The organism is Thalassobaculum sp. (assembly GCF_040219215.1).
GTDB lineage: Bacteria > Pseudomonadota > Alphaproteobacteria > Thalassobaculales > Thalassobaculaceae > Thalassobaculum_A.
In genome coordinates, this window is record NZ_JAVJSX010000032.1 from 168,923 (window position 1) to 225,357 (window position 56,435).

The window sequence follows — 56,435 nt, forward strand, 5'->3', positions numbered from 1 at the left end:
CGAGCCTCCAGGAACGCCAGCGGCAGGGCGTGCTGACGCAGGCGATCCGCGAGCCAGCCATCGGCATCATCGATGTAGCCGTGCTCTTTCAGCGTGTTCGCGCTGAGCTGAACGATGTCGTGGAACCGCAGACCACGGACCAGCCGGCCCTCAAGCTGCGGAAACATCCGCGATGCAGCTGCGTTGAACGCCACCAGACGGTCGCTGGCATCGAAGACCAGGAAGGAATCGGAGATCGCATCGATGGCCGATTGTAAGGCGGCGTCAACGGTCGCCGACTCGGCCAGCGGAACCGCGGAACTCATCACGCGCTCCAGCGCGTCTTGCGAACCGCGTCGTACCAGCATTGGACGATTGGGCTGCTAGATGCATTCAAGCTTGGCACGTCCCCGACAAACACTCGTCAATAAAACACGTATCGAATTGCAACGTTATCAGAGGGAGGCCGGAGCCGCTACCGTTGCGCCTGCGCCGAATTGTCCACGATCGGCGGGCTGTCGGCGCCAAGCACGGCGATGCCGCGTCGGCGGCGATACAGCCGCCAGAGCAACAGGGCGGCGGCCGATCGCTCCGGCTTCCACGCCTCGGTCAGTCGCTCGGCAACGTCGAGATCGGGGCGCTCCGGCAGGTCGAGCGCCATCCGCACGCCCTCGCGCAACGCCAGATCGCCGATCGGAAACACATCGGGATCGCCGAGTGCGAACATCCGGTAGATCTCCGCGGTCCACCGACCGATGCCCGGCAGCGCCATCAGCCGGGACGACACCTCCTCGCCCGGCAGCGCCTCCAACCCCTCCGGATCGAGCGTTCCGTCCAGCACGGAGTCGGCCAGGGCGCGTCCGTAGCGCATCTTGGCGCGTGAGAAACCGACACGGCCGAGCGCCTCGTCGTCGAGCGAGTTGAAGCCGCTCACGGTGTCGCCGGAGGCTTCGACCAGTCGGGCCCAGATCGCGGCCGCCGAGGCGGTCGATACCTGCTGGCCGACCATGATCCGCAGCAGCGATGCGAATCCCGGCTCCAGGATCCGTGGTTCGGGTGGGCCGACCTCGCGCAAGACGGCCGCAATGGCCGGATGCGCTCCGCTCAATCGCTCCAGGCTTTCGGTCAGGGCGCTCTGACGACGTGCGGTGCGATCGCTGGTCATGCCGGTTGCGAACGTGGCGGCCCGACGATCTGCGCCGCCTCGCGCGCGGCTTCGGCCATGGTCAGGAATACCGCGCCGGCTTCCATCAGGTGGTCGACCAATGCCGCCATCGCTTTCATGCGGTGACCGCGACCCGAGACGAACGGGTGGAAGGTGTAGGTGATGACGCCCCAGTCCTGGGTTTCACGCATGTAGTCGAAGTCGGCGACCCAGTTGTCGACAACACTGCGCCAATGCGCGAGGCCGGGGTTGAGAGCGCCGTTCGACATCGTCGACCATTCGAAATGCGGGTAGTCGTCGAGGGACCAGCTCACCGGCATCTCGATCAGCGGAGTCTCCGCGCCGAACGTTGCCGGCTCCAGCAGTGACGCGGTGTCGCCAAGACGCGGCCGATAGGGGCGGTAGTCGTGGCCCATCAGGCTCGAATCGTATTCGAAGCCATGTTCCATCAGCAGCGGCAGGGTGTGCGGCGACAGGTCCCAGGATGGCGACCGGTAGCCGACCGGCGCCGTGCCGGTGATGCCGCGGATCGACGCGATGCCGCGGATCAGCTCCTCTGTCTCCTCGTCGAGCGACAGGTCGTTCGGCCGGCGGTGGGTCCAGCCGTGATGGGCGATCTCGTGACCGGCCTCGACCAGCGGCGTCACGGCGCCCGGAAAGCTCTCGATGGTATGCCCGGGCACGAAGAAGGTTGCCGGTATGTGCCGATCGGCCAGCAACAGATGGATCCGTTCGACCCCGACCAGCCCGAACTCGCCCCGCGACAGCGCGGTCGGGCTGACCATTCCCTTGGCGATCGGCAGGGACAGGGCGTCGAAATCATAGGTCAGGCAGGCGATGTGGCGGGGCATGGCAGGGGTCCTCCGGGTCGGGAGGCTAGCGTGGTGCATGGGCGCGGAACAAGCCGGGCGGCTTGAATGCTCTATGCCGCCAGCCAGCTCTTCCGCTCGCCGGCGAACTGCGCGCCCGGATTGCCGTGGACGGTGGTGCGCCACATCCGGCGACGGTGGGTGTCGGCGTCGAACCACGTGGCGGAATGGATGGTTGAGCGGTTGTCGTAGATCACCAGGTCGCCGCGGTCCCAGTCATGGGCGTAGGCGAACCGCGGACTGGTGTAGTGCGACATCAACTCGTACAGCAGCCGGGCGCCGTCACCGTCCGGACCTGGCTGCATGCCGACGAACGGCCCGTCGACCCAATCCATCTGCCCGGATTCGCACAGATACAGGGCGGGTTCGCCGGTCACCGGATGGATCCGAACCACCGGCTGGCGCTGGGGCGCCTCACGCGGGGTCAGGGGATCCGGGGCCTTGCCGGCGCGGGCTGCCTGTTCCGAGCGGCCCCGGCCGGGTTGTGCGTGGATGCCTTCCAGGTTCGCGATGCGCTCCTTCATGGCCGGGGGCAGCGCGGCGTAGGCGCCGATGCCGTCGGCGTACAGGGTCTGGCCCTGGCCTTTCGGCGTCGGCAGGTCGGCGTAGAACAGCGAGATGTCCGGCGGCGGCCGGCGATAGCTCTGGTCGGTGTGCCAGCCGCGCCGGTGCGGGAACTGGACCGGAAGCTGGCCGTCGGCGGTCAGCGGCGGATCGGGCCGTTCTGGTACCCGCGGCGTGGCCGGCGGGACGTTGGACACAACCAGGATCTCCGGGAGGTCGGGATGGATGTTGTTCCGGGAGGTGACGGTTTGCCGATAGTCCTCGACCTCAGGGCCGAACAACCGGCTGAGGCGGACCAGCAGTCCCGGGTGATCGGAGATCGCCTCCATGTTCTTCAGGACCAGCAAACCGTGGGCATCGTAGAATGCCTTGAGCAAGGCTGTCGGAGTCGCCTCGGCGGCCGCGATCGCGGCCTCGGTGTCGGCGTTCCCGGGAAACTCGACGATCCCGCCGAAACTGATGCCGGGCAGCGGGTGTATGCGGAACTGCGAGGTGGCGTGAAGCACGTTCTCTGCTCCGGGCTGGTGGGGAGTTTGCGGCTCTATTCGGGCTTTGCGTCGGATTCCACAGCGTCATCCGAACCGTCGTCCTCTGCTTCGTCCTGCTCCTTGTCGGGATCGGCGCCGAGGTCGACATCCTGTGCCGCCATGACCAGGACGGCAATCGGCAGGCTGGGCAGCAGGTCGGTGACTTCCTCGCCGGTCGGACCATAGAAGCGCGGTCCCCGGATGGCGAAGGGGAGAAAGACCAGGGAGGAGTCGCCGGAATGTCGGGTGATGTCGTCGGCTGTGACATCGCTGACGATGACCTCGGCGTCGATCCGATAGTCCTCCAGGGTCGCCGTCAGGCGTTCGGTCAGATCCTCGTCGTCCTCTTCATGTGCCGGGCGAGCCAGAACCCGGATCCTGGCGTCCTTCCAGCCTTCACTGCGCGTCACGAGATGAGCGAGCAGCAGCATCAACTCTCCGGTCTTGCTGGGACGCCACCAGACGTCGATCGTCCTGTCCTTGGCATCGGCGGTGTCGAGCGTCTGCCATTCGTTTGCATCGGCGTCGAGGATGATCAGGTTGCAGCCGATGCCGAACGCCGTGCGGAGGTTCCGGCTGAATCGCTCCGCGCCCAGTGGCGTCATCAGGGACGACGTGCCCGTCGACCAGTTGGCAATGACCGTGTTGGCCCGTACCGGTCCGATCCCGGCGGACTGCACCACCGCGGAGATCGTCTGGTCGACGTCCCCGCCGGCAACGACCAGTGGAAACGCGGTGAATGGCCCTTCCTTGATGTCGGCGGTGAGGTCTTCCAGTGCGGTTGCGCGATGCTTGCGCGCTTCGATGCCTTCACCTTCCAGCACGCGGACAACCGTGGTCAGGCCGCTGCGGCCTTCGATCCAGCTGGAGAACTGCAGCAGGCGATGGCGGCGCTGAGAGGAGTCCGAGAACACCAAGAGTTGCGGCCGCCAATCGCGCGGATGCTCCTCGGCCGCTGCCGCGGCAAGCAGGTGGCGCCGTGCTTCCTGGAGGTGGTGCGAACGCCGGCTATCGGCCCAGCGGGCCGGTGCGGCCCGCAGTTCAAGATACTGATAGATCCCGAACAGGATGGCTGCCGCCGCCACACCCGCGGCAATGTCGATCGCCAGCATGGCGCCGAGGCAGACTACCGCCCCGGCCAACCCGACAAACGGGTGATACAGACGGAATGTCGGGCGGAAGTACGGGCTCTGCGCGCGCGCCTCGTAGTACGTCGCGTAGTTCAGCAGGCCGTAGGAGATCAGGAAGAACATCGAGACGACGGAGGCGATCAGGTTGAGGTCGCCCAGCAGCACCACTCCCGTGGCGATCGCGGCGGTCAGCAGCACCGCCCGGCGCGGGTTGTCGGACGGCCCGCTGCCGTGCGCGAACGGCTTCACGATCGGCAGAACGCCGTCCTTTGCCAGCGACTGCAGGATCCGCGGTGCGCCCATGAACGACGCCAGGGCCGACGACAGGGTGGCGGCGATCACGCCGGCGTCGATGATCGGCCCGAACACGGCGATGCGCTTCATGGCCAGGTAGTCGGTTTGCAGAATCGATCCCGGCACGGTCCCGGCAAGCAGGAAAGCGCAGCCGAAATACACCGCGATCGACAGGGCGACGGCGGAAAACACACCGGTCGGAATGCTGCGCGACGGATTGGCGAGATCCCCGGACATGCTGACGCCCTGAGTGAAGCCCGTAACCGCCGGAAAGAAGATCGCGAAGGCAACGCCGAACGACAGGCCGTCGACCGGATAGCTCCAGTTGGAAACCAGCAGATCGGTGTTCCAGGCGCCGAGCCCTCCGACCGTGAACAGCACCAGGGCTGCAATGATGGTTGCCATGACCGCATACTGGAACCGGGTCGCCCAGTCGGCGCCGAGCCACGCCAGGATGCCGAGGCCGAGCACGGCGGTGCCAGCCAGCATCCGCACCAGCATCGGGTCGGATCCAGGGATCAGGCCGGCCGTTACCTCGGCAAAACCGATGCAGTAGAAGCCGACCGAGATGGCCTGGGCCAGGAACAGCACCAGGCCGATTGCACCGCCGAACCCCAAACCGAGCGTGCGTGAGATCAGGTAGTAGTCGCCGCCGGCCTTGACCCGGAGGTTGGTGGAGATGGCCGCGACCGAGAACGAGGTCAGGATCGAAATCGCGTTGGCTATGGCGATGATGATCAGTGCACGCTCCAGCCCGGAGCCGCCGATCACGTAGCCGAGCCGCAGGAACAGGACGATGCCCAGGATCGTCAGGATGCTGGGTGTGAACACCCCGGCAAAAGTACCGAGGCCCTGGCCGGTTTTCGGATCGTCCGCCGTGGAGGCCGCGTCACCGTTGGTCGACATCGTGATCTTTCCGCCGGGAACTGGCCGTTGGAGGCGGGCACGCCGCCGGGTGCGAACGGCTCCCAGATTGCCACAGATTCACGCGGGCTTCGCGTACTGGATTCGACCGTCGGCGCTCCCTTGCCGGAGCGTCCGTGGCGGCTATGCTCGCTCCATGACGAACGCCCCAGAGACTTCGATCGAAGGCATCCGCCACGCCCAGACCGCACTGACGGTGCGCACGCCCGGGCGCGGTTTCACGGAGCTGACGGCAGAGATCGAGACGTTCGTGCGTGGCTCCGGCATGGCCACCGGCCTGCTGACGGTGTTCGTGCGGCACACCTCGGCGTCGCTGCTGATCCAGGAGAACGCCGATCCGGATGTCCGGGTCGACCTGGAGCGGTTCCTGTCCCGTCTGGCGCCGGACGATCCGCGGCAATACATACACACGGCGGAGGGACCGGACGACATGCCGGCGCATATCCGCTCGGCGGTCACGCAGACCTCGCTGTCGATACCTGTCGCTGCCGGCCGTACGGTGCTCGGTACGTGGCAGGGTGTGTATCTTCTCGAACACCGGACGGCGCCGCACCGGCGCGAGGTCGTCCTACACCTGATCGGAGCCTGAGACATGACCGACGCGCCGAACATGCTGAGCGCCGTCGAGGCGGCCCGCCGGATCGAGGCGGGCACGCTGACCGTGGAAGAACTGGCCGAAGCGTGCCTTGCCTGCATTGCCGAGCGCGATCCGCAGGTGGGGGCGTTCATTCACATCGATCCGGAGGCGGTTCGACAGGCGGCGCGCGGCGCGCGGGCCGACGGTCCGCTGCGCGGGCTGCCGGTGGCGGTGAAGGACATCATCGATACCGCCGACCTGCCGACCGAATACGGCTCGCCGATCTACGCCGGCAACCGACCGGCCGAGGACGCCGCCGTGGTGGTGCGCACCAAGGCGGCCGGCGGCCTGGTGATGGGCAAGACGGTGTCCACCGAATTCGCGTGGCGCACGCCCGGCAAGACGCGCAACCCGAACAACCTCGCCCATACGCCCGGCGGCTCGTCCAGCGGCTCCGCGGCGGCCGTCGCGGACGGCATGGTGCCGCTGGCGTTCGGGACCCAGACGGCGGGCTCGGTGATCCGACCGGCCGCATACTGCGGGGTGGTCGGCTTCAAGCCGACCTTCGGCACCCATGACCGGCGCGGCGTGAAACTGCTGGCGGAGTATCTGGACACGGTCGGCACCTTCGCCCGCTCGGTCGAGGATGTGGCGTTCTTCGACTACGCCCTGCGCGGCAGCCCACCGCCGCGGCTTGACGTGTTCGACGGCTCGGCGCCGCGGCTGGCGATCCATGTGCCGTTTGCCGACAAGATCGACGATGACGCCGCCGGTGCGCTGGAGCGGGCCCGGATCGCCGCCCAGACCGCCGGTGCGTCGGTGGTCGGGCTGGTCGACTGGACGGCCTACGACACGATGGACCCGGTTCACGCCGCGGTCATGACGGCGGGTGCTGCCCGGGCGCTGGCTTGGGAGTACGACAACGCCCGCGACCAGCTCAGCGATTTCTACCGCGACACACTGGAGGCCGGTCGGAAGATCGACGACACCGAGTATTACGGGCTGCAAGCCCAGGCCGACGCGTTCCGCAACGATGCGGCCGCTCGCCTGGACGGCATCGATGCGATCCTGACGGTCCCGGCCTCGGGCGAGGCGCCGGCCGGCATCGAATGGACCGGCGATCCGCTGTTCAACAAGGTCTGGACCCTGCTGCGTTGGCCTTGTGTCACCATCCCGGCGGGGCGCGGCTCTCACGGACTGCCGGTCGGTGTGCAGATCGTCACCGGCTACGGCGAGGACGCCCGCGCCCTGGCGGTGGCGTCATGGCTGGAGCGGGCGCTGGCTGCGGTGGAGTGAAGACGCTCGCGCCCATCGGGATGCATTTGGGACACCTTGAGTAATGGAGAATCGCATGCGCCTGCAGCACATGACCTGGATGGAGGTCGAAGCCTACCTGAAGGACAACAAGGGGATCATCGTGCCGATCGGGTCGACCGAGCAGCACGGGCCGATCGGGTTGATCGGCACGGACGCGATCTGCCCGGAGGTCATCGCCGGGCGGGCGGCCGAAACCCTGAACTGCATCATCGGCCCGACGATCTCGGTCGGCATGGCCCAGCATCACCTGGCGTTCGCCGGCTCGATCGCGCTGCGGCCGAGCACGCTGATCCTGGTGATCCGCGACTATGTGCTGTCGTTGGCCCGCAACGGCTTCGAGCGGTTCTATTTCCTGAACGGCCACGGCGGCAACATCGCCACTACCCAGGCGGCGTTCAGCGAGATCTACGCCGAGACCAGCCTGAACCCGGGATGGCAGCGTCCGCACATCCGCTGCAAGCTGGCCAATTGGTTCGGGTTCCCGCCGGTGACGGCGCTGTGCAAGGAACTGTACGGCGACCGGGACGGCAGCCACGCCACGGCTTCTGAAGTGGCGGTCACGCAGTTCGCCTGTCCCGAGCACATCAAGTCGGTGCCGATGGACCCGGCACCGCCGCGCCCGCGGGCGTTCCTGGACGCCGAGGACTACCGCTCGATTCATCCCGACGGGCGCATCGGCGCCGATAGCTTCCTGGCCACGCCGGAGGCCGGCGGCCGGCTGGTGGCCGTTTCGGCCGCAGCTGTCGTTGACGACTACGCCGCCTTCATGAAGGAGGCGTGAGGCGATGGCCCGCGGCGGCGAGATGACCCGGGTCAAGGTGTGGGACCTGCCGACCCGGGTGTTCCACTGGACACTGGCAGCGGCCGTCGCGGGCTCCTGGTACACCGCCGAGAACGGGATGACCGAGTGGCATGAGCGGCTTGGCCTGTCGATCCTGGCGTTGCTGGGATTCCGGTTGATCTGGGGCTTCGTCGGCGGCCGCCATGCGCGTTTCACCGACTTCGTGCGCGGTCCGGCCAGCGCCTTCCGCTATCTGCGCGAGACCCTGGCCGGCCGGCACCCGCTGTACCTCGGGCACAACCCGCTGGGCGGCTGGTCGGTGATCGCATTGCTGATCGTCCTGGCGGTCCAGGCCAGCATGGGCCTCTTCGGCAATGACGACATCCTGTACGAAGGGCCGCTGTATTCGCTGGTCTCCCACGAACTGTCGGCCCGCTTCACCGGCTGGCACATCCTGTTCTTCAACGTCGTGCTGACGCTGGTGGTCATCCACATCACCGCCGTCGTGTCCTACGCGGTGCTGCTGAAGACGGACCTGGTCCGGCCGATGATCACCGGCTGGAAGCAAATACCCGTCGAGGACGCCCCGCAGCGGATTGCCCGCACCCCGGCCTGGATCGCAGCCGTGCTGTTCGCCGGCTGCGCGGTGGCGGCCTGGGCGCTGACCCTGGTCGGGTAGGGCCGGTCAGGCGGTGTAGGGCGGCTTGGTGTAACCCTTCGGCGACAGGGTGAAGATCTCCACTCCCGTCTCCGTGACGCCGATTGTGTGCTCGAACTGGGCCGACAGCGAGCGGTCGCGGGTGACCGCCGTCCAGCCATCGTCCAGGATCTTCACCGCGAACTTGCCGGCGTTGATCATCGGCTCGACCGTGAAGAACATGCCCGGCTCCAGCATCGGCCCTTCGTTTGGACGGCCGTAATGCAGCACGCTCGGCGGGGCGTGGAAGGTGCGGCCGATGCCGTGGCCGCAGAAATCGCGCACCACCGAGAACCGCTGGGCCTCGGCATACTCCTGGATGGCGTGGCCGATCGCGCCGAGATGGGCGCCGGGCTTGATCGCCTCGATGCCGAGCATCAGGCAGTCATAGGTCACCTCGACCAGCTTGCGGGCCTTCACCGGCACCTTATCGCCGACCAGATACATCCGGCTGGAATCACCGTGCCAGCCGTCCAGGATCACGGTTACGTCGATGTTGACGATCTCACCGTCCACCAGTTTCCGCTCGCCCGGAATGCCGTGGCAGACCACGTGGTTGATCGACGTGCAGATCGACTTCGGGAAGCCCTTGTAGCCAAGTGGCGCCGGTACCGCGTCGTTGGCGACCGTCATCTCGTGGCACAGCCGGTCGAGTTCCTCGGTGGTCACGCCGGGGACGACGTGGTCGGTGATCATGTCGAGCACTTCGGCGGCGAGCCGGCCGGCCCGGCGCATGCCCTCGAAATCCTCGGGGCGATGCCGGATGATCTGGCGCGCCTCGGCCAGCGCTTCGCGCATGCGGGTAACTCCGTCGGGAAGAACAGCCTCCCAATCTGCGCACGCGGCCCCTTCAGGTCAAGACCTGGGCGGTCGCGCGCGGCTCAGCCCAGCACCGAGAACGAGCTTTCGGGGTTGATGGCGCGCCGCCGCGAGAAGGTGGCGGAATCGACCGTATGCTCCACGTGCTTCAGGCGGAACGGCATGGCCTGCGCGTCGTGGTCGCCGCCGTTCTCGACATGATCGATCAGCCGGGCCATCAGCCGGCCGGCGCCTGGCGCGTTCTTGAACTGGTTCCCGCTGGTGCCGATCGCCATGAAGAAGCCATCGATGCAGGACCGGTCGTAGATCGGGATCCAGTCGTCCGACACGTCGTACAGGTCGACCACGCCCTTGGGTCGGTGCGCGACCTTCAGCGACGGCACCCGCTGGGCGAACCGATACGCCTGGGTGACGGCTTGCTCGCTGAGGCTCCGGTCGAAGCCGTCGGGGTCGACCACCTCGCGCGGGTCGCAGTCCGGGTCCTCGCTGCCGACCAGGATGTGGTTCCCGGTCTCCGGCCGGACGTAGCAGGCGATGTCGCTGTCCGACACCACCAGGCCGGACCGGGCGACGTCGAAGCCGTCAGGCGCGTCGACGTGCACCACTTCCTGGCGGATCGGCCGGGAGGCGATCGTCATGTCGCGTTCGGCGCCGACCAGGGCGTTGACCTTGCCGGAATGCGGGCCGGCGACGTTGACCACCACCGGGGCCGCGATCCGGGTGCCGTCGTCCAACTCCACACCCTGCACCCGTCCGTTCGCAACCGGGATCGCGACCACCGTCCGGTTGAACAGGAACCGGCCGCCGGCCGCCTCGGCGGCGCGCTGGAGGTTGTGGCTGGCCAGTTGCGGGTCGTTGACGTAGCCGGCGGTCGGAAAGAACACGCCGCCGTCGATTTCCCCGCCCGCTGGGGTCGCGAACGCCGGATCATCCATCCGCCGGGCCGGCCAATAGCGTTTCAGGTCGTAGATCGGCAGCGCCTCGCGGATCCGCTGCGCGTCCCATTCCTCGAACGGGATGTTCAGACGCGACACCGTGTCGACGATGCGGGTCAGCCGACCGTTCTGCGCGGTTTTCATCACCAGGCAGCCGCAATCGCGGAACTCGGCAAGGCCGCGCTCGTCCGGGGCGCCGAGGTAGTCGGCCCAGTCCTTCCAGTCGAAATAGGAATCGTAGGCCAGTGCCGTGCCGTCCAGGGTCGAGTAGTGCACCCGGATGATGGCGCAGGAGTTGCCGGTCGACCCGTACCCGGCCGCCGGCAGGCGGTCGACGTTCAGGACGCGCCGGCCGGAGCGGGCCAGTTCCAGCCCGATCGCAGCGCCAATGACACCGGCGCCGATGACGATGGCGTCGTAAGTCTCGCTCATCTTCGTGGCCTCAGACGATGACGGGTAGCGGTTTGCGCAGGGTGATCCGTTTCGGGGTTATCGCGCAATCCCAGGCCAGCACCTCGACCCCGGCCGAGGCCGCACGGGCCAGGCCGGCGGCGTAGCGCGGATCGATGTCGGCGGCGGCGATCACCCGGTCGCAATCCATGCGTTGCACGCAGAACATCATCACGGCGCGGTGCCCGCCGGCGGCCATGACGGCCAGTTCCTCAAGGTGCTTGGCGCCGCGCACGGTCACCGAATCAGGAAACTCGGCGGCGCCCGGATTGGGACCATCCATTCGGCGCAGGTGGACGTTCTTGACCTCGACATAGCAGAGGCCGCGCGTGGGGTCTTCCAGCAGCAGGTCGACCCGGCTGTTGGTGCCGTAGCGCACTTCCCGGCGCTGGCTTGCGTAGCCGGCAAGTTCGGGGACCACGCCGGCGGTGATCGCCTCGGCGACGATGGCGTTCGGACGGCCGGTGTGGATGCCGACCAGACTACCGTCGGCCTCCAGCAGTTCCAGGGTGTACGGCAGCTTGCGCTTCGGATCGTCCGACCGCGAGAGCCAGACCCGCAGGCCGGGAGTATTCAGGCCGGTCATCGCCCCGGGGTTTGGGCAATGCGCGGTGACGGTCGTGCCGTCGAGGTCGATATCGGCCAGGAAGCGCTTGTAGCGCCGGATCAGGCGGCCTTCGAGAAGCGGGCGGGGCAGGTCCATGGCCGGCACCGTAGTGCGCGGCCCGGACCTGCGCCACCCGTCTCGATCGTCTTTGGGGGTGAGTCTAGCCGGCCCGGATGCTGTGCACGAACTCCGTCACTTCGTGGGACAGTGTGTCGGCGGAGGCGGAGAGTTCGCCGCACATCTGCAGGACCTCGGCCGCCCCTTCGCCGGTGCGCTCCGATGCCGCCGACACCTTGGAGATGCCGTCGGACACCTGCGAGGCCCCGGAGGCGGCCTCCTGGGTGTTGCGGGCGATCTCCTGGGTGGTGGCGCCCTGCTCCTCGACCGCCGAGGCGACCGCGGTGTTCATCTGCTCCAGCGATTGGACGACCTCGGCAATGACCTTGATCGTGGACACCGCCTCCTGGCTGGCCGCCTGGATGTCCTCGATTTGGGCGCGGATGTCCTCGGTCGCCTTGGCGGTCTGACTGGCCAGACTCTTCACCTCCGAAGCCACCACCGCGAAGCCCTTGCCGGCATCGCCGGCGCGCGCTGCCTCGATCGTGGCGTTGAGCGCCAGCAGGTTGGTCTGCTCGGCGATCGTCTGGATCAGGGTGATGACATCGCCGATCTGCTCGGCGGTGGTCGCGAGCGCCTGGATGCGGCTGTCGCCGCGCGCGGCTTCCTCGGTCGCCTGCCGGGACATCTGGGCGGCGCGGGACATCTGCTGGCTGATCTCGTTCACCGTCGCCGCTAACTCCTCGGCGGCGGCCGAGACGGCCTGGACGTTCAGGCTCGACTGCTCCGACGAGCCGGCCACCACCGAGGCTTCGGAACGTGCCTCGTCGGTCGCCTGGGACATGGTCTCGGCACGGTTGCGAACCTCCGAGACGTGTCCGCTCAAGGTGCGCACCAGGCCGCCGACCGACTGCTCGAACCGGACCGCCAGTTGTTCCATTGCCTGCTGCTTTTCTGCCGCGGCGCGGCGGTCGGCTTCTACCTTCTCGCCCTCGAGCTCGCGGATCCGCAGCGCGTTCTCCTTGAACACCTGCACCGACTTGGCGATGTCGGCGATCTCATCCTTGCGCTGCAGGCCCGGTACCTCGACCTCCAGGTCGTTGTCGGCGAGCCGCCGTACGGCCGTCGCCATGGCCTGGATCGGGCCGGTCAGCAAGGTGCCGAGCCAGACCGTCAGGCCGCCGAGTGCGGCCACGACCACGGCCGACAGTACGATCATCGCGTTTCGCATGTCGTCGACGGCGGCCAGCGCCTTGCCTTCCGGTTGGGCGGCGACCACGAAGTACTCGGCACCGGCGATGGTTACGGGCTCGTACGCCGCAAGCAACTTGCCCGACAACGGATCCTCGACTGTCATGAATCCGCGATCCGCCTTGTCCATCACGTCCACTGTCGCGGCGGGTAACGAGAAATCCAGTGCCTTGGCCCCTCCGGTGATTGCCCGGTCCGATCGAACCACGCCATCGGCTCCGACCAGCAGATTGTCCTGCGGCGTGCCGTCGGCCTCGCTGCCGCCGATAACGGCGCTCAGCTCTTGGGCCGACATGCGCAGGATCAGCACCGCCTGGGCTTCTTCGGCGCTCGTCGCACCGGGCGGAAAGATCGGTTCGGCCCAGAAGGCCGACGCCCGGTCCCAACCGCTGTCATACATAGTGAAATCCCGGAATGCCTGCTGCCCCGGCGGGAGGGTGAGGGCCTGCTTGAAGCTCTCGGCCAGCGGTGTCCCTGCCAACTCGGAGACGTTCCCCATGAAGCCGTCGGTCTTTGTGATCGTATAGAGAATCCGTCCGTCCAGCGCGATCAGGTAGGCGTCGGAAACCGGGGAACTCTGCCACATCGCCAGGAACGACGAGTGGAGTCCGGCGTGCCGCCACGAATAGATGTCCTTGTTGCCTTCGCCGGTGATTTCCGCGCGTTGCTGGGCGGTCAGGTCGGGCTTCTGGTAGATCGCGCGGATCCCGTCGGCGGGCTCGGACATCACGGCCGCCACGAGGTTGTCGAGCGTCTGGCGGACGCTCTCGTTCTGAGCGAGCCCGGTCAATGTCTTCGACGTGCCGTCGACCACCTTCCGCAGGTTTTCAGCCTTGGTTTCGGCGATGAAGCTCAACCGGTTCACGGCGCTGTCGTAAAGGGCATCGCGGCTCTGGACGTAACCAAGGACACCGACCAGAACGCACGAGGTCAGGCACAACAGAACCGCGATCAGCGGCACTTTCATCTTCAAGGTCATCTAGGAGGTCTCCCTTGCCGCGTGAGTGGTTCGTTTAGGCTGAACCTTGCGGGTGTGTCGGCGTGGCGGTCGGCTGGATCGCGCAACGGCCAAATGTCTTGCGAAGGGCCCGGAACCGGGGCTGATGAACGAAATCGCTGCGTCAGACTTGTGGCATTTGTCTCACAATCCACCGGTTGAAAATCTCTGAATCGCTTTGCGGCACCGAGTGTCGGCAATCACCCTTAACAAGTCGTTACTTATTTTTGCGGAAAGCGGGGCCGGATGATCGGTGTACGATCTCGGGGAGCGTCTGGGTCCGCATTCGCTGAGCTTGACTTGCGCCGTGCTCGGCGGCTCCCATCCTCGCGCGTCCGATCGAACCGTCATGCCGGAGCCGTTACTTATGACCGACCCGTCCGTCACCGCAGCGATCTGCATCATCGGCAATGAAATCCTGTCCGGCCGAACCCAGGATAAGAATCTGGCATTCATCGGCGAGCGGCTGAACGGCCTCGGGATCAGGCTTTCGGAAGTCCGGGTGGTCCGCGACGATGAATCCGCCATCGTGGAAGCGGTACGGGCGCTGTCGGAGCGCTACACCTACGTGTTTACCTCTGGTGGAATCGGGCCGACTCACGACGACATCACCACCGCCTGCATCGCCAAGGCTTTCGGCGTGGCGGTCGAACGCAACGCGGAGGCCATGCGGCGTCTCACCGCCCACTACGCGAACACCGGGATCGAGTTCAACGAGGCGCGCCGAAAGATGGCGGATATCCCGGTGGGCGCCGAACTGATCGACAACCCGGTGTCGGCGGCGCCCGGGTTCATCATCGGCAACGTTCATGTCCTGCCGGGCGTGCCGCGGATCATGCAGGCGATGTTCGAGGGGCTGAAATCCCGGCTGATCGGCGGTGCCCCGATGCTGTCGTGCACGGTCGGCTGCACCATTGGCGAGGGGACGGTGGCGGCGGGCTTGGGCGCCATTCAGGAACGCTACCCGGACGTCGAGATCGGCAGCTATCCCTACTTCAGGGCAGGTCACTTCGGGACGTCGCTGGTTTTGCGGGCCGCCGTTGCCGACCACCTGGAGGCGGCGGCCGAAGAGGTTCGGGCGCTGGTCCGCTCGCTTGGCGCCGAGCCGATCGAGGCAGCCGCAGAGCCGACTGAGGGAGACGCAGCGTGAGCCTGGTCGAGGTTTCCCGGGACGGCGGGGTTGCTACCGTCACCCTATCAAGGGCCGAAAAGCGCAATGCGGTCTCCAGCGATGTCGCTGCCGCCATAGCCGCCGCGTTCGGAGAACTGTCCACGGACGACAGCCTGCGGGTCGTCTGCCTGAACGGCGCCGGTCCAAGCTTCTGCGCCGGCGCCGATGTCCGCGAGATGGCCACGCTCGACCCGTCATCTGCGGCCGCGTTCATCCGTGGCCTGCACCGGGCTATCCAGTCGGTCATGGAGTGCCCGGTACCCGTGGTCGCCGCGATCCACGGCGCCTGTGTGGGAGCCGGGCTCGAACTGGTAGCCGGCGCTGACCTTCGGATTGCGGCCGACGACGCCCATTTCTCGATGCCGGAGGTCCTGGTCGGCATTCCGTCCGTGATTGAGGCGGCCCTGCTGCCGCGCTTGATCGGACGCGGCCGGTCGGCGCGTCTGGTGCTGACCGGTGAGACCATCACCGCGCCGGTTGCCGAACGCTGGGGATTGGTGGAAGAGATCGTGCCGCACGCCGATCTGGCCGGGCGGGCGGCTGCGCTGGTCCGGGCGATCGACGGCGCTGACCCGGCGGCGATCCGCGCCCAGAAGGTGCTGTGTCGGCAGTGGGATACCCTGTCGATCGACGATGCGGTCGAGGCCAGCGTCGCGAGCTTCGCCGCCTGCTATGAGACGGACGCGCCGCGCCAGCGCATGGCGGCGATCCTGGGGCGGCGTGGATGAAGAGGATCGCCACTGCGGCCCTGGTGCTGCTGTCCATGGGGGCCGGACCTGTTGCTTCGGCGGCATCGGTCGATGGCATCTGGGGCGTGACCCAGGGCACCGGCGTGCTGTGCTCCGGCGCCCATGTGATGGTGCTGCGCGATGGTCGCTACATCAAAGCGCTGCTGGACATGGGAACCACCCAGGGCCTGCGCGATCTCGTCGAGGGAACGTCGACCTATGTGTTCGATGGCGTCCAACTGGTGGTTGCCGCGTCGCTGTCGTTGGCCCGCCCCGAGCCTCGGCAGGTGTTTCAATGGGACCCGGTCGGACAGATCCTGAGACGCGAGGAACCGACTCCGTCCCTGACGTTCCGGCGCTGCCCGGATCGCGAATTGTTGCTGTTGAATCGGTGATTCCGCCACTCGCGAAGTGGATCGGCCATTGCAGCCCCGGACACCTGCGACCTGCGGTCGATCACTCCGATTTCGCCACGCATGTCGGGGAAAGAGTTCTTTGATTGATTGAATGTGTTGATTCGGCATAGGAATTCGCATGCCGATAGACGCGTCCGCTCTCGACGTAACCTGGATGATCGTTGCTGCGGGCCTGGTCTTCGTGATGCAGGTCGGTTTCTGTGCGCTGGAAGCCGGGTTCGTTCGGGCGCGCAACACGATCAATGTCGCGGCCAAAAACCTCATCGATTTCTGCGTTGCCGGGGCGGTTTTCTGGGCCGTGGGCTTCTGGCTGATGTTCGGCGCGCGGCCCGACCTGGTCGCGGCCGACGGCATCGGATGGGCGGCGGCGTTCTTCGTGTTCCAGCTGATGTTCTGTGGCACCGCGACCACCATTGTCTCCGGCGCTGTTGCCGAGCGGATCCGGTACCTCGGCTACATCCTGGTGTCGGCGGTCATGGCCGGCGCGATCTATCCGCTGGCGGGCGGTTGGGCCTGGGCCGGCGCGGATGGCGGCGAGCCCGGCTGGCTGGAGGCGCTCGGGTTTGTCGACTTCGCCGGGTCGACGGTCGTGCATTCGGTAGGGGGATGGGTTGCCCTGGCAGCGGTCCTGGTCGTCGGGCCGCGGATCGGACGGTTTCAGGCCGGGGGAGGTGCTGCACCGCAACCGCACAGCCTGCCGCTGGCAGCGATCGGCGCGATGCTGCTGTGGTTCGGCTGGATCGGGTTCAACGGCGGCTCGACCCTGGCGATGGATGGCCGGGTGGCGCCGATCGTCGCGCACACCATGCTGGCCGGGTGCTTTGGTGGGCTGGCCAGCCAGGCTATCGCGGCTGCGATGACCCGCAAGGCCCGGGTCGACGCGCTGCTGAACGGAATACTCGGCGGCCTGGTGGCGATCACCGCCAGTTGCCACGCGGTCAGCGCCGGCGAGGCGGCGATCATCGGTGCCGTCGGCGGGGCGCTGGTGCCGCCAGGAGTGCGGCTGTTGGAACGCCTGCGGATCGACGACGCGGTGGGGGCAATCCCGGTCCATCTGTTCGCCGGCATCTGGGGAACGCTGGCCGTCGCCCTGTTCGGCGATCCAGCCGTTCTGGGGCGCGGCTGGCTGGAGCAGTTGCAGATCCAGTCGATGGGCATCGTCAGCATCGGTGCCGTCGCCTTTGCGGGCTCCTATGCGCTGCTTCGAGCGATCAACGTGATCTCGCCGCTGCGGGTATCGGTGGATGGCGAGCGGGCCGGACTCAACGCCGCCGAGCATGAAGCGTCGTCGGCCATGCAGGACCTTATCGTCTCGATGGAGGATCATTTCCGCTCCGGCCGGATGGATGACCCGATCCCGGTCGAGATCGGGTCGGAGGTGGAGCCGGTCGCGCGGCAGTACAATCGCGTGGTGGCGAGGGTTCGGGCGGACACCCGGCGGATGGAGCAGACGGTGGAGGCGCTGGCTTCCGCCAAGACCGAGGCGGAGGCGGCCAACCGGGCGAAGAGCGCGTTCCTGGCCAACATGAGCCACGAGTTGCGCACCCCGCTGAACGCGGTCATCGGGTTCTCGGACCTGCTTGGCAACGAGCCGTTCGGCAAACTCGGCGACGATCGCTACAAGACCTACGCCGAGGACATCCGCATGGCCGGGGAGCATCTGCTTACCCTCGTCAACGACCTGCTAGATCACTCGCGAATCGAAGCCGGCAAGGTCGAGTTGCACGAGATCGACGTAGACGTACGGGCGGTGGTCCGCCGGGTAGGCCGCATGATGGAGGATCTGGCGAAGACCCGTGGCCTGACCCTTGAGTTGCACATCGACGCCGACCTGCCGCGGTTGCACGCCGATGAGCGTCTGGTGCGTCAGGTCCTCCTGAACCTGGTTTCGAACGCGGTGAAGTTCACCCAGCGCGGGGGACGCGTGGAGGTGGTTGGACGCCTGGAACCGGACGATCGCATCGCCCTGGTGGTGGCCGACACCGGTATCGGCATGGACAGGGCCGACATCGCGCGGGCGATGGAACCGTTCGTGCAACTCAGCGATCGCTACGACAAGTCATACGGCGGCACCGGCCTTGGCTTGCCATTGGTCAACTCGATGGTGCGGCTGCACGGCGGCACCCTGACTCTCGACTCGATGAAGGGGCACGGAACCACGGTCAGCGTGCGGTTCCCCGAGATCCGCACGCTGCGGTTGTCTGTCGACGCCGCCGACTGAAGCGTCAGGCAGCGGTTCCGTGTCGGGGTCGGTGCATGGCTCCGCCGGCTGCCAGCAGAAACGCCAGCTCGACCGCCAGCAGGTTCGGGATCCAGGCGCTGTACGCGAGAAACGGCGCCACGTCGTTGTACATCAGGCCGAACGGCAGGAACGCCAGGATCTGCAGGCGCAGCGTCACCGCGCCGAAGGTCAGCGCGAACGATCGGATCATCCAGCGGCGGTGCGCTGCGAAGTCACGGGCCATTGCCAGCCGCCAGGCGGTCAGGGTGGTGTAGAGCCAGACGGCGGCCAGGACTGAAAAGCCGAAGGTCGCGACCCGGCCGCTGGCGGCATCCGGAGCGATCCACAACGCGGCACCGGCGCCCACGACACAGCCAAGCACGTAGAACCGCCCGGTCCAGCGGTGCAGCCGCGGCCAGCGCTGCCGGACGCTCCCGAGAAACTGGAAACCGCCGACGATCAGTGCCGCGGCCGACGCTCCTGCATGGGTGGCGAAGATCCAGCCGTTTGCGATCACGGTGGCCTGCATGCCTTCGCCCGCCAGACGCGGATCGCCGAGCAGGTACCGCAGGGACGAGACCCCGATCAGTACCGAACTGACGATGGCGAACCAGAATGCGATCGACACGAGGAGCGGATGGGCACGCAGGGCGGATGGAACGGTCATGACGGTGCTCCGGTTGGTGCGTCGTATGTGTTCATTGATAAGTGTTCATTGAACAGTGTTCGATGACAACTAATGTGGCATGCTGGCCTCGTCAAGTGGCGAAGCGAGCGGAAACAGCTGGATGGCAAAAGCAGGCACGGCCCGTCGGCCCCGCAAGCCGAGGGGCTTCGGGCACGAGCGCGTCGATGAGATCCTGGAGGCAGCGAAGGCGTTGCACGCCGAGGGCGGCTATGCCGGCATCACCACGCGCAAGATCGCCGAGCGGGTCGGGGTGTCGCAGACCGCGCTCTACACCTACTTCCCGGACAAGGACGCCATTCTGATCGCGGTCTGCGACCGGGCATTCCGGAGGCTGGACGGGCTCCTGGTGGCGGCCGAGGCGGCGGCGCCGTCACGCGCCCGGGTATTCCCGGTCCTGCTGAGGACCTATCTGGACTTCGCGTTCTCGGTACCGGTGGAGTACGAGATCATCTTCATGCCGCCGCGCTCCGATCCGGCGGGATCGCCGACCGTGCGGCCCGGCCTGTTCGCCTTCCACCGGTTCCGCGACCAGGTGGCGGCGTTGATGCGTGAAGGGCATTTGCGACCCGGTGATCCCGACACGGTGGCGCAGGCGGCCTGGGCGTCGCTGCACGGTCTGGCGACGCTGCTGATCGTCCAGACCCGGTTTCCGTGGGCGAACCGGGCGGACCTGATCGACACGCTGATCGACGGGTTGGTCCGCGGCTACGGCGTTGGTGGCCCCGGCGGGACTCGAACCCGCACGCCCGAAGGCTCGCGATTTTAAGTCGCGTGCGTCTACCAGTTCCGCCACGGGGCCGACGGCTGGTTCCTGATACACCGCGCGGTTGCGGCGTGGGAAGTCCGGCGTGCAGGTGATCCGGGCGCTGGACGTTCAGCGTGACCGCCACAGCACGGGCCAGGGACAATCGGGGTTCGCCTCGCAGGCCAGTCGGGCGCCCCACAGCACGGCCAGCATGCCGGCGATGACCGCGATCAGGACGGCGGCGCGCCCGAGCCAGACCAGTGCGGCCGGGCGCCTCGATTTCACGGACCGTCGCCGAGGAGGGACGGGTCCCTGGCCACCTGGCCGAACAACGCCGGTGTGCCCCCGGTGTGCAGGAAGCACGCCGGCTCATCGGCCGGGATCGTGCCGTCGGCGATCCGCTGCAGCAGGCCCGCGAACGTCTTGGCCGTATAGGTGTGCTCCAGGAAGAAGCCTTCCAGACGGGCCGCGGTCCTGACCGCCTCGACCGACGCTGCGGTCGGCCGACCGTAGCCATCGCCTAGCTGGTCCATGTGAATGGAGAGCCGGTGCCGCCAGTCGGCCCGCGGGTCCGCCCCGGTGTGGCGGGACAGCCCGTCGAGGATGCGGCCGATCCGCGCCTCCAGTTCTTCGGCGGAGTACTCGACGCTGACCAGATGAACCGTGACGTCGAGGTCGAGCAGGGCACAGCCGAACAGGAACCCGGCCTCGGTCGGGCCCATTGATCCCGACAGCACGACGTGGCGCAGCGCCAGGTCATGCGCCCGCGCCTGACGGGCCAGCTCTTCGGCGGCGCGGGCATAGCCGAGGGCGCCGACCACCGGATTGCCGATTAGGTAGGGGCGCCGGCCAGCGCGCGCGAGCTCGCCGACCGCCTGCTGCGCCCGCTCGCCGCGCTGAGCTTCGTCGACCGGTCCGAGAAACCGGATTTCCGCGCCCAACAGGCGGTTCAGCATCAGGTTGCCGACCTCGTTGGCCGGCGGGTCGCCGCCGTGCAGGATCAAGCAATCCATCCCCAGCCGGGCGGCCGTGGCAGCGGTCAACCGGCACTGGTTGGATTCCGGGGCACCGGCGACCACCAGAATGTCGCAGCTGTCGCGCGCCGCCTCCGCAATCCAGTACTCCAGGCTGCGCAGCTTGTTGCCGCCGAGGCCGAGGGGCATGAAATCGTCGCGCTTCACCCACAGCGACTGGTGTCCGGCGTGCGCCTCGACCCGGGACATCCGTTGCAGGGGTGTCGGGCCGTCCAGCAGGTCGATACGGGGAAGATGCTCAAGCATGACGGTTCCTACCCGCCCACGGTGAGGCCGTTGAACCGGGTCCAGATGGTGTGGAACCAATCCGTCGAGCCGGGTCCCATCATCAGGTTGTGCGGGGCGTCGTCGATCCGCAGGTGATGGCCGCGGTAGAACGCCGCGATTGCCTGGTCCTGGCCGGGCGGGTGCCGTTCGGGATCGTCGCGTCCGCCCTCGACCACCAGCACCGGTACCTGGATCGCAGCGGCGTCGACCGGTATCCGAAGGTCATAGCGCTCGTTCAGCAGCCGCGGGCTTTCGGCGGACAGCTTTGCGGCGAGGTCCGCGGCTTCGGCGTCGGACAGATGCGGTGCGTAGCGGGCGCGCGCCACCTCCACGGACAGTGGCGGGACGGCTGCTCCTTCCGGGACCAGCCGGACCTTGGCGGCACCCGGCAGGTTGCCGGGCGGGGACGGGCAGAGCAGCAGCAGGCCGGCTGTCCGCCGGCGGATCGCCGCCAACGGGACCAGCAGACAGCCAAGGCTGTGTCCGACGACGACCGGCGGTCGGTCGACCGCATCGATGGCGGCAACCACGTCGTCGACGAACGCCGTCACGCCGGACTCGGCATAGCCTGGAGGTTGCGGCAACCCGCCATGGCCGCGCAGGTCGAGGGCGGCAACGTCCCGGCCGTCGGCAACGAGCCGTTCGATCCAGGCTGCCCAGCACCACGCCCCGTGGTAGCCGCCGTGCACCAGCAGGATTGGCGGGCGCGGGTCAGCGGGTCCCGCCGGCCGGCGCCACAATCGTGCGTGACCGAGCGGCCGCGCGGTCATCGACGGGGTCGGCGGACCGTCCACCGGCCTATGCCGTTCGACGGCGGGCGGTTCCGGCCTTCAACGCCTCCTCGACGAACGGCAGGAGATCCTGGCCGAAGAACGGCTCACCATCCACGATGAAGGTCGGCGAACCGACGACGCCGGCGGCAAGAGCCCGCCGGCCGTTCTCGGCCATCTCCTCCTGCACGTCCGGATCGAGCGCCCGTTCGATCAACGCCGGATCGACCCCGGCGCGGCGGCAGCAATCGACCAGGACCGAAGCGTCGTCGATGTCTCGGTCGTCACGCCAGAGGGCGGCCAGGATCTCGTGGGCCAGCACGTCGGCGTCGGCACCCTGACGCTGCGCCAGGATCACCAGGCCGGACGGTCGTTCCCTCGGGCCGACGTGATGCACCGGGTCCACGATGACCGGGATGGCCAGCTTGCGGGCCCAGCGTTCCAGGTTGCGCTCGTGGTTGTGGCGCCGAACAGCGTGGACCTTGTCATAGGTCACGCCGCCGTTGACCGCGATCAGCTTCTGCAGGTCGATCGGCCGGTGTACCAGTGGCCGCCCGTGCGCATGCGCGAGGTGCGCGATGCGCCGGGCTGCCAGATAGGCGAACGACGAGCGGATCGAGTAGTAGAACTCGATCGCCGCGGTTTCCTCGGTCATGGCCGTGGATTACTCGGCCGCTTTTGCGGCGGCATTGCCGTACACCGGCATCCGCCACTCGGCGTGCGACCCCGACAGGCCGCTGCAGACGTCGAAGTAGGATTCCTGCAACCGCTTGGTCACCGTCCCGAGGGCGCCGGTGCCGACCGGCATGCGGTCGATCATGGTGACCGGAGTGACCTCCCAGGCGGTGCCGCAGAAGAACGCCTCGTCAGCCGCCATGATCTCCGAACGGTCGACGTCGCGTTCGATTGCCGGCGTGCCCATCTCGGCGAGCAATTGCAGCACGGTGGTGCGGGTGATGCTCTCCAGGATGTCGTTGCTGGTGCTGGGGGTGATCGGCTGGCCGTCGCGCACGATGAAGAAGCACATGCCCGGCCCTTCCGAGACCTTGCCGCGGCTGTTCAGGAAGATCGCCGTGTCGTAGCCGTCGGCGTTGGCCTGGACGGTTGCCAGCCTGCCGTTGTGGTAGTTGGCGTTGCACTTCACCCGCATCGGCATCGCGTTGTCGGGGATCCGCATCCAGGAGCTGACCTGGGCCGAGACGCCGGAGGTGATCTTCGCCGTGCGCGGGCGCTCCTGGGCGGTGATGGCCAATCCCACCGGTCCGGTCACACCCTGGCCGCCACCACCCTTCAGGTAGGCGGTGGTCATGATGTGAACGTTCTCACCCTTGAAACCATTGGCACGGATGACCTCGAGCGTCTTCTCGGTCACGAACTCCGGCGTGTAGATCTCGTCGAACCGCATGAAGCGCTGGGAGAACGTGAGCCGGTCCATGTGCTCGTCCATCCGGAACAGGTACATGTCCTGGTCCGAGTCGTTCCAGTAGCCGCGCAGGCCCTCGAACACCGAGGAGCCGAACTTGAACGCCGCCGAGGAGACATGGACGGTCCCCTCGCTCCAGGGAACGATCGAGTCGTCGAGAAACAGGTAACGGGGCTCCGCCATGGGGATGGTCCTTTTCGATCGGGCAGGTTGTCCGAGCGTAGAACCGTGGCGAAGCGTCAAGCAAGGGCGCCGGTCGATTGTCCCGTGTTTGCTATGATGCCGCGATGATCGGTAATTGAATGGACACGGTGGTCCCGACACCGGGCGTGCTTTCTATCCGAAAGGACCCGCCGAGCAGATTGACGAAGTTCTTGGTCAGCGGGAGCCCGAGGCCGGTGCCGCCCCGGGCATCGGAGATCGCGTTGTTGATCCGCCCGAAGGGTGTCATCGCCACGGCGAGTTCGTCCTCGGACATGCCGACTCCGGTATCGGAAATCGTGATCTGGGTTGCCGAAAGATCGGTGTCGACCTCGGTGCTCACCGTCACGGACCCGCCGGGTCTGGTGTATTTGAGCGAGTTCGATACGAGGTTCAAAATGATCTGCCGCAGCTTTCCTTCGTCGGTTTCCATGACCGGGATCGGCGCAGCCAGGGCTCGCCGGATTTCGACGCCGTGCCGCTCCGAGTCGGGCCCCAGCATGTCGAGCGCGGCGGCGATCACATCGGTTGGATCGATCACGCTCAGATTCAGATCAACCTTGCCTGCCTCGATCTTGCTGAGATCGAGCACCTCGTCGATCACGTGGAGCAGGTGGTATCCCGCCATGTTGATGTCGGTCGCGTACTCGATATAGCGTTTCTGGCCGATCGGGCCGAACGTCTCGGTTAGCAGCACCTCCGAGAAACCGATGATTGCGTTCAGCGGGGTACGCAGCTCGTGGCTCATATTGGCCAGGAATGCCGATTTCGCACGGTTCGCTTCATGCTCGACGGCCAGGTCGGCGGTGATCTTGAGGCGCTCGACGTGTTCATGGTGCAGGCGCCGTTCAGCGCGCCGCAGCACCCAGAGTTGAACACCGTATGACATGGCCAGAGACAGGACGATTGCCAGCATTGCAACAAGGACTTCGGCGCGGCCCAGGATGTTGCCTTCCAGCTCCGTGACGTCGGTGTAGATCTCCATCACCGCGATGACGTTGCCACCCCCGGAGGGTGAGTAGGCAGGCACGTAGGATTCCAGGACGACGACATTGCTGCGGGGGCCGTGGATGCCGTCGAAATGGCTGCGGCGCGAGAGGTTGCTTGCGATACCGCCATCGAGTGCGATCAGGAAGTGCGGGCTCTTGCTGTAGTCGCTGCCAATCTGCTTCGGGTCCGACGAGTACAGCGTGATCCCGGCCAGGGAGTAGATCTTGACCTTCAGCACCCGCGTGCCGGCCGTGATCGTACTGACTTCGCGATCGACACCACGTGTCAGCGGATCGACCCGGATCTCATCCGCGGACATCGTGGCTGACCGGTCGACCAGCGGCTGATAGTCCTTCCACAGCGTGTTGGCGAAGATCTGCGCCATTGAGGCGGCGACACCTTCCACACTGCTTTGCAAATTGAACAGGACCACGTAGCGGTACGTGCCGATCAGCAGCACCGCGGTCAGTATGACGATCGGCAAGCCCAGCCATGCGAATCGTCGTGTAAGCATCCCCAACTGTGTCCTCGATACCGTGTCCGCATCGCTGTCGCTGCCCGATGGCCCAACGCAGACATCAAACACGAGAGATCTTAAGGTTTCTTGAAGGCCCACGCGTCGACGTTGGGTCTCCCCTGGACAATCAACGACCGTATCAAGCCTCCGATATCGCTTTCAGGCCCGCGACCCGCAGCCGGTCGGCCTTCTCCGAACCCTCGACCAGTTCGATCAGCCGGACCGTGTTGTAGAGATCGATCACCGACGTGTCCGGATCGTCGGCGGCGAGCTTGCGGAGCAGATCGTCGCCGCGTGCCTCCAGCCCGTCTGCGATGGCCTGCATGGCCTTTTCGACCAGTTCGGACATGCCGGCGTCATTCGAGAACCGCCGGCACACCCGCAGCGCTACGACCCGGTCCTCCGCTTCGCGAAGCCTCTGCAGCTCCTCCTCGTCCGTCGAGATCGGGTCGTCGAGGGCCGCCACCGCCGCCAGGGTGGCTTCGCTGGCTCCGGCGACCACGATCTCGCGTGCGACCTGGGCGAACTCGGCTTTCACCCGCTCGATCCGCCGTCCGTATGCGCGTCCGCCGCCGACAGCAACCGCGGCGCGTTCCAGGGCGTCGATCTCTCTGCCCAGTTCCCGCGCGACGTCGGCCTTTGGCAGGTCCTCGTCCCGCAAGTCGACACGTACGTCCAGCATCCGGTCCTCGGCCTGGCTGACCACCGCTTCGCCCGCCTGCCCGCTGGCCAGCTGAACCAGATCGCCGACCCCGGCTTCGGTCAGCCTCTCGAACAGCTCGCCCAGGATGCTGAGGTCGCGCAGTCGGGCCATCAGCACGAATATGACGTGCGGGATGGCGTCCTTGTTGAGGCCCGCAACGGCGCGCAGGGCGTGCACCAGGGCGGCCAGTGACTTCTGATCGATCGTCTCGATTGGCGCCGGCGGCAAGGCGCTGCGCAGCTCCAGGATGGTCGTCGCGACACTCATCAGGGCGTAGATGTCGTCGAGCGAGCTCAGAACCGGTTCGCCGCCGAGTGCGTCGCGCAGCCGGGCCCGGCCGGTCGGCGTTTTGCGGGCCTCCGCATCTCGCTCGGAAAGAACTCGGGCTGCTTCCGCCCAAAGCGCCGTGCCGGCCTTGTGCCAAGCCTGGCGGTCGTTCGGTTCGGCCGACTTCAGGATGGCCGACGTCGCCTCCAGCACGCTGGGGTTGGCGTGCTTGGCGATCAGCGACCAGATCGGCATGATGGCCGAACGCGGGATGCGGCCGATGGCCTTGCGTGGCGTGCCCGGATCATACAGCAGGTCTTCGAACGGCATGCAGAACAGGCGTTGCGGCGTCGATCGGCGCGGCGGCCTGGCCAATGACATCCGCGGACGCAGGCGGCTCAGCACGGCGTCGGCCGTAGCGCGCTGGTCGGTCTTCAGCCGCCTGGCCTCCAGGGAGCGAACCAGGTCGACGAACTGCGGCTCGGGAATGTCGAAGACACGACCGGCCAGCAGGTCCAGGGAACGGTCCGGAACATTGGAGCTCATGCTCAAAGGTCCTCCTACAACGCCCGGGCGCGGCGATGCTCGACGCGCAACAGCAGGTCGATGTCCACTTCGCCCGACTGCCAGTTCTGGAGCGGCTTCACGAACCGGCGAAGCGCGTTCTCCAACTCTCCCCATGCGTTGCCCTTGTGGCGTTCCAGTTCCTTTTTCGGAACCAGCGGCAGCATTCGCACGATTTCTTCCATCGCTTCGACCTGCTCCCAGATCGCCGCCTCCAGAACGCCGTCCCAGATCGTCAGCACATGTTCCCAGCCGTCCAGCAGCCAGGACAGCCGGTCGAGCCGGTCCTGAATGACCGGCTCGACCTTCCGCCATCCGGTCAGGGTCCGGGCGAGGTCGTTGGCAAAGGCATCGACCTCGGCGATCACCGGGTGGCCGACATCGAGTGTAAGCTTCGCGACGTCTGCGGCGAGCAGCGACAGCCCGTCGGGATCGGCGTTGGAGCGCTGGTTCCACTCGCTCGCGTTCATGCGGAATGCCTCCAGCCGTTTCATCAGGCGGCGCAGTCGGCATTCGTGCGGCATCATCGACAGGCCCAGCGGGGCAATCAGGTCCGACCAGACTTCAAGGCACCGGTAGATCTGTTCGGACGAAGCGCCGAGCCCGTCGGCGATCTCGTCGAGAATTTTGCGGGCCTTTCGCTGGCCCTGCGGCGACGACAGCTCGGCAACCGTCAGCGAAGCCGGAGTGGGCGACAGGCGGTCGACAACCGAGTTGATCAGATAGAAGTTGGTCAGGAGGCGTTCGTTGTCCTCCTGTTCGAGCGCGACCTTGGAGCATTCCAGGGAATCGGGGCCGGCGAGGCCCGTCATGGCGGTCTGGTTGGCGCAACGGCGCATCATCCGTGGGGTCGTCGCCTTGGCGTCCTGTATCGCTTCATGCAGCGCCCGGTCGTGGACCGTCATCCGGAAGACTTCACGGACCGCTGGCCAGGCGATCACGTAGACGCCGCTGCCACCGGACATGCCGGGAATGAGAATCTCCAACCCGTCGCGCTGATCGGATCGAACGCGGGAGAACGCAAGCGTGGGCGTCGTGAAGGGGGCGACCACCCCCCGTTCCTCGAACGTCGCCGGCCAATACCGCGTGCTGAGATGCCCGCCTTCGGAGTTGTTCGTCGCATCGGTCATTGAGCGTCCGTTCCCCATTCCCCGCACCGACAGTTGCTGAAAAGGCCGGACAGCGCACCTTCAATCAGCAGACGGCCGTGCCCCCCAGCAACCGGAAGCGGTCAATATAGCGCTGTTTGGCTTCGTTTGGGGACATCGCCTCGATTCGGATGTCACTGCCGACCCTCGGCGTACCGAAGAACCCGCGCGCTTCGCTGGCGGCAAACCCTGCCAGTTGGGTTGCTTCCAGATAGGCGGCGACCCGGTCGGCGCGTTTGATCAGCTTGCCGATCGGCGCCGGCAGTTCCGCCGGCAGGCCCACGCGCAGATGGACGGCGCGCATCAGCGCCGCCTCGATCGTCTTGTAGTCCGGCCCGATCACCGACTTGAACGGAGTGATCATGTCGCCGATCACATATTCGGCGGCGTCGTGCAGCAGGGTTGCCAGGCGCCAGCGCTGCGCAAGGTCCCGATCGATAAGGCCGGCCACCCGCTCCACCAGCACCGAATGTTGGGCGACGGAATACGCCCATTCGCCCGACGTCTGGCCGTTCCAACGGGCCACCCGGGACAGCCCGTGCGCGATGTCCTCAATCTCCACATCGAACGGTGACGGGTCCAGCAGGTCCAGCCGCCGGCCGCTCAGCATCCGTTGCCATGCCCGCGGTGGCGCGGCGGCAATGCGATTCACGATTTCCCCCGCGAACGGTCGCGTCCGACATAGGCCCAGACGCCGGTCGCTACCAGCGGTCCGAGCACAAGGAGGAGCCGGGTGAAGATCGCCATGTTTCGTTCCATTACGTACTGGGTCTCGAACAGCACCTTGCAGCGCTCGCGGCCATCGGCCTCGAAGTACCGGGTCGCGCAGCCACGGATACCACGGTCTCTTTCAGCGGCGATCGCCGCCGCGGCTCGCGGCCAGCGATCGAACGCAATGGTGCCTGCCACTGCCGCCCAGACCACGGCAGCTGCCAGCGCACCCAGCAGAATGAACCGGCGTTCCATACACTGGACATAGCGTCGCCGCCAACCGGCTGCAATCCGCTCCCGGTCGCTGGAATCCGGCTTTCGCGGATTCGACCAAGCCGGCTGGCGCGGTGTTGCGACGGATGTTTATAGTCGCAGCTCCGCCTGTGGCTTTCTCCGGAGGACTACCTCGTGACCATGATCAGCTATCTGACCAACATCACCTTCGAGCATGGCGCGGTGAAAACCCTCGGGGCCGAGATGGATGCGTTCGGGATGAAGCGCCCGTTGATCATCACCGACAAGGGGCTGGTTGCTGCCGGGTTGATCGACACGGTGCGAGGCGTGGTGCCGAACGACAAGGCCGTGACGATCTTCGACGGCACCCCGGCCAACCCAACCGAGGCCGCCGCACGGCAGGCGCTGGCGGCTTACCGCGAAGGCGGCTGCGACGGCATCGTCGCGGTTGGCGGCGGATCGTCGATGGACCTCGCCAAGGCGGTCATGCTGATGGTCGAGCATCCCGGTCCGTTGGAGACCTACGCGATGATCAAGGGCGGTGTGCCGCGGATCACCGACCGCATGCCGCCGCTGATCGCGATCCCGACCACCGCCGGCACCGGCAGCGAGGTCGGGCGGGGGGCGGTCATCGTGCTGGAGAGCGGCGTGAAGACCGCATTGGTCTCGCCGCACCTGATCCCGAAGCGCGCGATCTGCGACCCGGACCTGACGCTCGACCTGCCGGCGGGGTTGACGGCGGCCACCGGCATGGACGCGCTGACCCACTGCATCGAGACCTACCTGTCGCCGAAGATCAATCCGCCGGCCGAAGCCATTGCGCTGGACGGCGTGTCGCGCGCGGTGCGGCACCTGGAGCGGGCCGTGGCGGATGGCCATGACCGCGAGGCGCGCTGGAACATGATGATGGCGTCGATGAAAGGAGCCATGGCGTTCCAGAAGGGCCTCGGTGCGGTGCACTCGATGTCGCACCCGCTGGGAGCGCTGCCGGAGCCCCGGCTGCACCACGGCACCCTGAACGCCGTCATCATGCCGACGATCCTGCGATTCAATCACAGCCATGTCGGCGACAAGTACGACACGCTGCGCCGGGTCATGGAACTGCCGTCGAACGCTGACCTGCCCCAGGTGATCGCCGAGATGAATGCCCGGCTGAAACTGCCGGCGAACCTGCGGGCGATGGGCGTGACCGAGGCGATGATTCCGATCGCGTCGGAGCAGGCGGAGTTCGACCACTGCACCCCGACCAACCCCCGCCCGGTCGACCGGGCGGGCTTCGAGGAACTGTTCGCGCAGGCCATGGGGTGACCTTGGGCGCCGCGTGGCGCGCGTTGCGAACGGATGGGCATGACAGTCATGCGCCTCAATGACTTGACCGGTCAGGACGCGAGGCACACCCTGCTGCGATTCCTGACAGGATTTCAAAGCACATGACTGTTTTGTCACCGGCCGCCGACGACGGCCAGACCGGAAGTTTCCGCGGCGACGTCAAGGTCATCAGCCTGATCGGAGTGGCGCACTTCTTCAGCCACTTCTACATCCTGCTGTTGCCGCCGCTGTTCCCGGTCCTGAAGGACGCGTTCGGAGTCAGCTATGTCGACCTCGGCCTGATCCTGGTGGCGTTCTCGGGCGCGACCGGCATCAGCCAGATCGTCTGCGGCTATCTGGTCGACAAGATCGGTGCCAAGGGCATCCTGATCGGTGGTCTGGCGCTGGAAGGTGCGGCGTTCCTGCTGATCGGCCTGTCCGGCAGCTACTGGACGGTCGTCGGGCTGATGGTCGTCGCGGGCATCGCCAACGGCGTCTATCACCCGGCCGACTATGCGATCCTGTCGGCGTCGGTGTCGGAGAAGCGGATGGGGCGGGCGTTCTCGCTGCACACGTTCACCGGGTTCTTCGGCGGAGCGGTGGTGCCTGCGACGATCATCGGCCTGGCCGCGCTGTTCGGCTGGCAGGCCGGGGTGGCGGCGTGCGGGGTGGCGGGAATGGTCGCGGCACTCGGCCTCATCGTGTTCGGGCGTTCGCTAAAGCACGAGCCGGGCTCCGACAAGCGGCGTAAACCAGGGGCCAAGTCGGATACCGGTGCTGCGCCGGTTTCGATCCTGCTCAGCCCGCCGATCCTGATGTGCCTGCTGTTCTTCACCCTGCTGGCGCTCAGCCAGGGCGGAATCAACCAGTTCCTGATCGTGACCCTGAACGCGCTGTACGACACGCCGGTGGCGGAGGCGACGGTAGCGCTTACCTTCTATCTGTTCGGAACCGCCGGAGGCATCCTGGTCGGCGGCCAGATCGCCGACCGGACCCGTCACCACAACCGGGTGGCTGCCACCTGCTTCTTGTACACCGCGGTCGCCGTGCTGGTTGTCGGCAGCGTGCCGTTGCCGCTGTGGGGACTGGTCGTACTGATGGTCAGCCAGGGCATCGCCCAGGGCATCATCATGCCCAGCCGCGATATGCTGGTGCGGTCGGTGACCCCACCCGGAGCCATGGGCAAGGTGTTCGGCTTCGTCTCCAGCGGATTCAGCATCGGCGGCATCGTCTCGCCGCTGCTGTTCGGCTTCCTGCTGGACAGTGGCCATCCCAGCACCGTGTTCTACGTGGTCGCCGCGTTCATGGTGATTTCGCTGGTAACCGTGTTCACGGCGGTCGGCAGCCGGTCGTCGGCGTCTGCATCCGGAATGTGACCGGGATCAGTCGTTCCGTCGGTTGATCTGCGCCTCGCGGTGCAAGACATACAGGCCGCTGGCCACCAGGATGGTGGTACCGGCAATCATCCAGCGATCCGGAAAGTCACCGAAGATCAGCCAGCCATAGAACGTCGCGAACACGATCTGGGCATACTGGAACGGCGCCAGCAGCGACGCCGTGGCGACCCGGTAGGCGTGGATCAGCAGCAGATGAGAGGCACCGCCCAGCGCTCCCATCAGTGCCATCAGACCCCACTGCTCCAGCGATGGCGTCTGCCAGACGAACGGCAGGATCAGGCTGGCGCCGGCGGTTCCGACCAGTGCCGTGTAGAACAGCATCGGGATGGTCTGCTCGGTCCGGGTCAGGATCCGGGTGGTGATCACGAACGATGCGAAGATCAGCGCCAGCAGAATGACGAGCCCATAGGCCCAGTGCACCTCGGCAAAGCCGGGACGAATGATCACGAAGGTTCCACCCAGCCCGATCAGCACCGCCATCCAGCGTCGCGGCCCGACCCGTTCACCGAGCAACGGCACCGACAAGGCGACCACGAACAGCGGTGCCACGAACCCGATCGCGACGGCGTCGGCCAGCGGGATGTAGCGGATCGCCGTGAAGAAGCAGGTCGTGCCGGCCAGCAGTTGTACGCCGCGGAACAGAACGAGGCCGATGCGGTTGATCCGCAGCACGTCGGCCGGGTGGCGGCGGATCAGGAACGGCAGCATGAACGCGAGATGGAAGGCGTAGCGGCCCCAGACCACCATGCCGACCGGCATCTCGCCCGACAGATGCTTGGCCGCCGTGTCCATGGTCGCGAACAGCAGCTCGGCGAACACCAACAGGCCGATGCCGACGGCCGGATCGCTTGACGTCTCCCCTGTCCTGCTGGGAGCGGGGGCCACTGGCACGGGGGTCTCGATGGGGGCGGTCATGACCGGACGCTGACATACGGGTGCCGCAATGGGAATGCATCTTCACCCATCGGAGCCAGCGGGCTAGAACGACCTCCGGGCGGAATCCGGAAACGACGCGACAACCAGAATCCGGGAACGGGTAATGAGTCTATACGAGAGCGACCGCCGGTATCGTCGGCGTTTCTGGGGCGGCGTCATCAAGTTCGCAGTGCTTGCGGGATTTATCGTGGCGACGGCGATCATCTCCTATCAGGTCGGAATCGAGGACCTGGAGAGCCGGGTGCGGGGCTATCAGCAGGAGATTTTCGAACTGGAGGCGCGGCAGAACACGCTGGAGCAGGAAGCGGCCAACCTGCGGCTGGGCGCCGAGCGCGCCAAGCTGGCGGTTGAGGAGTGGGAGCGACGCTACGCCGCCGAGGTGCCGGTGGGTCCGCGCAAACAGATGCTCGATCTGGTCATCGAGCGGCTGAACGCTGGTGTCTCGGTTGAACGTCTCGGCTTCCTGATCCAGTCGGCCGACGATCCACGCGACTGCAAGCCAGTTGAGAACAAGCGGTTTCTGGTCAAGACGCCATTGTACGACGGCAAGAACACTGTGGTGTCGTTCGCCGACGAGTCCATTCTGGTAAGCGGATCGGGCGTATCGGCAAAGACCGCCGACGGCTTGCCCCAAGCCTGGTTCGAACCGCAGGAGCCGCTGACCATCCAGATCGCGCGGATTGATGGAGCGACCCGCGAGGTTGTTGGAAAACTGCCGCTGCACGCCTCGATGATCCGGGGCGGCATCGAATACCGGTTTCAGTTGCGTGCCGGATCGACCGGCTTCGTGCAGGTGTCTGCAGAGGCGTGTGCCTATCCATGACAGCCGCATTGCCGCTGGTTCTGACGCCCGGCCGGGTGGGCTGGAGCCTGGCGGCGCATTTCGTAAGTTCGCTGTCGATCGGCGTTGCGATCGGCGGCATGGTGCCGCTCATGGCGCTGACCCTGGAGCACCGCGGCGTCGACCCGGTGCTGATCGGCGTCAACTCGGCGATCGGGTCGCTTGGGGTAATCGTCGGGGCGCCGTTCGTGCCGTCGATCATCCGCCGGCTGGGCGCCGCCAACGGGATTGCGGCGGGTTTGCTGCTCACTACCTTGGCGGCGGCCGGCCTTGCGTTCACGGACAGTTTCCCGGCTTGGCTGGTCTTGCGATTCCTGACCGGGGTCGGCGTGGTCACCCAGTGGGTCGTCAGCGAGACCTGGATGCAGGCCATCGTCGAGGAGCGGCGACGAGGGCTCGTCATGTCGGGCTACATCACGTCGATCGCGTTGGGGTTCGCTTCGGGTCCGGTGCTGCTGACCTTGGTCGGAACCGAAGGATCCACGCCGTTTCTTCTGTTCGCCGGGATGATTGGCCTGACCGCCCTGCCGGTCCTGCCGATCCGCCGATGGGCGCCGCCCCTGATGCTCGGCCAGAGGGGCAGCGTGCTGCGGTTGATGCGCGATGCGCCGACGGTCGCCTGCGCCGCGATCGCCGTGGGCCTGGTGGACTCGGCGTTCTTCACCTTCATCCCGCTCTACGGGCTCCGGGTTGGGCTTCCTCACGAGACGGCAATTACGCTGCTGACGGTGGTGTTGGCCGGCAATGTCGTGCTGCAGGTCCCCCTCGGCTGGCTTGCCGATCGGGTCAGCCGTCGCGGCTTGCTGCTGGTGCTGGGCGGAGTGTGCTGCGTCGGTCCGGTGGTGGCCGGCTGGGCGCTAACCGTGGGTTCGATGATCGCCTACCCGGCGTTGTTCCTGTGGGGCGGCGCCGGATTCGGTCTCTACACGGTGGCGGTCACGATGCTTGGCGAACGTTATCGCGCGGGTGAGTTGGCCGCAGCGAACGCCGCCTTCGTGATCGCCTTCGAACTGGCGAACCTCGTGGGACCGCCGGCTGCCGGGTGGGCTATGGAAGCCTGGGTCCCGCACGGCCTGATGGTCTGGATGACCATCGTCGCCGTCGGGTTCTTCGCAGTGACCTCTGTTCGCGGTATCCAGCGGCGCTGACGGTTGATCAGGGCAGCGGGCCCTTGGCCTCGCAGAACTGGCGCTTGGAGACCATCGGTTGACAGAACTCCTTGGCGGCAGCCTCGCTGGGGAACCCGACGGCAAGCAACCGGACATAGGTTCCGCGGCCCTTGCCGCTGTCGAACTCGCTGGTCCGCATGGTCATGCCCTTGAGCTGCGGGAACTGTCGCTGCAGGGTCTTCCAGCCGTCGGTCGCGCCCTTCTGGGACCGGTACGAGGCAAGGTGAACGGCCCAGTTGCCGCCGGTTGCCGCGGCGGCCGGCTTGGCGGCGGCCCCTTTGGCCGGCATGGCTCCGCCGGCTTCCATTCCGGCAAGCTTCTCGAGGCGGGTGACCACCGCTTCCAGCCGCGTCACCAGGGTCTTCTCCATCATCGGGTCGCCGGCGCCGTGCATGCCCGGCTCACCCATCATCTTGCCGTCGTCGCCGACCATCGGAACCGGATGCGCCGGCGCGCCGATCGGTGTGGTTTCAACCGGAGCCGCGGGAGCCGCAATCGGTGCCGCGGCGTTCGCCCGATCGTTCGCGAGGCTGACGGAGACCAACTCCTTGCGGTTCTGCCGGTTGGCGAACTGGCGAAGGCGCAGGACGTAGTTCTGCACTGTGGGCGCGTAATAGTAAGTGTCGCGGTAGTCCTTGCGCTGGCAGTCGACCCGGAACGCGTCAAAGCGGCCGGCCTTGACCTCGACGGCCTCGTGGCCGGCGACGACGCATCGGTGCTCGTCCTGCCAGCCGGCGGGTGCGTTCTCGGACGATCCGCGCACCGAATAGGCGATGACATTGCCTTCCTGGAGCGGGAACAACTGGTTGGGCGATCCGATGATGGTCTGGCGCCCGCGTCCGAGTTCGGGGTCGTCGGACCACATCAGCGGGGGTGTTACGACCGCGGTGTCCTTGGTCCAGATCAGGCCGCTGTCGTTGGTCCAGACCACCCGGTCCGGCGAGACCGACACAACCTGTTCCCGGGTAACGGTCCCGCCATCGTCGTACACGAAAGCATCGCCCGGGGCGTAAAGCGGGGCGGGGGCCGGTGCCGGCCCGCTGTGCGCAGCCGACGAGCCACCGCTTTTGACCGCGGACCCGGTCGAGCACCCGACCAGCGCGAGAGCGCCGATCACGGCGGCGATAAGCGGCCGACGGTGCGCCATTGCTTAGCAGTACTCCGAGCCGAGGATGAGCGAATCGCGTATAAGCATCAATATTTTGCGGATTTCTGTCAAGGCAACCGCAACATTCTGATTCGCGACGGATCGATCTGCCATATCGATTGACCACGATCCGTCCGAAGGGCCACAGTTTGCCCTGACGCCGCTCTGGCGTCGATTCTTCCAAGACGAGGAGGCTGTCATGGCCCTGGCGCTAGCGCCCAAGATTCCGTCCGTTCGCGACCGGGTGAGCGATGAGGAATGGCGTGCCCGTGTCGATCTGGCGGCCTGCTATCGGTTGGTCGCGCACTACGGGTGGACCGACCTGATCTACACGCACATCTCGGCGCGGGTCCCGGGCGAGGATGGCGCGTTCCTGCTCAACCCGTACGGCTTCATGTTTGAAGAAGTGACGGCGTCCTCGCTGGTGAAGATCGACTTCGAAGGCAAGGTCCTGATGGAGACGCCGTTCGAGGTGAACGAGGCCGGCTTCACCATCCACTCGGCCGTGCACATGGCGCGCCACGACGTCGATTGCGTGATCCACACCCACACCGTTTCGGGAATGGCGGTGTCGGCCCAGGCCGACGGCCTTTTGCCGCTCACTCAGAACTCGATGATGTTCTACGGCGAACACATGGCCTACCACGAGTATGAGGGGATCGCCCTGGATCTCGACGAGCGGACACGGCTGCAGCGTGACCTCGGTGACCGCTACGCGATGATCCTGCGCAATCACGGTCTCCTGACCTGCGGGCGCACCGTCGCCGAGGCGTTCGAGATCATGCAGAACCTGGAGCGTGCCTGCGAGGCGCAGCTTTCGGCGCAGGCTGGTGGCGTCAAGCTGACCCACCCATCGCCGAACGTGTGTGCCCACACCGCGGACCAGTTCTGGAACTACCACAAGAACAAGCCGTTCGGCGAACGGGCCTGGCCGGCTTTGCTGCGGCTGCTGGACCGGCACAATCCGGGTTATGACGCCTGACCCGTCGAACTGAGCGACCATCCATCGAGGAGAACTGACGCATGTCGCGTGTGCATGCCGACACGGTTTTGACCGGGGGCAAGGTGTTTCTGGGACCCGGCCTGGGGTTCGCCGAAGCGGTGGCGATCTTTGGCGGTCGGGTTCTGGCGTCGGGGACGGTCGCCGAGATGGCGGAACTGATCGGGCCCGGGACGTCGCGGATCGATCTTGCCGGCCGACTGGCGGTGCCGGGGCTGAACGACGCGCATCAGCACATGATGAGCGTCGGGATGGGCACCTTCGAGGTGAACCTGAAGCGCGACGACATCCGCACCGTCGACCATGTGCTGGCGGCGATCCGGGACAAGGTGGCGCAGGTCGGGCCGGGCGAGTGGGTGTTCGGCCGCGGGTACGACCATTTCAATCTCGACGTGAAGCGCCACCCGCTGCGCGAGGAACTGGATCAGGTCGCACCCGACAACCCGGTCTACATCAAGCGGACCTGCGGCCACATGGGAGTCGCGAACTCCAAGGCCTTGGAACTTGCCGGTATCCGCGAAGGTGTCGCGCAGCCCTCAGGTGGGCATGTCGAGGCGCAGAACGGCAAGCTGACCGGTCTGCTGCAGGAAACCGCCCAAAATTTAGTATATCGGGCGTTCCCGGCCGCCAGCTTCGGCGATTTCGTCTCCGGCATCGAGGCTGGCGCCAGGCTGAACCTCAGCTACGGCATCACCAGTTGCACCGATCCGGCCGTCGGGCTGCGGGAGGGTTTCAAGGACTGGCAGGCGTATCTCGCCGCCCGCCGCCAGGGGCGGCTGCCGGTACGCATGTACCTGATGCCGCTGGCGGGCGCGACCGGCTGGCCGGAGCGCATCGTCGACATGGACCTGATGACCGGCGACGGCGACGAATGGCTGCGGGTCGGCTCGATGAAGCTGTTTGCCGACGGATCGGCTGGCGGCAAGACCGCGGCGATGTTCCAGCCCTACGCTGACGACACCGAGAACCGCGGCATCTTCATCTACGGGGATGAGGAGCTGCACGGGATGATCGCGGACTATCATGCCCGCGGGTTTCAGATCGCCACCCACGCCATCGGGGACGCGGCCATCGAGCAGGTCCTGAGCGGTTATGAACGGGCGATGGGCAATGCGATCGACACCCAGCGCCGCCACCGGATCGAGCATTGCGGCTTCCTGACCCAGGGGCAGCTGGACCGGATGGCCGCCATCGGCGTGCTGCCGGCACCGCAGTCGATCTTCCTCTACGAGTTCGGCGACCTGTATGTCGACGCCCTGGGGAGCGGCCGGCCGGAAGCCAGCTATCCGATGCGCCGCTGGCAGGATGCCGGCCTGTTTCCGTCCGGCAGTTCCGACGGACCGGTGTCGTCGACCAACCCATTCCGCGGCCTGTACACCATGGTGACCCGCAAGACCAACAAGGGGACGGTTCTGGGGGCTGAGGAAGCGTTGAGCCTCGAGGAGGCGATCGGCGCCTATACCGTGAATTCGGCGTACGGCTCGTTCGAGGAGAGCCTCAAGGGGACGTTGACCCCCGGCATGCTCGGTGACGTGGCGGTTCTGGACACCGATCTGTTTTCCACAGAGCCGGAAGCCTGGCTGGCCGCTCAGGCCGACCTCACGATCGTCGGCGGACAGGTGGCATATGACCGGCTGGGGCAGAACTGACGGCGGTGAAGGCCGCGTTGCGGTTTGATTCGTAGGCTGAAACGCGAACGGCCGGTCCCAGGGGACCGGCCGTTGCTGATTGTGAAAGCGTGAACGGCTTACTTCAGGTAGCCGTTGTCCTTCCAGATCGCGTAGTCCTTGCGGAAGGCGGACAGTGACGCCCAGATCTTCTTGGCGTCCTCGTTGGTCTTGATTTCCTCGGCTACGACTTCCTGCCAGGCAGCCTCGAACTTGGCGAGCATGTCGTCCGACCAGCGATGGATCGTCACGCCCTTTTCCTGGTGGAACTTCATCGCGTCGAACTGCACGGCCTCGCCACGCGAGAACATGAACATGGTAGTGGCGTCACACGCACCCTTGATGACTGCCTTCTGCGTGTCGTCCAGTGCGTCGTAGGCCGGCTTGTGGATCAGCAGCTCGTCAAGGGTCGACTGCTGGTGCCAGCCCGGGAAGTAGTTGTGCTTGGCGACCTGGAAGAAGCCGAGTTCCTTGTCGATCGCGGGCATCGAGAACTCGGTCGCATCGATCGATCCCAGTTCAAGAGCGGGGTAGATATCGCCGCCTGCCAACAACTGGGTGGAGACTCCGAACTTCTCCATGACCTTTGCACCAAGTCCGAAGAACCGCATCTTAAGGCCCTTCAGGTCGTCGAGCGACTTGATCTCTTTCCGATACCAGCCGGACGACTCAGGTGCGATAATTCCACATTGGACGTATTGGATGTTGTCCTTGGAGTACATGTCGTGCGCCAATTCCTTGCCGCCGCCATATCCCATCCACGCGAGATACTCCCCGGACCCCGGCCCGAACGGGACCGCAGAGAAGAACGCATACGCGTTGTTCTTGTTGACGTTGTAGCCGGGAGTGCCGAACGCCGCGTCGAGCGCGCCGCTTGATACCGGATCGTAGTAGCTGGTACCCGGCACCAAGGCACCCGGTTCAAAGAATTTCAGCGTTACATCGCCACCCGACATCGCGGTGATGGTGTCAGCTGCGAAGTGTGCACCTTCGCCGAGCACGATCAGCTTGCCGCCGAACGCGGAGTGCATCTTCCAGCGAACCCGCTTCGCGTCGACGTCGGATGCCGCCCCCGCGATTGTGACCGCCGCAAGCACGCCGGCCGCGACCCTAAGCCATGTCTTACCCATCATTGGAACATCCTCCTCCGTTCGTTCCCCGTTTTCTTAATAAAAATGGCCGGAGATCGTTGCGATCTCCGGCCAAAGCCTTGGCGAGACTGGGAGGTTTCAACCAAGGGATTCCATGCGCGACCACCGGGTCGACGATTCATTGCCAAACAGATGGTCTGCATCAACATCGTTGTCATGCTAAAGATAGTGCATGGCCGCGAAATGACTGATGTGAGAACGCACTGGTGGCAAATTCGAATTAATTAGCGGGTCGTGCGATATCTCCGCTCGGTGACGTCCGATGGCAGCGCGTTACTTGAGGTAGCCGTTGTCCCGCCAGACGGCATAGTCGGCGCGGAACTTCGAGTAGGAGGCCCAGATCCGCTTGGCGTCCTCGTTCCCGGCGATCTCCTCGGCAACGACCTCCTGCCACGCTTCCTCGAACTTCGCGAGATCCGCATCCGACCAGCGGTGGATCGTCACACCCTTCTCCTGGTGAAACTTGATCGCGTCGAACTGGGAGGCTTCGCCTTTCACGAACATGTACAGGGTCGCCCGGTCGCACGCCGCGGCCAGCAGTTCCTTGTGGGGGTCGCTAAGCGCCTCGTACTTGCCCTGGTTGACGAGCAACTCGTTGATCGTCGACTGCTGATGCCAGCCGGGGAAGTAGTTGTGCTTGGCGATCTGGTAGAAGCCGTAGCCCTGGTCGGTCACCGGCATCGAGAATTCGGTCGCATCGATCGAACCCAGTTCCAGCGCCGGATAGATGTCGCCGCCGGCCAAAAGCTGGGTCGACACTCCGAACTTCTCCATGACCTTGGCGCCGAGGCCGAAGAACCGCATCTTCAGGCCCTTCAGGTCGTCGAGCGTCTTGATCTCGTTGCGGAACCAGCCGGAAGTCTCCGGCGGCGCAATTCCGCAGATGTAGAAGCGGATGTTGTCGCGGCCGTACATCTCGCGGGCCATGTCTTCGCCGCCGCCGTAGCGCATCCAGGCGAGGTACTCGCCGGCGCGCGGTCCGAACGGTACGGACGCGAAGAACGCATAGGCGAAGTTCTTGTTCACGTTGAAGCCCGGCGTCCCGAAGGCGCTGTCCAGGGCGCCGCTGGAAACCGGATCGTAGTAGCCGTTGCCCGGAACCAGGGCACCAGGCTCGAAATGCTTGATCTTGAACTCGCCGCCGCTGGCCTTGTCGACCGTGTCGATCATCATCGTTGGCGTGTCACCGATGATCGGAATGTTGCTCGCGTAGGCGGCGTGCAATTTCCAGCGGACTCGCTCTGCCTGCGCGTCGGCGGCAATCGAAGCCAGTCCGACCACGGCAGCGGCCCCGGCAAGGGCATAGCGCCAACAACGGCGTGACATCATCATACTCTCACCCAACCCTATGGTAAATTTTAATATGCTAACTGATGATAAGCATCATCATGGTCGTCATGCTATTGACTCGAGTGAAGATATAAATTTCCAATTTGATAAGTTAACAGCGCAGTATTTGCATCAATAAGGCATTGAACAATCGCCTCCCGATAGCGGTGGCCTTAGCCCGCCTGTGTGTTTGACGGTTTCGACGGGCCAAAGCACACTGCGTCGGCGGTCTTGCTCCCGATCGCACCAACAATCTTCTCGAGGTACCGCGATGAGCCGGACGACGGTGATCCGTAACGCTGACTGGGTGGTGGCCTGGGATTCAACGGCCGGGCCTGACGGAACCGGGGACCACGTTTATCGCCGGGGCGCCGACGTTGCCTTCCGCGACCACGAGATCGTCCATGTAGGCCCTGGATACGACGGTCCCGCCGATGAAACGGTGGACGGTTCCGGGCGGCTGGTCATCCCGGGGTTCGTGGACATTCATTCGCACCCGAGTTCCGAGCCCGGGAACAAGGGGCTCAACGAAGAACTCGGTTCGCCCAGGCTCGGGCAGTCGTCGCTGTATGAATACATGCCGGTGTTCCGCATGTTGCCGGAGGGAGCGAGCCACGCCACGCGCTTTGCGATCTGGGAAATGCTGCGCAGCGGCGTGACGACGTACTGCGACCTGTCCGGCGCCCGGGACGGCTGGGTCGACGAAGTGGCTGAGACCGGCATCCGCGGCGTGCTGTGCCCGATGTACCGTTCGGCGACCTGGACCACCAAGGACGGGCACTCGGTGGTCTACGACTGGGACGAGGCCGCCGGCGAGCGCGGGCTGGAGCGTGCGGTCGAGATCATCGACGAGGCCGACCGCCACGGTTCCGGCCGGATGTCCGGCATGATGGGGCCGTCCCAGATCGACACCTGCACGCCGGCGTTGATCCAGGAGAGCTTCCGCGTTGCCAAGGAACGCGGCATCACGATGCAGATCCACGCAGCCCAGAGCGTCGTCGAGTTCAACGAGATGACGCGACGCCATGGCATGACGCCGATCGAGTGGCTGGACGACATCGGCGTGCTCGACGCCGGAACGATCGTCAGCCACGGCATCTTCCTGAACGACCATCCCTGGCTGCATTGGCCGCAGGCCGACGATTTTGGTCGCCTGGTCCGATCCGGTGCCGCGGTTGCCCACTGTCCGAACGTGTTCTGGCGCCGCGGCATCGCGCTCAATCACGTCGGCCGCTACATGAGCGCCGGCATTCCCCTCGGGCTCGGCACCGACACGTTCCCGCACAATTTCCTGCACGAGATGGAGATCGCCATGGTCGCCGGGCGGCTGATGGCCGGCGATTTCACCAATGCGTCGACTTGGCAGATCTTCCACGCGGCCACCGTCGGCGGCGCCCGGGCGATCGGCCGGGACGACATCGGCAAGCTGGAACCGGGTTGCAAGGCCGACATCGTGCTGGTCGATGCCAGCCACCCGTACATGCAGCCGTTGCGCGACCCGATCCGCAGCCTGATCTACTCGGCAGGCGACCGGGCGGTCACCGACGTCTACGTCCACGGCAAGCGGGTGGTATCCAGCGGTGCGGTCGAGACCATCGACGTCGCGGCCACGGCGGCCAAGCTCAACGAGTTCCAGCAGATCACGATATCGGGTGTCCGCCAGCGCGACTGGGCCGGGCGCGCCATCGACGACATGTCGCCGATGGTGTTTCCGGGCGCCGATTGAACGTCAGGCAGCCCGGGGCTCGAATACCAGTTTCGGGTTCGGGTCCCGCGGGTCGGGCTGGATGTCGGCCATGGCGGCGATCGGGCGAAGTCCGTCGTCGGTCAACTGGAACATCGACCACCGGGCCGGATCGAATGGCTTGAGGAGTTCGTCAGCCTGTCGGCGGTAGAGCGTGATCAGGTGCGGATGAAATTCGACCACGAAGGTAGTCCGGCCCGCCTCGATGATCCGGCGTGAGCCTTCCAGCACCCCGATCTCGTGTCCTTCGACGTCGACCTTTACGAGCTTCGGCAGGAGGTCGGCATCGAGGAACGCATCGTCGAGGGCCATCATCGGCACGAAGTCATCGACGACCGAGCGAGGTTCGTTGCGGTTGAAGCGCCCCGTTTGCCCCTCAAGCTGTGTTCCCGGATTGGCCTCGATCCGGGGCATCATCGACAACCCGGATCGGGACGAAGCGCCGACGTGCAGCGCCCGGACCAGGTCGAACCCGTTGATCGACGCCATCTGCTCGATCAGCGGCATCAGGTCGCGCTGGATCTCCAGCGCGAACACCGAAGCGCCGGTGGAGGCGGCGAAGGCACTGATGTAGCCGACGTTGGCGCCGACATCGACGAACACATCCTGCGGTCCGAGGCGCTCCGTCACGAAGCTGATCAGCGTCTTCTCGTAGAGTTGGTCGTAGCCATCGACCATCTTCTTGAACTGCGTCGACGAGTAGTCGTTGATCGGAAACAGGATCTGCCGGCCGTTCGGCGCGGTCATCGCCCAGGCCTTGGTCTGGTTGTACCGGGCGGCACGGTTCTGCAGCGCGTGTACCGCGCGATTGAGCCGCCGGGCCAGGTAGCTGGCCAGCGTATTCTGGGGCGTAAGGGCGCCCAGCCGAAGCGTTCTGGAGAATTTGCTCAACTCGTCGCGCGAGTAGGGCGGCCAGTTCGCGGCCAGCACGGCGTTGATGTCGTCAGGGGCCTGTACCGCCTTGCGACGCTCGCGGTCGCGCGGTCCGAAGGCGGGCAAGGACATCATCTTGGGGATCTTCGACATGGCCGGACTATGACAGGCGGTTTCTCGAAAAACTACCGGGATCCCGTTCCGCATTGATCAGTCCGAAGCCGGGTTCCGGCCGTCCCGCATCACGCTTTGTCATACCGAAACGAAGGTGCAAGACTTCGCGCCAACCATGATGCAACGCGTGATCTGGAGGCAGGTGTGAGCGAGTTCGACGTGATTGTCCGGGGCGGCACGGTGGTGACGGCGTCGGAGACGATGCGGGCGGATGTGGGGGTCAAGGACGGCCGAATCGTGGCGCTCGCCGAGTCGCTCGGCGGCTCGGCGTCACGCGTGGTCGATGCGACCGGCCGCTACGTGATGCCCGGCGGGATCGACAGCCACTGCCACATCGAGCAGCCGTCTTCCACCGGGGGGAAGAACGCCGAGAGCTGGGAAAGCGGTACCCGATCGGCGGCCTGCGGCGGCACCACCACGGTGATCGCCTTCTCCAGCCAGGAGAAGGGCGAGGGGGTGAAATCCCAGGTCGACGCGTATCACGAGAAGGCGAAGCAGGCCTGCATCGACTACAGCTTCCACATTATCGTCTCGGATCCGAGCGACGCCGTGGTGCGCGACGAGTTGCCGGGGTTGATCGAATCGGGACTGCGCTCGATCAAGCTGTTCATGACCTACCCGAAGAACCGGGTGGACGACCGCGAGATCCTGAGGATCTTCGAGGTGGCGCGCCGGCACGGCGCCCTAGTCTGCGTGCACGCCGAGAACCACGACGCCATCATGTACATGACCCAGAAGCTGCTGGATGCCGGCCTGGGCCACACCAAGTACCATGCCTGGTGCAAGCCGGCCCTGGTCGAGCGCGAGGCCACGACCCGGATCATCATGCTAGCCGAGTTGATGGACCAGCCGATCCAGATCTTCCACGTTACCTGCGAGGAGGCGGCGGAGGAGATCCGCCGGGCCCAGGCTCGCGGCCTGAAGATCTTCGCCGAGACCTGCCCGCAGTACTTCGTCCTGACGGCCGACGACCTGGACGGCTCGCAGCGCGACGGCGCCCGGGTGCTGTGCTCGCCGGCGCCGCGCTCGGTCGCCGACCAGCAGGCGCTGTGGAACCACGTGCGCACCGGCACCATCGGCAACGTCACCTCCGACCACGCGCCCTACAACATGGACGCGCCGGACGGGAAGTTCTGGACCGGCGACAACGCGCCGTTCAGCCAGATCGCCAACGGCGTGCCGGGGCTCGAAACCCGGATGCCGATCTGCTTCCATGAAGGCGTGGTGAAGGGCCGGATCGACCTGCAGCAGTTCGTGGCGCTGACCTCGACCAACGCGGCCCGGCTGTTCGGCATCTACCCGCAGAAGGGAACGATCGCGATCGGCGCCGACGCCGACATCGTGGTCTGGGACCCGGAGCGCAAGGTGCGGATCACCCAGGAGATCCTGCACCACGACACCGACTACACTCCGTACGAGGGGATGGACGTGGTCGGCTGGCCGGCGGTTACCCTGTCGCGCGGCCGCGTGGTGTGGAACGAAGGCGAGGTCGACTGCCAGGCCGGCTGGGGCCGGTTCCTGGGCCGCGCGCCGTACGACTACATCAAGCCGCGCGGCGTGTTCCCGACCCCGTTCAACCCGATTACCGGTGAAATCGAAGGCTGATCGGTCTCAGGGGAACGGCCGTGCTGGCGGTGTGGCGATTGCGCTGGCGCGTGACCTGACGATGCGTCCGACGTGCGGGCGCTGGGGGCACGACGGACGACAATCGTACCCTTCAGCGCGGCAGCGGTTCGAACACCAGCTTGGGGTTGGGATCCCGGGGGTCGGGGACGACGTCGGCCATGCCGGTGATCGGCTGCAAGCCGTCGTCGGTGAGCTGCGAGCGCCGCCAGCGCTCGGCGGGGAACGGCGCCAGCAGCTGTTCGGCCGTCCCGTCGTACAGGCCGACCAGATGCGGATGGAACTCGACCGCGAAGGTCGTGGTCCCGTGCTCGATGATCCGGCGGGCGCCGTCGATCACCGCGATCTCGTGACCCTCGGCGTCGATCTTGACCATGCTGGGCCACAGGCGGTCGCGGCCGAAGGCGTCGTCGAGGGTGATCATCGGCACGAAGTCGTCGGCGATCGAGCGGGGGTCGTCGCTGGTGATGCTCCGGTTCGCCGAGGTGAACCCGGCGCCCGGCGAGGCGTTGATCCGGGGAATGGCGCCCAGCCCGGCCCGGCCCGAAGCACCAGCGTGCAGCGGCCGCAGCGTGTCGAAGGCGTTGAGGGTGGCCAGTTGCTCGATCAGCGGGATCAGTTCGCGCTGGAGCTCGATGGCGAAGACCGAGGCGCCGGTGGTGGCCGCGAACGCGCTGATGTAGCCGACATGGGCGCCGACGTCGATGAACACATCCCCGGGGCCGAGACGAGCGGCAACGAATTCGATAAGGGCCCTCTCGTAGTCCTGTCCGTACTCGTCGGCCATCGCCTTGAAGGCAATCGCCCCCGGCTCGCCAAGCGGGAACAGGATCTCCTGGCCGTTCGGCGCCGTCATGCTCCAGGTGGTGGTCTTGCCATAGCGTGCGGCCCGCTTCTTGAAGACGGTCACGACCTGCATCAGGCGCCACAGCCAGGCCCGGTGCCGGATGTCGACCGCGTCGGGCAACGTGGCCGCACGGCGCAGCGTGGCGGGAAGGCGCCCGAGGTCGGCGCGGCTTCGCGGGGGCCATGCCAGGGCGAGCAGGGCGGACGCGTCGTCCGGCGTCTCCAGCAACCGGCGCTTCGCATCCAGTGATGATCGGGAGATCGGCATGGCTCGTTTCATCGATTCCGGTTGGCGGCAGGCGATGGCAAGACGGTATCACGCGTCATCCAGACGGGCGAGCCAAGGGCATGGCGCGCCGAGGCGCCGGTGTTTGTTTTGGGGGTGACCGCAAAGCGTGTCGGGCTGTGGTGCGGAAAAGCTGCCTAATCAGCGATGAGCCACGACAAGTCTGTTAGCCACCTTCGCTCGTCATGCCGAGCAGCCAGTCCCGGACGTGCAATGATACATCAGACGCGCCTTGTCGCGGCGTCAGGAGATAGAAGTCCAGTCCACCTTCGAGAGCGCTGTCGAGCGGTTGCACAAGGTGCCCGGCCTTCAGATCCCGCTGAACGAGGAAACGGCTTGCCAGCGCAATACCTTGCCCAGCCAGGGCCGCGTCGAGAGCCAGTGTAGTCTGGTTGAACCGAAGTCCGCGCGACAGCTCTACTTCACCCCCGAAAGCCACTTCGATGAACTTCGGCCAGAGATCGTGTGTGTCGTGCAGGAACGTCATGCGCGACAGAGCCGCCGCATCGAGCGGGCGATCCTGTGCCGCGACCAGACCTGGCGCGCAGACAGCGACAATCTCCTGCGGGAACAGGAGGTCGGCGCGCAGGCTCGCCCCGAACGGCGGCCGCCCCTGGCGCACTGCAAGGTCGATCCCGTCGGCGTGGAAGCTCGATACGCGCTCGGTGGCGGTGATGCGGAGATCAATATCGGGATGGGCTTGGGTGAACTCCGCGAGCCGCGGAATGAGCCATTTCGACGCGAAGGTGGGTGTCACGCTGATTGTCACCCGCGACGGTGCCGACCGAAGCGCTGCGGTCGCCTCCGAGAGCTGGGAGAAAGCGCGCGAAACCGCCACGTGGTAGGCGCGACCCTCCTCGGTAAACGCCAGGCCGCGCGGTTCCCTCAGGAACAGGCGAAGGCCAAGATGCTCCTCGAGTCCGCGCACCTGCTGGGCCACAGCCCCTTGGGTCACGCCAAGACCGACAGCTGCCGCGCGGAAGCTTAGATGTCTGCCCGCCGCTGCGAATGCCCGGAGGCCGTTCAGGGGAGGCAAGCCGAATTCGTCCGACACCATAGATTTTCTACACTCACGCGACAGCCCAGCTGGCTGGTCAGAGCACCCTAGGCCCCTTATCTGCTGGATAACAGATGCAGCCGGCACTCTCCGGCAAGTAAGGAGCATGGGATCATGGTGACAGAAAAAGTGGCATTGGTCACGGCAGGTGGCAGCGGAATGGGCGCCGGTGCTGCGAAACGCTTGGCCGCCGACGGGTTCAAGATTGGCGTCCTATCTTCCTCTGGCAAGGGGGAGGCACTCGCCGAAGATCTCGGCGGCTTCGGCGTCACCGGATCGAACCAATCGGTCGAGGATCTCACACGCCTCGTCGACGGCGCGATGGACCGGTGGGGCCGCATTGATGTCCTAGTGAACTCCGCCGGGCATGGACCCAAGGGCGATATCGTCGAGATCACCGACGAGGACTGGCATGCGGGACTTGATGTCTACCTTCTGAACGTAATCCGTCCCACCCGCCTCGTCACGCCGATCATGGCGGCGCAGGGCGGCGGCGCGATCATTAACATTTCGACCTTCGCGGCCTTCGAGCCGGACCCGCTCTTTCCAACTTCGGGCATCTTCCGCGCCGGCCTCGCCGGTTTCGCCAAGCTCTACGCGGACAAGTATGCTGCGCAGAACATCCGCATGAACAATATTCTGCCGGGCTTCATCGACAGCCTGCCGGAGACCGAGGAGCGCCGCTCGCGCATCCCGATGGGCCGCTACGGCACAGAAGACGAGGTCTCCTCGCTTATCGGATGGCTTGCCTCCGACCTTGGCGGCTACGTCACCGGGCAGAATTGGCGGATCGACGGCGGCCTCACCCGTGGCGTCTGAGGCAACCAGTATCATCGAGCGCAGCCAGACGGCGTTCATCGTGAGCAACCTCCGCGGGAACAGCGGAGTGATATAGGCCCTTTCGGGTTAAGGCGAAGCGAACCAACACGGTTTGCGGACACCCCCTTTGTTTTCCCGGCAGGGCGCTGCGATACTTTGATCCTTGTTGGAGAGGCCCAGTGCCGTCGATCCGTGCGTGGCCGTCAGGGCAGCGCCTCGAATCGACGGCCCGATCTCATTGTTCTGCCAAGCGATTGATGAATGAGCACCGACCGTATCAGACGCTCAATAATATTGAACTTGAACGATATGAAGCATGTGAAACGGCATCTGCTGATGCATGTTTTCGAGAACAAATCCGCCGCCGTTCATGAAGATCAATTCCTGAAACACATCTTCCGGCTGGCGCATTTTGTGGAGTTCTTCGAGTACCTGACCGCCTATGCCATGCTGTCGGGCGGGCGACGGCTGGCGCCGACGCTGATCGGGCGGTCGCCACGCGTGCAGGGCTTGTACCCGTTGTTCGCCGAGTGGATCGCGCGCTACTTCGTGGAAGGGGAAGCGACCCGCCCGCCGGTGAACGAGACCCAGGGCATGGCGTTCGTATCGATGATGCTCGACGGCGCCGAGGCTCATCTGTTGAGCGTCAGGGCGCTGGCGGAGGCCGAGAAGGTTTCCGCTGCCCGGGCGATGATCGACGGGCTGTTCCAGGCTCAGAGCGATACCTGGATCCTGTCGTCGAATTTCGTCAGCAACATCGGACACTTTGTCTACGGAGCGACGCTGCTGGAGCTGCAGGGGCGCGGCCGGCTGACCCGGCAGACCATGCGGGTGCTGACCGGAGCCTCCCGAAACCCGTTCATGCTGCAGGCGTTTCAGCCACATTTGCTGGCCGGGATGCCGGCTGGCGTGCAGTACGCCGAGATGATCAGCGCCCGCAAGCGGCACCGGATGGCGGACGGCCGCTGGGCCAGCATGAGCGAGTTGGTGTCCGAAGCGGCAGCGGCCTGGGCGACCGACCGGCCGTTCGCCGGCGTCGACCCCGAGACACGGGCACGTGGCGACGCAGCCCTGGCGGAACTGGGCGTGTCGCCCGACGAACCGATCGTCACCCTTCACGTCCGCGAGGCCGGCTATAACGACAACATCGCCCAGGCGATGAGCCTGCGCGACGCGCGGATCGCCGACTACCGAGATGCGGTCGCCGCACTGGTCGGCAACGGTATCCATGTGGTTCGCCTGGGCGACCGGACCATGACGCGGGCCGAGCCCCAGGACGGGCTCCTCGACTACCCGTTCACCGACGCCAAGTCCGACTGGATGGACGTCTATCTGGCGGTGCGCTGCCGGTTCCACATCGGAACCTCGTCCGGCATGTCGTTCGTGCCGTTGATGTTCGGCCGCCCCGTACTGTTCACCAACTGGATCACGCTGGCGCATATCGTCTGTTCACCGAGCGTGGTCACCATGCCCAAGCTGCTGCTCGACCGTGAAGGCGGCCTTGTGCCCATGGCGGAGTACTGCGGGCGCCATGGCCATGTGCTGGAGCGCAGCGACGCTGCCCTGCACGGGCTGTCGTTCCGGGACAACGCGCCCGAGGATCTGGTCGAGGCGGTCCAGTTGATGGATCGGCACATTGATCCGACGTCCGGCCGGCTGTCGGTGCCGGACGGCATGTTCGAGGCGCCCCAGACAGTGTTTGCCGAATCGCCGCTGAAGAGCCGGCCGCAGATCCCTCCGGCGTTCTGGAACCGCTACTACGCCGGCCGGTGAACCGGTGCGCCGTTACCGGGGAAGCGGCTCGAACACCAGCTTCGGATTGGGATCGCGCGGGTCCGGAGTGACGTCCGACATCCGGCGGATCGGACGCAGGCCCTCGTCGGTCAGCTGCGAGTACTGCCAGTAGTCCGCCGGGAACGGTGCCAGAAGCTGGCTGGCCGTGCCGTTGTAGTTGATGATCAGGTGCGGGTGGAACTCGACCACGAATGTCGTGCGCCGCTGCTCGATGATCCGGTGCGCACCATCGACCACGGCGATCTCGTGGCCTTCGACATCGACCTTGACCATGGTCGGCCACAGACCGTCCCGGCCGAACGCATCGTCCAGCGTGATGATCGGCACGAAGTCCTCGACGATCGACTCCGGCTCGTCCTGCACGAAGCGCTGCGCGTCGCTTTCGATCTGCCCGCCCGGCGTGGTGTCGGTCCGAGCGATCATCGACAGCCCGGAACGGCGCGAGGCGCCGGCGTGCAACGGCCGCAACGTGTCGAAGGCGTTGATTGCCGCCATCTGCTCGATCAACGGGATCAGCTCGCGCTGGATCTCGATCGCGAAGGCGGCGGCGCCGGTGGTGGCGGCGAACGCGCTGATGTAGCCGACATGGGCGCCGACATCGACGAACACGTCGCCGGGCCGCAGCCGCTCGCAGATGAAGTTGATCAGCGTCTTCTCGTAGTCCTTGCCGTACTCGTCGGCCATCGCCTTGAAAGCGACCGCGCCGGGGTCGTCCAGCGGGAACCGGATCTCCTGGCCGTTCGGTGCCGTCATGCTCCAGGTCTTGGCGCGGCCGTAGCGGGCGGACTGCTTGCCCAGCAGGGCGGCAAGCTGGGTCAGCCGGGACAGGAAATAGCGTGGACCGTCGGCACCGGGCAGGGTCGCCGCCTGGCAGAGGACCCGGGACATGCGCCCGAGGTCACTGCGGGCGAAGGGCGGCCAGCTCGATGCCATCAGTGCCGCCGGATCGGTCGGCACTTCCACCGCGCGCCGCCGCGCCTCGGCCTTGGATTTGTAGATGTGCATCGGCGGCTCCGGCGGTTCAGTCGTTGGTCGGGACAGGATACCAGCGGCGGCGCATCGCTGCGAGGCGTTCGCCCGGCGTGGCGCGGCTATCTGGCCGGCGGGCGGAACAGCAGCTTGATGTTCTCCAGGTCCGGATCGTGCGCAAAGTTGCGGTCGGCTGCCGTTACCGGGCGGGTGGTGCCGTCGTCCTGCAGAACGTCGCGTTGCCAGTCGTCCGGAAAGCATCCGAACAGATCCTCGGCCTTGTGGCCGAAATCGCCGATCAGGTGCGGGTGGAACTCGATCAGGAAGGCGGTGCGCCCGCCGCCGATCAGCGACTGGGCGCCGCGCAGCGCATTCACCTCGTAGCCCTCGACGTCGAGCTTCACCAGGTCGGGGACCACTTGGTCGCGGCCGAACACGGTGTCGAGCCGCACGCACATGATCGCGTCGAACAGCGCCTTGCGATAGGCGTCCGGCGGCGGGGCGGCGATCTCATCGTTGACCCGCAGGCCCGGCGTCGGATTGAAGCGTAGGTTGAAGATCAGCCCGTCGTGGTTGCCGACGGCGGCATTGATCACATGCGCCCGGTCCAGCTTGTTGGCCCAGAGGTTGCGCCGGACCTCCAGCAGCAGATCCGGGTGCATCTCGAACGCCACGACAATCGCGCCGGCGGCCGCCAGGATGGTGCTGTAGTAGCCGACATGGGCGCCGACATCGGCGATCACCGCGCCGCGACGGGCCTCGCCGACCATCCAGCGCAGCACGCCGGGCTCATAGTCGCGGCCGCCTTCGCGGACCAGCCCGAGGAACGACCGGGACGCATCGGTGGCGACGCTGAACGACAGGGGACCGACGCCGTCGACCTGCACGGTTTCGAACGGTCCGGTCTGCTCGACGATGCGGTCGCGATGGCTGAAGGTGTCGAGGGTGCGCTTCAACGGGTTGCGGTGCCGTTCCAGCGATGCTGCCGGCACGCCGAGCACCTGCACCCAGTCGAGTAGCTTGCGCGAACGGGCGATGTCGATGCGCGACCGTGCAATGCCCAGGCAGGCGGCCAGGGCCATTGGATTGGCCGGCTCCTGGGTCGCCTTGGCAAGGGCGAGAATGGCCGGTCGGTCGGCGGACATGGGCGGCGGCTCCTCGGGCGCTGCGGACCGGCAAACTATAGTCGACCGGTCGTCGTGGGTCTTGGAGCGCGCGTCGTCGGCTTATACACTGGCCGGAGAGCCGCGGCGTCCGCCGCAAGGCCCTCCGAATCGAGCCGTCGAACGAGGAATCTGTCATGAGCCGCATCATCAACGTGGGCGCCGCCCAGCTTGGCCCGATCGCCCCGGACGAAAGCCGGGTCAGCGCCGTCAACCGCATGATCGACCTGCTGAAGCAGGCCAAGGACCGCGGCGTCAAGCTTGTGGTGTTCCCGGAACTGGCGCTGACCACCTTCTTCCCGCGCTACTACGAGCAGGACATCTCGAAGATGGATCACCACTTCGAGCGCGGCGACATGCCGACGCCGGAGACCCGTCCGCTGTTCGAGAAGGCCAAGGAGTTCGGTATCGGGTTCTATCTCGGTTACGCCGAGTTGACCGAGGACGGCCACCGCTTCAACACCTCGATCCTGGTCGACGACACCGGCAAGATCGTCGGCAAGTACCGCAAGGTGCACCTGCCCGGCCATTCCGAGTACGACGGCAAGCGGCCGTGGCAGCACCTGGAAAAGCGCTATTTCGAGCCCGGCGACCTCGGGTTCAACGTCTGGCGCTCCATGGGCGGCATCATGGGCATGTGCATCTGCAACGACCGGCGCTGGCCGGAGACCTACCGGGTGATGTCGCTGAAGGGCGTGGAGATCGTCATGCTCGGCTACAACACCCCGGACGTGAACACCTCGGCACCCGAGCCGAACCATCTTCGGATGTTCCACAACCACCTGGTCATGCAGGCCAGCGCCTACCAGAACTCGTGCTTCGTGGTGGCGACCGCCAAGGCCGGCATCGAGGACGGCTGCATGCTGATCGGCGGCTCCTGCATCGTCCAGCCGTCTGGCGAAATGGTAGCATTGGCGACCACCGTGCAGGACGAACTGATCACCTCGGCCTGCGACCTCGACCTCGCAAAGATGGGCAAGGAGACGGTGTTCAACTTCGCCAAACACCGCCGGATCGAGCACTACGGCATCATCACCAGCCAGACCGGCGTGGTCGAGCCGGCGATGGACCGGGCGGCGGAGTAGGGGCTACAGTCCCTTCACCGCATTCGAGCCGACCTTGAGCGGGCGGCGGGTGGCGAGCAGCAGGCGCGCCTCCGCCGCCCGTCCCTGTTTCAGCAAGGCGCCGAGCAGCGCGTACTCGACCAGATCGCGTTGAGCCCGGCTGCCGCCGATCCGCTCGTGGTCGGCCATGGCCCGGGTCAGGTGCCCGGTCGCCGCCTCCCACGCGCCGTCGGCGATCGACCGGAAGCTCTCGGCGAGGGTGCGCACCAGATCGCCGGCCGGTCCCTTGGCGTCGGCGATGATCTTCGCCAGCGCGGCGCCGTTGCCGGCCATCGCATGGGCCAGGGCCGCGTGGACGTCGGCAAACGCGATGCCCGGGTTCGGGAAGATCCGCGCCGCGGTGTCGCTGACCTGCTTCCAGCGTTCTGCCGGCACGGCGACGCCGGCCAACTCGGCGCGGTACAGCAGCGAGGCGGTGTCGGTCACCAAGTTGAGCGGCGGCCCCCAGGCCGCGTCCGGCGCCACATCGGCGTCCAGCACCCGCCACATGGTCTCCACGTCGCCCTGCTCCAGCGCCCACAGCGCCACGTGCCATGAGATGTGGCAGTGCAGTTGCCCGGCCTTGTCGTAGTCGCGCCGCCACCCGTCGATATAGCGGTAGCCGGCCCCGGTCTCGCCGGCCTCGTAGTAGACGTGGGAGCGGATGTGGGCGGCGTGGGCGTTGCGCGGATTGATCGCCAGCGAGCGCTCGATGGTCTCGGTCGCCGGCCCGGTCTGGCCGGCCTCGACCTGCGAGAACGCGTGCTGGCACAGGAACCACCAATCCTCGCCATAGTGCGGAGCCAAGGCGGCGGTGAACGCCAGTTGCTCGGCCTCGCGGCCCGGCTTGCCGCTGAAGCCGATCATGCCGAACACGCCGGTGCAGGTCTGGGCGACCATGGCGTCGCGCGGGTGCTCCAGAAGGTGTTCACGGATCGCCTTGTAGGCGGCGGGGCCGTTGCCGGCGACCAGCAAACCGAGAGCCTCGACATGTGCCGCCTCGCGGGCCGACAGGCCGCTGGCCAGCGCCCGGGCCGCCGCCATCGGGGTCTTGGTGTCGCCGCCCATGCCCATGGCCTGCCGGGTACGGGCGAGAGCGGCATAGCCGAGCGCGAAGCCGTCATCGGCGGCGACGGCGGCCTCGAACGCTTCCTCGACGCCGGGCATGGCGGCCAGGAAACGGTCGACGCCGTCGACGTAGCGGTCGCGGGCGGTGGTGGAGGTCGTGGCAAGCGCGTTGCCGTAGCGGTCCTGCAGCATGTGGCGGATCTGTCCTGTTCGAGGTTGCCGCGCCATTCTTGCCCGTCCGCCGCTGAAATAAAACGACGAGCGTGTGGCGGCTCCGTTACCGACACACTCCGAACGGCCCCATGTCGAGATGGAAGTGGTCGCGGTGGGCTGCATTGTAGTCGGGACTGAGCACGCCTTTGAACAGGCCGCAGGCACCGTCGCGCAGGTCGCGCAGGAACGCCTGTTCGGTGGGCTTCCCGTCCCAGCCTCCCATCAGGGTGATCCGTCGCCCGTCCGCCAGCCGGAAGCCGGCGACGTCGATGGCGTTGGCGGTGGCGTGCTGGCTTGGCAGGCCGGTCGGCCCACTGCCGATCCGGCGGCATGCATAGGTGCCGAGATGGTCGATGCGGACGACCGGGCTGCCGAAATGGCGTTCGGCCGAAGGCGAGACGACTTCGCGTTCCCACAGGTACAGCGCGGCCGCCATCGGGCAGGTCACCCGCACCGGGGCCGAGTAGGCGATGGTCGAGCGTTGCATCTCGACCGCGTTCAGGAAGCCGCAGAACTCACCGGTCCGGCGGCTGTCGATTGGCCGGGTCTGCAGGGTCGACAGCTTCAGAACCCCCCGGCACAGCGAAGGATCGTAGCGCAGCGCGGAAAGCTGGAAGCCGGTGGCGAGTCCGACCGGGCGGTCCAGATCCAGGCGCTTGTAAGGCAGATGCTGCGGCGGAATCGGATGCAGCTTGAGCACGGTCGCGCCGGCGGCCAGCAGCACCAGGACGGCGATCAGGGGCAGGGCGGCATGGGCGGTCACGCGCCCGAACAATCCGCTTCGTTTGGGGCTGTTGTCGTCGGGCGGCTCAGGCTTCGGATTGTCGATGGCATTGTTCCCGCAAGAGCGATCGGATAATCGATCCGGCCCACGATCCTGGAATGTTAGGATCGAAACACGGCCACAGCGTGGCCGGACCGTGCTGAACCCGGGACGAACCTCATGAAGCGCCGCCTCGATCAGTTGCTCGTCGACCGTGGGCTGGTGGAGTCCCGCTCGCGCGCCCAGGCCCTGGTGATGGCCGGGCTGGTGTTCTCCGGCGAACGCAAGCTGGAGAAGGCCGGCCAGCAGGTCGCCGAGGATATCGCCCTCGACGTGCGCGGCCAGGAGCATCCGTGGGTGTCGCGCGGCGGGCTGAAGTTGGCCCATGCCCTGGAGGAATTCGCCATCGACCCCGCCGGTGCCATCGCGCTGGACGTGGGGGCGTCGACCGGCGGGTTCACTGACGTGCTGCTGACCAACGGCGCAGTCAAGGTCTACGCGGTCGACGTCGGCCACGGTCAACTGGCCTGGAAGCTGCGCTCCGACCCGCGGGTGGTTGTGCTGGAGAAGACCAATGCCCGGCATCTGACGGCCGAGCAGGTGCCGGAGCCGGTCGACATGGTGGTGTGCGACGCCAGCTTCATCTCGCTGCGGACCGTGCTGCCGGCACCGCTGACCCTGGCGCGGGTTGGTGCCCGACTGGCGGCACTGATCAAGCCGCAGTTCGAGGCCGGTCGGGAGCAGGTCGGCAAGGGTGGGGTGGTGCGCGATCCGGAGGTGCACGAGACGGTGTGCGCGGACATCCGGCGCTGGCTTGACGGCGCATCCGGTGGTGTGATGTCGGAGTGGAGGGTCGACGGCATCACCCGGTCGCCGATCACCGGACCGGAAGGCAACGTCGAATTCCTGATCGTGGCCACGCGCGTGTGCTAGGCTCGGCCCGCCACGGAATGGGAGTGTGGCTTATGACCGACAGTCCTGACCGTTCCAAAGCCACCGATCGGCTTGCCTTGGGGGCCGAACCCCGCCCGCTCGGGCTGCCGAAGCCGTCGGGCGCCTCGCCGACCCTGGCCTCGCCATCCCTGGCGCGACTGAACGACATGGTGGTCGCGACGCTCGGGGCCGTGCAGCGCGACTGGTTGCGCGGCCTCTATCACGCAAGGCCGACCGGCGACGGCAGCGGCGATCTGGTCGATCGCGCCGCCGAACGCACCGACCACATGGAGCTGCGCCGCCAGATCAACATCGAAGCCGTGC

At 66.3% G+C, this 56,435-nt stretch carries 52 protein-coding genes, 1 tRNA gene and 1 pseudogene (2 of these 54 running past the window's edge); 22 read left to right on the forward strand and 32 right to left on the reverse strand.

Features of this window, described 5'->3' with window-relative positions:
- The 5 genes from RIC54_RS21495 to RIC54_RS21515 all read right to left on the reverse strand — a co-directional run.
- Positions 1–305, reverse strand: partial view of an EAL domain-containing protein gene (locus RIC54_RS21495; RefSeq protein ID WP_350088774.1) — the beginning only. 2,185 nt of this gene lie to the left of the window's left edge; only the first 305 of its 2,490 coding nucleotides appear in the window; its start codon is at positions 303–305; its stop codon lies beyond the left edge, outside the window.
- A 149-nt stretch (positions 306–454) separates the two neighbouring features.
- Positions 455–1,144, reverse strand: a complete 690-nt coding sequence (locus RIC54_RS21500) for a DNA-3-methyladenine glycosylase family protein (protein ID WP_350088771.1) — start codon at positions 1,142–1,144, stop codon at positions 455–457.
- The gene (locus RIC54_RS21505) at positions 1,141–1,995 is read right to left on the reverse strand and encodes a polysaccharide deacetylase family protein (RefSeq protein WP_350088768.1); all 855 of its coding nucleotides are present in this window, start codon (positions 1,993–1,995) and stop codon (positions 1,141–1,143) included. Before RIC54_RS21505 ends, RIC54_RS21500 begins: the two co-directional genes overlap by 4 nt.
- A gap of 71 nt (positions 1,996–2,066) precedes the next feature.
- A complete protein-coding gene (locus tag RIC54_RS21510) occupies positions 2,067–3,083 on the reverse strand; it encodes a TauD/TfdA dioxygenase family protein (RefSeq protein WP_350088765.1) in 1,017 nt (338 codons plus the stop codon).
- 35 nt (positions 3,084–3,118) lie between these two features.
- Positions 3,119–5,434, reverse strand: a complete 2,316-nt coding sequence (locus tag RIC54_RS21515) for an amino acid permease (RefSeq protein ID WP_350088762.1) — start codon at positions 5,432–5,434, stop codon at positions 3,119–3,121.
- Positions 5,435–5,588: 154 nt separating this feature from the next.
- On the opposite strand from RIC54_RS21515, the gene RIC54_RS21520 reads away from it, so the two are divergent.
- From RIC54_RS21520 to RIC54_RS21535, 4 genes are read left to right on the forward strand one after another with little or no spacing between them, the layout of a single operon-like run.
- Positions 5,589–6,041, forward strand: coding sequence for a secondary thiamine-phosphate synthase enzyme YjbQ (locus tag RIC54_RS21520; RefSeq protein WP_350088759.1), 453 nt, complete (start codon positions 5,589–5,591; stop codon positions 6,039–6,041).
- Positions 6,042–6,044: 3 nt separating this feature from the next.
- Positions 6,045–7,325 (forward strand): amidase, encoded by a 1,281-nt coding sequence (locus RIC54_RS21525; protein WP_350088756.1) that lies wholly within the window; start codon positions 6,045–6,047, stop codon positions 7,323–7,325.
- 55 nt (positions 7,326–7,380) lie between these two features.
- Entirely contained in the window at positions 7,381–8,127 is a 747-nt protein-coding gene (locus tag RIC54_RS21530) for a creatininase family protein (RefSeq protein WP_350088753.1), read from the forward strand.
- Between the two features lie 4 nt (positions 8,128–8,131).
- Positions 8,132–8,806: a cytochrome b/b6 domain-containing protein gene (locus RIC54_RS21535; protein WP_350088750.1), complete on the forward strand. Its 675-nt coding sequence runs from the start codon at positions 8,132–8,134 to the stop codon at positions 8,804–8,806.
- A 6-nt stretch (positions 8,807–8,812) separates the two neighbouring features.
- Here the strand turns inward: RIC54_RS21535 and map are convergent, their stop codons facing one another.
- From map to RIC54_RS21555, 4 genes are all read right to left on the reverse strand, one after another.
- Entirely contained in the window at positions 8,813–9,622 is an 810-nt protein-coding gene (map, locus tag RIC54_RS21540) for a type I methionyl aminopeptidase (protein WP_350088747.1), read from the reverse strand.
- Between the two features lie 83 nt (positions 9,623–9,705).
- Positions 9,706–11,010 (reverse strand): NAD(P)/FAD-dependent oxidoreductase, encoded by a 1,305-nt coding sequence (locus tag RIC54_RS21545; protein ID WP_350088744.1) that lies wholly within the window; start codon positions 11,008–11,010, stop codon positions 9,706–9,708.
- Positions 11,011–11,020: 10 nt separating this feature from the next.
- Positions 11,021–11,731: a DNA/RNA nuclease SfsA gene (gene sfsA / locus RIC54_RS21550; RefSeq protein ID WP_350088741.1), complete on the reverse strand. Its 711-nt coding sequence runs from the start codon at positions 11,729–11,731 to the stop codon at positions 11,021–11,023.
- A 64-nt stretch (positions 11,732–11,795) separates the two neighbouring features.
- Complete coding sequence (locus RIC54_RS21555) at positions 11,796–13,922, reverse strand: methyl-accepting chemotaxis protein (RefSeq protein ID WP_350088739.1); 2,127 nt, start codon at positions 13,920–13,922, stop codon at positions 11,796–11,798.
- A gap of 385 nt (positions 13,923–14,307) precedes the next feature.
- On the opposite strand from RIC54_RS21555, the gene RIC54_RS21560 reads away from it, so the two are divergent.
- The 4 genes from RIC54_RS21560 to RIC54_RS21575 all read left to right on the forward strand — a co-directional run bounded on the left by RIC54_RS21560 (position 14,308) and on the right by RIC54_RS21575 (position 18,476).
- On the forward strand, positions 14,308–15,090 hold the full coding sequence (locus RIC54_RS21560) for a competence/damage-inducible protein A (RefSeq protein WP_350088736.1): 783 nt from the start codon (positions 14,308–14,310) through the stop codon (positions 15,088–15,090).
- On the forward strand, positions 15,087–15,839 hold the full coding sequence (locus RIC54_RS21565; RefSeq protein WP_350088733.1) for an enoyl-CoA hydratase-related protein: 753 nt from the start codon (positions 15,087–15,089) through the stop codon (positions 15,837–15,839). Before RIC54_RS21560 ends, RIC54_RS21565 begins: the two co-directional genes overlap by 4 nt.
- Positions 15,836–16,234: a hypothetical protein gene (locus RIC54_RS21570; protein ID WP_350088730.1), complete on the forward strand. Its 399-nt coding sequence runs from the start codon at positions 15,836–15,838 to the stop codon at positions 16,232–16,234. The genes RIC54_RS21565 and RIC54_RS21570 overlap by 4 nt, the downstream gene beginning before the upstream one ends.
- Positions 16,235–16,373: 139 nt before the next feature.
- Complete coding sequence (locus RIC54_RS21575; RefSeq protein ID WP_350088727.1) at positions 16,374–18,476, forward strand: ATP-binding protein; 2,103 nt, start codon at positions 16,374–16,376, stop codon at positions 18,474–18,476.
- Positions 18,477–18,480: 4 nt separating this feature from the next.
- On the opposite strand, the gene RIC54_RS21580 is transcribed toward RIC54_RS21575, so the two are convergent.
- Complete coding sequence (locus tag RIC54_RS21580; protein ID WP_350088724.1) at positions 18,481–19,143, reverse strand: DUF2306 domain-containing protein; 663 nt, start codon at positions 19,141–19,143, stop codon at positions 18,481–18,483.
- A gap of 121 nt (positions 19,144–19,264) precedes the next feature.
- Between RIC54_RS21580 and RIC54_RS21585 the strand changes: the two are divergent.
- Positions 19,265–19,843 (forward strand): annotated as a pseudogene (locus tag RIC54_RS21585) (TetR/AcrR family transcriptional regulator); the annotation flags it as partial.
- Between the two features lie 35 nt (positions 19,844–19,878).
- Here RIC54_RS21585 and RIC54_RS21590 read toward each other — a convergent pair.
- From RIC54_RS21590 to RIC54_RS21640, 11 genes are all read right to left on the reverse strand, one after another.
- Positions 19,879–19,963 (reverse strand) — tRNA-Leu (locus RIC54_RS21590).
- A gap of 75 nt (positions 19,964–20,038) precedes the next feature.
- Positions 20,039–20,194 carry a hypothetical protein gene (locus RIC54_RS21595; protein WP_350088721.1) on the reverse strand — a complete coding sequence of 52 codons (156 nt, stop codon included), beginning with the start codon at positions 20,192–20,194 and terminating at the stop codon, positions 20,039–20,041.
- Positions 20,191–21,189 carry a 1-aminocyclopropane-1-carboxylate deaminase/D-cysteine desulfhydrase gene (locus RIC54_RS21600; protein WP_350088718.1) on the reverse strand — a complete coding sequence of 333 codons (999 nt, stop codon included), beginning with the start codon at positions 21,187–21,189 and terminating at the stop codon, positions 20,191–20,193. The genes RIC54_RS21595 and RIC54_RS21600 overlap by 4 nt, the downstream gene beginning before the upstream one ends.
- An 8-nt stretch (positions 21,190–21,197) precedes the next feature.
- The gene (locus tag RIC54_RS21605) at positions 21,198–21,980 is read right to left on the reverse strand and encodes an alpha/beta hydrolase (RefSeq protein WP_350088715.1); all 783 of its coding nucleotides are present in this window, start codon (positions 21,978–21,980) and stop codon (positions 21,198–21,200) included.
- Positions 21,981–22,008: 28 nt separating this feature from the next.
- Complete coding sequence (locus RIC54_RS21610; protein WP_350088712.1) at positions 22,009–22,635, reverse strand: 2-hydroxychromene-2-carboxylate isomerase; 627 nt, start codon at positions 22,633–22,635, stop codon at positions 22,009–22,011.
- Positions 22,636–22,644: 9 nt separating this feature from the next.
- Positions 22,645–23,586: a branched-chain-amino-acid transaminase gene (gene ilvE, locus RIC54_RS21615; RefSeq protein WP_350088709.1), complete on the reverse strand. Its 942-nt coding sequence runs from the start codon at positions 23,584–23,586 to the stop codon at positions 22,645–22,647.
- Positions 23,587–23,677: 91 nt separating this feature from the next.
- Complete coding sequence (locus tag RIC54_RS21620; RefSeq protein WP_350088706.1) at positions 23,678–25,108, reverse strand: sensor histidine kinase; 1,431 nt, start codon at positions 25,106–25,108, stop codon at positions 23,678–23,680.
- A gap of 142 nt (positions 25,109–25,250) precedes the next feature.
- On the reverse strand, positions 25,251–26,627 hold the full coding sequence (locus tag RIC54_RS21625) for a hypothetical protein (protein ID WP_350088703.1): 1,377 nt from the start codon (positions 26,625–26,627) through the stop codon (positions 25,251–25,253).
- 14 nt (positions 26,628–26,641) lie between these two features.
- Positions 26,642–27,775 carry a hypothetical protein gene (locus RIC54_RS21630; protein ID WP_350088700.1) on the reverse strand — a complete coding sequence of 378 codons (1,134 nt, stop codon included), beginning with the start codon at positions 27,773–27,775 and terminating at the stop codon, positions 26,642–26,644.
- A 64-nt stretch (positions 27,776–27,839) separates the two neighbouring features.
- Positions 27,840–28,445 carry an HD domain-containing protein gene (locus tag RIC54_RS21635; protein WP_350088697.1) on the reverse strand — a complete coding sequence of 202 codons (606 nt, stop codon included), beginning with the start codon at positions 28,443–28,445 and terminating at the stop codon, positions 27,840–27,842.
- The gene (locus RIC54_RS21640; RefSeq protein ID WP_350088694.1) at positions 28,442–28,759 is read right to left on the reverse strand and encodes a hypothetical protein; all 318 of its coding nucleotides are present in this window, start codon (positions 28,757–28,759) and stop codon (positions 28,442–28,444) included. Before RIC54_RS21640 ends, RIC54_RS21635 begins: the two co-directional genes overlap by 4 nt.
- Positions 28,760–28,918: 159 nt before the next feature.
- On the opposite strand from RIC54_RS21640, the gene gbd reads away from it, so the two are divergent.
- Both gbd and RIC54_RS21650 read left to right on the forward strand, forming a co-directional pair.
- On the forward strand, positions 28,919–30,046 hold the full coding sequence (gene gbd, locus RIC54_RS21645) for a 4-hydroxybutyrate dehydrogenase (RefSeq protein WP_350151414.1): 1,128 nt from the start codon (positions 28,919–28,921) through the stop codon (positions 30,044–30,046).
- A gap of 122 nt (positions 30,047–30,168) precedes the next feature.
- Entirely contained in the window at positions 30,169–31,422 is a 1,254-nt protein-coding gene (locus RIC54_RS21650; RefSeq protein WP_350088691.1) for an MFS transporter, read from the forward strand.
- A gap of 6 nt (positions 31,423–31,428) precedes the next feature.
- Here the strand turns inward: RIC54_RS21650 and RIC54_RS21655 are convergent, their stop codons facing one another.
- Positions 31,429–32,334: a DMT family transporter gene (locus RIC54_RS21655; protein WP_350088688.1), complete on the reverse strand. Its 906-nt coding sequence runs from the start codon at positions 32,332–32,334 to the stop codon at positions 31,429–31,431.
- Between the two features lie 148 nt (positions 32,335–32,482).
- On the opposite strand from RIC54_RS21655, the gene RIC54_RS21660 reads away from it, so the two are divergent.
- Complete coding sequence (locus tag RIC54_RS21660) at positions 32,483–33,202, forward strand: hypothetical protein (RefSeq protein ID WP_350088685.1); 720 nt, start codon at positions 32,483–32,485, stop codon at positions 33,200–33,202.
- Positions 33,199–34,368: an MFS transporter gene (locus tag RIC54_RS21665; protein WP_350088682.1), complete on the forward strand. Its 1,170-nt coding sequence runs from the start codon at positions 33,199–33,201 to the stop codon at positions 34,366–34,368. The genes RIC54_RS21660 and RIC54_RS21665 overlap by 4 nt, the downstream gene beginning before the upstream one ends.
- Before the next feature lie 7 nt (positions 34,369–34,375).
- Here the strand turns inward: RIC54_RS21665 and RIC54_RS21670 are convergent, their stop codons facing one another.
- Positions 34,376–35,536 (reverse strand): hypothetical protein, encoded by a 1,161-nt coding sequence (locus RIC54_RS21670; RefSeq protein WP_350088679.1) that lies wholly within the window; start codon positions 35,534–35,536, stop codon positions 34,376–34,378.
- Positions 35,537–35,735: 199 nt separating this feature from the next.
- On the opposite strand from RIC54_RS21670, the gene RIC54_RS21675 reads away from it, so the two are divergent.
- Both RIC54_RS21675 and RIC54_RS21680 read left to right on the forward strand, forming a co-directional pair.
- On the forward strand, positions 35,736–36,518 hold the full coding sequence (locus RIC54_RS21675; protein ID WP_350088676.1) for a class II aldolase/adducin family protein: 783 nt from the start codon (positions 35,736–35,738) through the stop codon (positions 36,516–36,518).
- 41 nt (positions 36,519–36,559) lie between these two features.
- Positions 36,560–38,185: an amidohydrolase gene (locus RIC54_RS21680; RefSeq protein ID WP_350088673.1), complete on the forward strand. Its 1,626-nt coding sequence runs from the start codon at positions 36,560–36,562 to the stop codon at positions 38,183–38,185.
- A 98-nt stretch (positions 38,186–38,283) separates the two neighbouring features.
- Here the strand turns inward: RIC54_RS21680 and RIC54_RS21685 are convergent, their stop codons facing one another.
- Positions 38,284–39,336, reverse strand: coding sequence for a TRAP transporter substrate-binding protein (locus RIC54_RS21685; RefSeq protein ID WP_350088670.1), 1,053 nt, complete (start codon positions 39,334–39,336; stop codon positions 38,284–38,286).
- Between the two features lie 291 nt (positions 39,337–39,627).
- Complete coding sequence (locus RIC54_RS21690; protein ID WP_350088667.1) at positions 39,628–40,680, reverse strand: TRAP transporter substrate-binding protein; 1,053 nt, start codon at positions 40,678–40,680, stop codon at positions 39,628–39,630.
- 274 nt (positions 40,681–40,954) lie between these two features.
- On the opposite strand from RIC54_RS21690, the gene RIC54_RS21695 reads away from it, so the two are divergent.
- Positions 40,955–42,409, forward strand: a complete 1,455-nt coding sequence (locus tag RIC54_RS21695) for an amidohydrolase family protein (protein ID WP_350088664.1) — start codon at positions 40,955–40,957, stop codon at positions 42,407–42,409.
- A gap of 3 nt (positions 42,410–42,412) precedes the next feature.
- Here the strand turns inward: RIC54_RS21695 and RIC54_RS21700 are convergent, their stop codons facing one another.
- On the reverse strand, positions 42,413–43,435 hold the full coding sequence (locus RIC54_RS21700; protein ID WP_350088661.1) for an FkbM family methyltransferase: 1,023 nt from the start codon (positions 43,433–43,435) through the stop codon (positions 42,413–42,415).
- 183 nt (positions 43,436–43,618) lie between these two features.
- Between RIC54_RS21700 and hydA the strand changes: the two genes are divergently transcribed.
- Positions 43,619–45,079, forward strand: coding sequence for a dihydropyrimidinase (hydA, locus tag RIC54_RS21705; protein WP_350088658.1), 1,461 nt, complete (start codon positions 43,619–43,621; stop codon positions 45,077–45,079).
- Positions 45,080–45,191: 112 nt separating this feature from the next.
- On the opposite strand, the gene RIC54_RS21710 is transcribed toward hydA, so the two are convergent.
- Together RIC54_RS21710 and RIC54_RS21715 are read right to left on the reverse strand one after the other, a co-directional pair.
- A complete protein-coding gene (locus RIC54_RS21710) occupies positions 45,192–46,211 on the reverse strand; it encodes an FkbM family methyltransferase (protein WP_350088655.1) in 1,020 nt (339 codons plus the stop codon).
- Between the two features lie 184 nt (positions 46,212–46,395).
- Positions 46,396–47,286: a LysR substrate-binding domain-containing protein gene (locus RIC54_RS21715; protein ID WP_350088652.1), complete on the reverse strand. Its 891-nt coding sequence runs from the start codon at positions 47,284–47,286 to the stop codon at positions 46,396–46,398.
- 114 nt (positions 47,287–47,400) lie between these two features.
- On the opposite strand from RIC54_RS21715, the gene RIC54_RS21720 reads away from it, so the two are divergent.
- Together RIC54_RS21720 and RIC54_RS21725 are read left to right on the forward strand one after the other, a co-directional pair.
- Positions 47,401–48,105 (forward strand): SDR family oxidoreductase, encoded by a 705-nt coding sequence (locus tag RIC54_RS21720; RefSeq protein WP_350088649.1) that lies wholly within the window; start codon positions 47,401–47,403, stop codon positions 48,103–48,105.
- 318 nt (positions 48,106–48,423) lie between these two features.
- The gene (locus tag RIC54_RS21725; protein WP_350088646.1) at positions 48,424–49,878 is read left to right on the forward strand and encodes a TIGR04372 family glycosyltransferase; all 1,455 of its coding nucleotides are present in this window, start codon (positions 48,424–48,426) and stop codon (positions 49,876–49,878) included.
- Positions 49,879–49,890: 12 nt separating this feature from the next.
- Here RIC54_RS21725 and RIC54_RS21730 read toward each other — a convergent pair whose 3' ends face one another.
- Entirely contained in the window at positions 49,891–50,904 is a 1,014-nt protein-coding gene (locus tag RIC54_RS21730; RefSeq protein WP_350088643.1) for an FkbM family methyltransferase, read from the reverse strand.
- An 86-nt stretch (positions 50,905–50,990) separates the two neighbouring features.
- Positions 50,991–52,013, reverse strand: a complete 1,023-nt coding sequence (locus tag RIC54_RS21735) for an FkbM family methyltransferase (RefSeq protein ID WP_350088640.1) — start codon at positions 52,011–52,013, stop codon at positions 50,991–50,993.
- A 155-nt stretch (positions 52,014–52,168) separates the two neighbouring features.
- Here RIC54_RS21735 and RIC54_RS21740 point away from each other — a divergent pair, with 155 nt between their 5' ends.
- Positions 52,169–53,116, forward strand: coding sequence for an N-carbamoyl-D-amino-acid hydrolase (locus tag RIC54_RS21740; RefSeq protein WP_350088637.1), 948 nt, complete (start codon positions 52,169–52,171; stop codon positions 53,114–53,116).
- A gap of 3 nt (positions 53,117–53,119) precedes the next feature.
- On the opposite strand, the gene RIC54_RS21745 is transcribed toward RIC54_RS21740, so the two are convergent.
- Positions 53,120–54,430, reverse strand: a complete 1,311-nt coding sequence (locus tag RIC54_RS21745; protein WP_350088635.1) for a tetratricopeptide repeat protein — start codon at positions 54,428–54,430, stop codon at positions 53,120–53,122.
- A 49-nt stretch (positions 54,431–54,479) separates the two neighbouring features.
- A complete protein-coding gene (locus RIC54_RS21750; protein WP_350088632.1) occupies positions 54,480–55,178 on the reverse strand; it encodes an extensin-like domain-containing protein in 699 nt (232 codons plus the stop codon).
- Positions 55,179–55,358: 180 nt separating this feature from the next.
- On the opposite strand from RIC54_RS21750, the gene RIC54_RS21755 reads away from it, so the two are divergent.
- Together RIC54_RS21755 and RIC54_RS21760 are read left to right on the forward strand one after the other, a co-directional pair.
- Positions 55,359–56,111 (forward strand): TlyA family RNA methyltransferase, encoded by a 753-nt coding sequence (locus tag RIC54_RS21755; protein WP_350088629.1) that lies wholly within the window; start codon positions 55,359–55,361, stop codon positions 56,109–56,111.
- Between the two features lie 32 nt (positions 56,112–56,143).
- Positions 56,144–56,435 carry the 5' end (the start) of a DUF2806 domain-containing protein gene (locus RIC54_RS21760; RefSeq protein WP_350088626.1) on the forward strand. 680 nt of this gene lie beyond the right edge of the window, so only the first 292 of its 972 coding nucleotides appear in the window; the start codon lies at positions 56,144–56,146; the stop codon falls past the right edge of the window.

Bases quoted from the DNA above. Each gene is read 5' to 3' on its own strand.
- RIC54_RS21575 (WP_350088727.1), top strand. From the start codon at position 16,374: ATGCCGATAGACGCGTCCGCTCTCGACGTAACCTGGATGATCGTTGCT.
- RIC54_RS21715 (WP_350088652.1), bottom strand. From the start codon at position 47,286: ATGGTGTCGGACGAATTCGGCTTGCCTCCCCTGAACGGCCTCCGGGCA.
- map (WP_350088747.1), bottom strand. From the start codon at position 9,622: ATGCGCGAAGCGCTGGCCGAGGCGCGCCAGATCATCCGGCATCGCCCC.
- RIC54_RS21660 (WP_350088685.1), top strand. From the start codon at position 32,483: ATGAGTCTATACGAGAGCGACCGCCGGTATCGTCGGCGTTTCTGGGGC.
- RIC54_RS21675 (WP_350088676.1), top strand. From the start codon at position 35,736: ATGGCCCTGGCGCTAGCGCCCAAGATTCCGTCCGTTCGCGACCGGGTG.
- RIC54_RS21735 (WP_350088640.1), bottom strand. From the start codon at position 52,013: ATGTCCGCCGACCGACCGGCCATTCTCGCCCTTGCCAAGGCGACCCAG.
- RIC54_RS21690 (WP_350088667.1), bottom strand. From the start codon at position 40,680: ATGTCACGCCGTTGTTGGCGCTATGCCCTTGCCGGGGCCGCTGCCGTG.
- RIC54_RS21625 (WP_350088703.1), bottom strand. From the start codon at position 26,627: ATGAGCTCCAATGTTCCGGACCGTTCCCTGGACCTGCTGGCCGGTCGT.
- RIC54_RS21755 (WP_350088629.1), top strand. From the start codon at position 55,359: ATGAAGCGCCGCCTCGATCAGTTGCTCGTCGACCGTGGGCTGGTGGAG.
- RIC54_RS21670 (WP_350088679.1), bottom strand. From the start codon at position 35,536: ATGGCGCACCGTCGGCCGCTTATCGCCGCCGTGATCGGCGCTCTCGCG.
- RIC54_RS21710 (WP_350088655.1), bottom strand. From the start codon at position 46,211: ATGCCGATCTCCCGATCATCACTGGATGCGAAGCGCCGGTTGCTGGAG.
- RIC54_RS21560 (WP_350088736.1), top strand. From the start codon at position 14,308: ATGACCGACCCGTCCGTCACCGCAGCGATCTGCATCATCGGCAATGAA.
- RIC54_RS21555 (WP_350088739.1), bottom strand. From the start codon at position 13,922: ATGACCTTGAAGATGAAAGTGCCGCTGATCGCGGTTCTGTTGTGCCTG.
- RIC54_RS21695 (WP_350088664.1), top strand. From the start codon at position 40,955: ATGAGCCGGACGACGGTGATCCGTAACGCTGACTGGGTGGTGGCCTGG.
- RIC54_RS21580 (WP_350088724.1), bottom strand. From the start codon at position 19,143: ATGACCGTTCCATCCGCCCTGCGTGCCCATCCGCTCCTCGTGTCGATC.
- RIC54_RS21680 (WP_350088673.1), top strand. From the start codon at position 36,560: ATGTCGCGTGTGCATGCCGACACGGTTTTGACCGGGGGCAAGGTGTTT.
- RIC54_RS21650 (WP_350088691.1), top strand. From the start codon at position 30,169: ATGACTGTTTTGTCACCGGCCGCCGACGACGGCCAGACCGGAAGTTTC.
- RIC54_RS21700 (WP_350088661.1), bottom strand. From the start codon at position 43,435: ATGATGTCCTTGCCCGCCTTCGGACCGCGCGACCGCGAGCGTCGCAAG.
- RIC54_RS21545 (WP_350088744.1), bottom strand. From the start codon at position 11,010: ATGAGCGAGACTTACGACGCCATCGTCATCGGCGCCGGTGTCATTGGC.
- ilvE (WP_350088709.1), bottom strand. From the start codon at position 23,586: ATGGCGGAGCCCCGTTACCTGTTTCTCGACGACTCGATCGTTCCCTGG.
- RIC54_RS21520 (WP_350088759.1), top strand. From the start codon at position 5,589: ATGACGAACGCCCCAGAGACTTCGATCGAAGGCATCCGCCACGCCCAG.
- RIC54_RS21515 (WP_350088762.1), bottom strand. From the start codon at position 5,434: ATGTCGACCAACGGTGACGCGGCCTCCACGGCGGACGATCCGAAAACC.
- RIC54_RS21500 (WP_350088771.1), bottom strand. From the start codon at position 1,144: ATGACCAGCGATCGCACCGCACGTCGTCAGAGCGCCCTGACCGAAAGC.
- RIC54_RS21740 (WP_350088637.1), top strand. From the start codon at position 52,169: ATGAGCCGCATCATCAACGTGGGCGCCGCCCAGCTTGGCCCGATCGCC.
- RIC54_RS21530 (WP_350088753.1), top strand. From the start codon at position 7,381: ATGCGCCTGCAGCACATGACCTGGATGGAGGTCGAAGCCTACCTGAAG.
- RIC54_RS21630 (WP_350088700.1), bottom strand. From the start codon at position 27,775: ATGACCGATGCGACGAACAACTCCGAAGGCGGGCATCTCAGCACGCGG.
- RIC54_RS21600 (WP_350088718.1), bottom strand. From the start codon at position 21,189: ATGCTTGAGCATCTTCCCCGTATCGACCTGCTGGACGGCCCGACACCC.
- RIC54_RS21665 (WP_350088682.1), top strand. From the start codon at position 33,199: ATGACAGCCGCATTGCCGCTGGTTCTGACGCCCGGCCGGGTGGGCTGG.
- RIC54_RS21505 (WP_350088768.1), bottom strand. From the start codon at position 1,995: ATGCCCCGCCACATCGCCTGCCTGACCTATGATTTCGACGCCCTGTCC.
- RIC54_RS21720 (WP_350088649.1), top strand. From the start codon at position 47,401: ATGGTGACAGAAAAAGTGGCATTGGTCACGGCAGGTGGCAGCGGAATG.
- RIC54_RS21640 (WP_350088694.1), bottom strand. From the start codon at position 28,759: ATGGAACGCCGGTTCATTCTGCTGGGTGCGCTGGCAGCTGCCGTGGTC.
- RIC54_RS21610 (WP_350088712.1), bottom strand. From the start codon at position 22,635: ATGACCGAGGAAACCGCGGCGATCGAGTTCTACTACTCGATCCGCTCG.
- RIC54_RS21730 (WP_350088643.1), bottom strand. From the start codon at position 50,904: ATGCACATCTACAAATCCAAGGCCGAGGCGCGGCGGCGCGCGGTGGAA.
- RIC54_RS21535 (WP_350088750.1), top strand. From the start codon at position 8,132: ATGGCCCGCGGCGGCGAGATGACCCGGGTCAAGGTGTGGGACCTGCCG.
- RIC54_RS21570 (WP_350088730.1), top strand. From the start codon at position 15,836: ATGAAGAGGATCGCCACTGCGGCCCTGGTGCTGCTGTCCATGGGGGCC.
- gbd (WP_350151414.1), top strand. From the start codon at position 28,919: ATGATCAGCTATCTGACCAACATCACCTTCGAGCATGGCGCGGTGAAA.
- RIC54_RS21685 (WP_350088670.1), bottom strand. From the start codon at position 39,336: ATGATGGGTAAGACATGGCTTAGGGTCGCGGCCGGCGTGCTTGCGGCG.
- RIC54_RS21620 (WP_350088706.1), bottom strand. From the start codon at position 25,108: ATGCTTACACGACGATTCGCATGGCTGGGCTTGCCGATCGTCATACTG.
- RIC54_RS21525 (WP_350088756.1), top strand. From the start codon at position 6,045: ATGACCGACGCGCCGAACATGCTGAGCGCCGTCGAGGCGGCCCGCCGG.
- sfsA (WP_350088741.1), bottom strand. From the start codon at position 11,731: ATGGACCTGCCCCGCCCGCTTCTCGAAGGCCGCCTGATCCGGCGCTAC.
- RIC54_RS21605 (WP_350088715.1), bottom strand. From the start codon at position 21,980: ATGACCGCGCGGCCGCTCGGTCACGCACGATTGTGGCGCCGGCCGGCG.
- RIC54_RS21745 (WP_350088635.1), bottom strand. From the start codon at position 54,430: ATGGCGCGGCAACCTCGAACAGGACAGATCCGCCACATGCTGCAGGAC.